We start from the raw sequence: 57,671 nt of genomic DNA, 5'->3' as shown, positions 1-57,671 counted from the left end.
AATGCAGCTTAAACGCAATGCCGAATGCTTGAAGCTTGAAATCACAAGGCTGTGAGTGAAGGTAAGCGATTTATCTTATTGAGTAAGCGCATAAACTGCTGGCGCTCCTCTTCAGTGAGATTGGACAGGTATTTTTCATTGACCCGCTCAGCCTCACGGATCAAATCCTGCTCCAGCGCTTTAGCCTCATCGGTGAGGAAAATCTGGAATGCACGGCGGTTATCGAGCTCTTGGTGACGGGTGATCAATCCCTGAACCTGCAACTGATCGAGCAAACGGGTCATGGTATAGTTGGCCACATCGCAACGCTTAGACAGCTCGGTCTGAGAGATCCCCTCCTCCTGCCAAAGCGCGAACAACACTGGCCACAACTTAATGTCGAGCTGATAGCGTTTCAGCTGTATATCGAGCTCATTTTGCAGCTCAATATTCAAGTGGGAAACAAGATAGCCTAAGCTTTCATAGCGGTTCAAACAGCACCTCCGAAAACACCATTTAGCCCCAACAACACTGACCCAAACCCGAGAAGGATTGGCCGAGGTCAGTTTTAATACTATCACTTAACCCGTAATAAACTAGTCAGCTTGCCCAAGTAATTGCAATCAAAATCTTTACGCATCTGCCTCTTCGTCGTCGGGTAAATTGAATTCATTCACAAAATTATAGTAACAAGCACGGCTCAATTTTCCCCATAGGCCGCGCTCTAGCGGCAGATAAATCCCAAAGTCGGTGAGCTTTAAGTGATTGAGTGTCGCCAGATAATGCTCAGTGCCAATACTACTGCGCAGCGTTAAACCCGATGCTGTTTCATCTTTCACATAATCGACAATCAACAGTGGCGCATCATCCACCTCGACTCGCACCTTCTCGACTGGCGTGATCAGAAAATGTTCGCCATCGATACCATGTAAAATACTGGCAAATAACTTGGCAAACTTGGTCGGTAATGGGCTGTCCTGATATATCCAGTCACTGGAGAGTTGGATACGAAATAACGCGACTTCACTACACAGCGCCGTTGGCTGTGTGACAACATCCGGCGCTGGCTTGCTGGTGAATTCCTGTAGCGTGTCGATAACATTGTCCGTGTGTTTTTCCATAGCGTCCCCTCAATAAAAAAACCAGCCTGACGACTGGTTTAGTGTGGCATTGCTGTAGGGATTATCCAATCCCTAATACAAAATTGCGTTAAGCCTTAACGAGCTCCAATAAAGCCTCTAATGGATGTTTTGGCTTGTAACCGGCGAAACGTTTCACTTGGCTGCGACAAGAGTAGCCAGAGACTAGCACCTGCGACGCGTCTATCCTGCTTAAAGTGTCTTTCCACGACATATCAAACAAGGTCTTAGAACGCTCAAGATTCTCAGCCTCATGGCCGTAAGTACCCGCCATGCCGCAACAACCCAGATTCACCGCGGTTAATTTAGCGCCAAAGTGAGTGAAGATTTTGCTCCACTCATTGGCGGTATTGGGTTTAGCCGTAGACTCAGTACAATGGCTAAACCAGGTAAATTGCTTATCTTGCATGGCCTTAGTCGGAATATCCTGCAGAATGCTAAGCAGCCACTCGTTAGCCAGTTTCACCTCAAACGCGCCGCGATTCGCCCCTAAGATTTCTTTATATTCATCGCGATAACAGAGCACTAAGGCGGGATCGATACCCACCATAGGCATGCCTAACTTATGCACTTGGTTTAAGAAATCCGCGCTCGACTGCGCCGTTTTAGCAAATTTATCCAAGAAACCCTTAATATGGGTCGGTTTACCATTGGGTTTAAAGGGCAATAGAACAGGCTTTAATCCTAACGTTTCAATCAGTTGGACAAAGCGATACACCAAGCCAGCATCGTAGAAACTGTTAAATGGATCTTGCACCACTAACACAAATTTGGCGCGCTCATCCGCGGGAATGGCCTGCAATGCCGCCAGATCATAACCACGGCTCGCATGACCATCGAGCCGTTGTTTTAATGTCGGCACCGACAGCGCTGGCGCATCCACATAACCGATGGCCTTTTTGATCACCCATTGGCTGAGCGGGTTTTGCGAGGCGAAATTGGTCAGCCTTGGCGCCGCCGCCATAATGGGCAGACTGTCTTCGATGCCCGCCACCAGATAATCTTTAGCCGGACGCAGATAACGTTGATAGTAAATATTAAAGAACTGCGCCCTAAATTTAGGCACATCCACTTTCACAGGACATTGGCTCGAGCAAGCTTTACAGGCCAAACATCCCTTCAGTGATTCCATCACTTCGTGGGAATAATCGTAATCGCGCTTCGCATTGATGGTATTTTGCATGCGCTGCAAAATACCTAAGGGTTTAGCTCTGGCCAGCGCATTGACATCGACGCCTTCGGATTCGAGTAAACGCAGCCACTCACGCATTAAGCCCGCGCGACCTTTAGGCGACTGAACTCTGTCCCCCGTCACTTTAAATGACGGACACATAGGTGAGAAACTGCTGTAGTTAAAGCACAGGCCATTACCGTTACAGTTCATCACATCGGGATAGGCATCGCGTACTTCGACCGGAATTTGCCGGTCAAACTTGCCGCGCTTGGTACTGTCCACATCAAAACACAGGCCACCCGCTTGCTTTGGCGCCACTAATTTGCCTGGGTTGAGTCGATTATCAGGGTCAAATAGGCCTTTAATATCTTGCAGCACGCCATAAAGCTCATCACCAAACACCGAAGGACCATATTCGCCGCGCACGCCCTTACCGTGCTCGCCCCACATCAGGCCACCATATTTGAGTGTCAGCGCCGCGACTTGATCGGAAATCACCCTCAGCAGTTTTTCATCTTCGACATCGCACATATCCAGCGCAGGCCTAACGTGTAATACGCCCGCATCCACATGGCCAAACATGCCGTATTGCAAATTGTGACTATCGAGTAGTGCGCGAAACTCCATAATATAATCGGCGAGCATTTCGGGCGGCACTGCCGTATCTTCGGCAAACGCAATGGGTTTGCGACGTCCTTTGGTAGCACCGAGTAGGCCCACAGCTTTTTTACGCATGCCGTAGATTTTCTCAATGCTGGCCTTATCTTGAGTGACTTGATAACCAACCACGCCACACTCACCACGGTTGATTTGTTCGGTCAGCACGGCTTCGAGTGCCGCAAGCTTTTCGCTCACCTCAACGGCGTCGCCAGCAAACTCGACCATATTGAGCCCATCGATCACTTTGCCCGGTACTTCTTGAATAAGGTCTGAAACCGAATGCCAAACAATGTCCTCACGGGCAAGGTTAAGCACTTTTGAGTCCACGGTTTCAACCACAGTGGCCCGCGCCGCCACTAAGGATGGCGCATGCCGCAGTGCGGACTGGAAGGAGTCATACTTAATGTTCACCATCGCTCGCTCACTCGGCAGTGGTGTAATGTTGAGTTTCGCTTCGGTGATCACCGCCAGCGTGCCTTCAGAGCCAGTTAAAATACGCGAGAGGTCGAACTGGGTTAAGCCGTTGTTCCAGACATTCTTTAAGTCATATCCGGTTAAAAAACGATTGAGCTTAGGGAATTGTTGTTCGATCAGCGCACGCTTCTCGCGGCACACTTCGGCAATTGCCGAAATCAGTTTTTGCCCGAGCGGATTATCGCTCACGTTATCGGGGTTACATAACAGTCCAGCATCGAGGGGGCGAGTGTCGAACACGCTGCCATCAATCAAGACGCTGCGCAGCGCCAGCACGTGATCAGAAGTTTTACCGTAAACTAAGGAGCCCGCGCCCGAGGCATCGGTATTAATCATGCCGCCGATGGTGGCACGGTTTGAGGTTGAGAGGTCGGGACTGAAGAAATAACCGTGGGGACGCAGCGCATCGTTTAGCGCATCTTTGACGACACCCGCCTCGACGCGAACCCAACCCTGCTCGGGGTTCACTTCCAATACGCGATTCATGTAGCGAGATACATCGAGGATCAAGCCGTGGGTCAGCGATTGGCCATTGGTGCCCGTACCGCCGCCTCTGGCACTAAAAGTCACACCCACAAATTCAGCTTTTGCCGCCAGCGACAAGGCAATTTGAATATCTTTTTGATGCTTAGGATAAAGCACCGCCTGCGGCAAAAATTGGTACACGGAGTTATCCGTGGCCTGCACGAGGCGCGCGCTGTAGCGCTTATCGATGTCACCGGCGTAGCCACTTTGCGCTAAGGCATCAAGATAGGCCAGATAGACAGGTTCTAAGGTTTGTTGGTGTGATAACAGAGGTAACATGAGCGGCTTCAGTCAATTATTGTTATGCGGCCCATTATAAACAAAAAAAAGCCGCTAAAAAGCGGCTTTTTTAACACCTTTATAAAATTACAACCGAGATCAACCGTGCGCTTCGGCTAAATATAACCAAGTATCAATCACTGTATCAGGGTTTAACGATACGGTATCGATACCTTGTTCAACTAACCAGGCGGCGAAATCAGCGTGATCTGAAGGTCCTTGACCACAGATACCGATGTAAGCGCCCTTCGCCTTAGCCGCTTTAATGGCCATAGACAGCAGGATCTTAACGGCTTCGTTACGCTCATCGAACAGGTGGCTGATGATGCCTGAGTCACGGTCAAGACCGAGTGATAGCTGAGTTAAGTCGTTTGAGCCGATAGAGAAACCATCGAAGTGCTCAAGGAATTGGTCCGCTAACAGAGCGTTTGACGGTACTTCACACATCATGATGACGCGCAGACCATCTTTACCACGCTCTAAGCCCTGCTCTTTCAGCAGTTCAATCACTTGCTCGGCTTCTTTCACGGTACGGACGAATGGGATCATCACTTCAACGTTTTTCAGACCCATTTCGTTACGCACACGCTTAATCGCTTCACATTCTAACGCGAAACAATCGCGGAATGATTCAGAGATATAACGGCTCGCACCACGGAAGCCCAACATTGGGTTTTCTTCCTCTGGCTCGTAACGGTCACCACCGACTAAGTTCGCGTATTCGTTAGACTTAAAGTCTGACATACGCACGATCACTTTCTTCGGATAGAAAGCTGAACCGATTGAGGCGATACCTTCGACTAAGCGGGCAATGTAGAACTCAACTGGAGAGTCGTAACCTGCGATCATCTCGTTGATTTCTTCCTGAAGCGCAGCGTCTTGTTGGTTGAACTCAAGCAACGCTTTCGGGTGAATACCGATCATGCGGTTGATGATGAATTCTAAACGCGCTAGACCCACACCTTCGTTTGGTAAACGAGCGAAGTCAAAGGCGCGATCTGGGTTACCCACGTTCATCATGATTTTCATCGGTAATGGAGGCAGTGCGTCAACGCGGTTAGACACCACTTCGAACTCTTGCTTACCTTCGTAGATGTATCCAGTGTCACCTTCGGCGCAAGAAACAGTCACTAACTGACCATTCTTGATACGGTCGGTCACGTCGCCACAACCTACTACCGCAGGTACACCTAATTCACGGGCAATAATCGCCGCGTGACAGGTACGGCCGCCACGGTTAGTCACGATGGCGCTGGCGCGCTTCATGATAGGTTCCCAATCTGGGTCAGTCATGTCGGTCACTAACACATCGCCAGGTTGGATTTGATCCATGTCAGCGATTGAAGTTAATACCTTAGCCACACCAGAACCGACTTTATGACCGATAGCACGACCTTCAGAGATCACCGCGCCACGGCTCTTTAAGTGGTAACGTTCAATTAATTGTACGTCTTCACGGCTACGAACCGTTTCTGGACGCGCTTGAACGATATAGAGTTTGCCATCGTTACCGTCTTTTGCCCACTCGATGTCCATTGGACGACCGTAGTGTTTTTCGATAACCATAGCTTGTTTAGCCAATTCCATCACTTCAGCGTCGTTGATAGAGAATTGACGACGTTTTTCAGCAGCAACGTCTTCAATTTTCACTTGTTTGCCGTGAGAAGCATCATCGGAATACACCATTTGGATGAGCTTGCTACCGATATTACGGCGAACAACGGCTTTATGGCCTTGAGTGAGGATGGGTTTGTGAACATAGAATTCGTCAGGGTTTACCGCACCTTGAACAACCATTTCACCCAGACCGAAAGATGAAGTGATAAACACCACATCGTTATTGCCTGATTCAGTGTCCATGGTGAACATCACACCTGATGCCGCTTTGTCTGAACGAACCATGCGTTGTACGCCGGCCGACAGGGCAACACCGTGGTGCTCATAACCTTGGTGAACACGGTATGAAATTGCACGGTCGTTAAAGAGTGACGCGAACACGTGCTTAATCGCCACGAGTACTGAGTCAAATCCTTTCACGTTTAAGAAGGTTTCTTGCTGACCAGCAAAAGAAGCATCTGGCATGTCTTCTGCGGTAGCAGAAGAACGCACCGCGAATGATGCATCGCTCGTTTCAGCGGCAAGTTTGTCGTAAGCTTCACGAATCGCTTGCTCTAGAGCTGGTTGGAACGGGGTATCAATAACCCATTGTCTGATCTGTGCACCTACTTGTGCCAGTGCATTGACATCATCTACATCCAATGTTGCTAGGATGTCATAAATCTTCTGGTTTACTCCACTTTGTTCAAGGAACTCATTGAACGCATAAGAAGTAGTCGCAAATCCGCCAGGTACTTGAACACCGGCATTAGCTAGATTGCTGATCATCTCGCCAAGAGAAGCATTTTTACCGCCAACCAAGTTGACGTCACCCATGCCTAATTCCTGATACCAGAGTACGTATTGCTGCACAGTTCTATCTCCGCAAGTTTATTTCAGTGGCCCCTTCACACGAGGGCAGCGGCATTTTACACTCCCGCCGAAGCAGCGTAAATCTATAATTTTATTTGTAATTTTATTACTACAAGAGGTCAGTATGGCACCAAAGGTATTTTACATCTCCGACGGGACAGCGATCACAGCTGAGGTTTTTGGGCATGCAGTACTCTCGCAATTTCCATTAGAATTTGAGTCACTTACAATTCCATTTGTTGAAACATTGGCAAAAGCTGAGAACGTTAAACGACAAATTAATGATTGTTTTATTACAACAGGTGAAAGGCCGTTAGTGTTCCATTCGATCGTAAAACCTGAAATTCGGGACATTATTTATTCGAGTGAAGGACTCGATTACGATTTTTTAAATACCTTCGTTGCACCACTTGAACAACATTTAGGCGTTAGCGCCTCTCCGGTGTTACATCGAACCCACGGAAAAGCCAATCACGGCTACGAAGCTCGTATCGATGCCATCAATTTTGCGATGGACAATGATGATGGCCAAACCATGAAACATATGGATCAGGCCGATTTAATCCTGCTTGGCGTGTCACGCTGCGGTAAAACCCCGTCCAGCCTCTATTTATCAATGCAGTTTGGTATTAAAGCAGCCAACTATCCGTTCACCGAAGACGATATGGATAACCTCAAACTGCCCGAAGCGTTAAAACGCAATAAGAAGAAGTTGTTCGGCTTAACCATCGATCCGGTGCGCTTACATGAAATCCGCCAAAGCCGCATGGAAAACAGCCGCTACTCGTCCTTAAAGCAGTGTCGTTTAGAGGTCAAAGAAGTCGAGATGATGTTTAAACGTGAACGTATTCCTTATATCGACACCACCAACCACTCTGTCGAAGAAATCGCCACTAAGATTTTGGACGTGACAGGCTTAGAACGTCATATGTTCTAATCTTGATGATTTCGAACGAGGCAATCGAGTCCCTCGATTTAGGCTAAATAGGTCTAACTTAAATCAAATTCATTGCACAGTTGCCGACAATTAACACAATTGGCACTGTGCAATGCTGTTCGATTCGTTATAATCCGAGGCAATCTGGCGAAAAGCGCCGCACGCAAGCTCGGTATTTTGAATGACCATTAAAACAGACGAATTACGCACTTCCTTATTAGCTAAAGTCATCTCACCTGCACAACTGGCATCTGAGTACCCGTTAACCCAAGATGCAGCCGATTATCTCGTACAACAACGTCGTGAAGTCGAAGCCATTATTATGGGCGAAGATCAACGCCTATTAGTGATCATTGGCCCCTGCTCTATCCATGATACTCAAGCCGCCCTCGACTATGCGCGCCGTTTAGCGGTATTGCACCAAGAGTTAAAGGACGATCTCTGCATTTTAATGCGTGTGTATTTTGAAAAGCCCCGCACTATCGTCGGTTGGAAAGGGTTAATATCCGATCCTGATTTAGATGGCAGCTTCGAGCCAAATAAAGGATTACGTATTGCTCGCGAGTTATTGCAGCAAATTACTGAGCTGAAGTTACCGATTGCCACCGAGTTTTTAGACATGGTGAATGGTCAATACATTGCCGACTTAATCACTTGGGGCGCTATCGGCGCCCGCACCACAGAAAGCCAAGTCCACCGTGAAATGGCCTCGGCGCTCTCCTGCCCCGTTGGCTTTAAAAACGGTACCGATGGCAATATTAATATCGCCGTCGATGCGGTGCGCGCAGCAAAAGTGCCACATATCTTCTATTCACCGGATAAAGATGGCGCCATGTCTGTCTATCGCACCCATGGTAACCCTTACGGCCACATTATTTTACGTGGCGGTAAAAAGCCGAATTACTTTGAGCAAGACATTGAAGAAGCAAGATTAAAGCTTGAGTCTGTGAATGTGACGCCGCGTATGGTGGTCGATTTTAGCCACGGCAACAGTGAAAAGAACCACCTAAAGCAGCTTGTGGTTGCCGACAATATCATGGCGCAAATGCGCACGGGCAGCACGGCCATTGCTGGGGTGATGGCCGAAAGTTTCTTACAGGAAGGCAATCAAAAAGTGGTTGAGGGTCAACCTCTGTGTTACGGCCAAAGCATCACAGATGCTTGCCTGCATTGGGATGACTCGGAGAAATTATTGCGCGATCTGGCTAAGGCCTCTCGCGATAGACGTGAGTTTCTCGGCAAATAAGTCGATTACCCACGGCAAAAGGCTTCCACTGGAAGCCTTTTTTCTTTTCGTTTTACCTTAACACCTAACGATATAGGCGTTTTCTACCATTCAAATTGAAAACTCACTATAATTGCGCCTCTTTAAAAATGCATAACCTCAGGTTGCCGTATGCCAAACTCGCTCGACTCTAGCCGCCAAGCCTTTTCTGACGCCATCGAACAGCGGATCAATCAATCCGAAGCACGGGTGATCAAGGCTGTATTTCCGTCTATCACCAATCACCACAACACCTTATTCGGTGGCGAAGCATTAGCTTGGATGGATGAAACCGCCTTTATTGCGGCGACTCGCTTTTGCCGTAAAACCTTAGTGACCGTCAGCTCCGACAGAATCGACTTTAAAAAACCGATCCCAGCGGGCACCTTAGCCGAACTCATCGCCCGCGTGATCCATGTGGGTAATACCTCGTTAAAGGTGGAAGTAAATATTTTCGTCGAAGACATGTATCAAGATCACCGCGAACATGCGATCCGCGGTGTATTCACCTTTGTTGCCGTTGACGAACAACGCCATCCGACTCAGGTGTGGACCGCTGAATAAGATTTAGCCAGTCAAAATAAGGTACTCTCGCCCTTAAACACGCCCGTTTGAGGGCGTGTTTTTGTTTGAATAATCCGCCCACCTTTGATAGACAAAAGTATAACAACCAGAAACATATAAAAATTTTGTCAATCTTACTGCATAAAGCAATAGGATCCTCGATTACTTTTCTGTTACATTGGGTTTAATCTTCACGTGCCACGAACATAACCAACAAAGCCATGAAGCTAGAAAACTTAAATATTATTATTGCCGATGACCATCCATTGTTTCGAAATGCACTACGCCAAGCCCTCAGTAGCGCCTTTGAACACACCCAATGGTATGAAGCCGACAGTGCCGATGCCTTACAGTCTGTATTAGATTCACAGAATGTGAGTTACGATTTGGTTTTACTGGATCTACAAATGCCTGGCTCCCACGGCTATTCGACGCTTATTCACCTGCGCTCCCATTACCCTGAACTGCCTGTGGTGGTGATTTCGGCCCATGAGGATATCAATACCATTAGCCGTGCTATCCATTATGGCGGCAGTGGGTTCATCCCGAAGTCAGCGTCGATGGAAACCTTAAAAGAAGCGCTCACCGCCGTATTATTTGGGGATATCTGGTTGCCCGCTGGTGCTGAAATCATCCCGATTGAAGATGATGATACGGATAAGATGGCCAACAAACTCTCCGACTTGACGCCGCAGCAATACAAAGTGTTGCAGATGTTCGCCGAGGGCTTACTCAATAAGCAAATCGCCTATGACTTAGGTGTGTCTGAAGCCACCATCAAAGCCCACGCTACCGCGATTTTTAGAAAGCTGGGAGTCCGTAATCGTACTCAAGCCGTTATTGCCTTAGGCCAGCTTGAAATGGATAAAGTGGATTTGACCTAATTCGGCTATGACTGCTGTCAATTTCGCATAAAAAATGCCGCATTCATTGCGGCATTTTTTATTGTCTCTAACAACCGCGAATCAACGCATTGGCAGGTTTTTATCGGCAAACATTTCATCAATCAATTGCTGATCGCGTAATGCCACCGCCTTTTCAACGACATCGCGAGTCAAATGCGGTGCAAAGTGTTGAATAAAATCATACATATAACTACGTAAGAAACTGCCTTTTCTAAAACCAATCTTAGTCGTGCTGTGGGCAAATAAATGGCCCGCATCGATAGCCACTAAGTCTTTATCGATATTAGGGTCAATCGCCATCGAGGCTATCACCCCGACTCCTAAGCCTAAACGTACATAGGTTTTCAGTACATCGGCGCTGGTCGCACTAAAGACCACCCGCGGCTCGAGATTAGCGCGGTTAAAAGCTTTTTCAATCTCCGATGCGCGGTCAAAACCAAACACATAAGTGACTAATGGGAAACGGGCTAAATCTTCGATACTGATATGGGTACGGGTCGCCAAGGGATGATCTTTGGGAACCACAACCGAGCGATTCCAATGGTAACAAGGCAACATGATTAAGTCGGAATACAAGTGCATCGCTTCGGTGGCAATCGCAAAGTCAGCATCGCCACGCGCCGCTTGTTCGCTGATCTGCGATGGCGTGCCTTGGTGCATATGCAGGTTGACTTTAGGATAGCGGTCAATGAATTGGCGAATAATATGGGGTAACGCATACCGCGCCTGCGTATCCGTGGTCGCGATATTCAATTCACCCTGATCAGGTTTAGTGTATTCCTCGGAGACTTTTTTAATGCTTTCGACTTTGCCTAAGATGTCATTGGCAATATTTATCACCTGTTGTCCGGCGGGTGTTACGTGGGTCAAATGTTTACCACTGCGACCGAAGATTTGAATGCCTAATTCATCTTCCAACATGCGAACTTGCTTACTGATCCCAGGTTGCGATGTATATAAATTTTCCGCGGTGGCCGATACGTTAAGGTTGTGTTTGACGACCTCAGCAATATACCTGAGCTGTTGCAGTTTCATCTTATGTCCTTGTCTCAAACAGGCTGAATTGGATTGGCGAACATGGCGCAACTCAGTATCAGCTATAATCAATCGTTATAGTATATAGTAAAAATTAAAGCAAATAGGAATATAGAGCACAAGTCTTAAGTTTCATACGACAGAAATGATAACCTAGGCTAAGATAACTATGCTAGTTTATTGATTTATTGTAGCATTAGCCCAATTAGATAAATAATGGAACAGCTATGACATTCACCTTGGTTCTGATCCTCATCGGTGCACTTTTACTGCTTGTTATCGGAATTAACGTTATACAACAACAAAAAGAACGTGCTGAGGCTGAACGTCGCATAGAATTTGCCCGTCAACGCGCAATTATTGATGAAACTGAAACCGTATTGTCCAACACAGGGATGATCCCTTGCAGTACACACATCATTTTAGTGCTCTATCGTCGTGTACAAGAAGCGTTAGAAATCGCCACTACTTTAAGTGCGAGTCAACAGCAATCGGATTTTCAACGTCGTCTTACCGATCTCAAGTCACAAATCGAGACATTGCAATCTAACACGCCACAGATGCCCCCTATCGAGAATTTTAGATTGCCGGATAATGACAAGCAGATCTTAGTGTTAGTACAAACACTCAAGAAACTGAAAGCCATTTTACGTGCAGAGCACAACAAGGGCCGAGTTGACCCCAATGTTTTTGCTCAGGAAGAGAATCGTATCGATAGTTTACAGCTACGGATTAATGTTGATTCCATGCTGTCCCGTGCCCGTGCCGCGAGCTTTATGAAGCAATATGGTTCGTCTAAGCAAATGGTCACAAAAGCTTTAGCCACCCTACATGCCATTAAAGCACAAACGCCGAATGACCCTTTTATTGCCCGCAAGGTCGATGAAGCCAAAATGTTGCTAGATGAGATTATGGGCGCACAAAAATTGTCAGCCCCAAGTGCGCCTAGACCTAAAAATGAAGAAGATGACATCGATATGCTGTTTCAACCGAAGAAGAAATGGTGATATCGCATTGCTCAATTAAGAACGTTTTCCATAAAAAGCCAAGTCTATGACTTGGCTTTTTTATGCGTGGTATGTTTATCCACAATATCTCGGTTATCGATAAACCACCATCATTACTGCAATCGGCGATTGTAAGAACCCTAGATAACAAAATGGGCTCACGTAAGTGAACCCATTTATAACCACGAAGAAAAAGATCCTAGACCCGATTCAGATCAGGTTACTTCTTAGCTTTCTTCGCCGTCGATTCAGTCACCCATTTACCATTCACATAATGGGCCGACCATCCGGTTGCTTTACCGTCAACTTCGGTCGCCACATATTGCTCTTTGGTCTTACGGCTAAACTTAACCGCCGCTTTATTCCCCTCATCATCGGCGATAGGAGCATCGGCAAGATACTGATATTTTGGCCACAATAGCTCGCGATATTTCACTAACTCTTCAACCAGTGGCGCCCGGGTTTCCCGAGATTTAGGGAAAGTACTGGCTGCCAAGAAAATCCCTGCCGCACCGTCACGCAGCACAAAATGCGCATCAGACTTGCTGCATTTCAGCTCTGGCAGATAAATAGGATCTTCTTTTGGTGGCGCAGCTTCACCGTTTTTCAGTAACTTACGAGTATTCTTACATTCCTCGTTAGTACAACCAAAATATTTACCGAAACGGCCGTTTTTCAGCTCCATATCATGGCCACAGCGGTCACATTCAATTAATGGACCTTCGTAACCTTTGATCTTAAATTGTCCTTCTTCGACTTCATAACCCTCACAGATAGGGTTATTACCGCAAACATGCAGCTTACGCTTTTCGTCAATAAGGTAGCTGTCCATCGCCGTACCGCAAATACCGCAGCGATGCTTGGCGCGTAGCGCGTCGGTTTCGGCATCCTCACTGTCGCTAATCGCTTCAATGCCTGGCGTTAAGTTCATGGTGGTTTTGCAGCGCTCTTTCGGTGGCAACTCGTAACCCGAGCAACCGAGGAACACCCCTGTTGTGCCGGTACGGATCCCCATGGGGCGACCGCAAGTCGGACACTTAATATTGGTCATCACCATTTGATTGAGGCGCATACCGCCTTCTTCTGGTGCCAATTCCGCCTTCTCTAATTGTTTAGTGAAATCGGCATAGAAACCATCAAGAACCTTTTTCCAATCCAGCTCACCACTTGCAACATCGTCGAGGGTCTGTTCCATGCTAGCGGTAAAATCGTAGCTCATCAGCTCAGCAAAACTACCGACTAAACGCTCACTGACAATCTCGCCCATTTTCTCAGCGTAGAAACGGCGGTTTTCAACTTTGACATAACCCCGTTCTTGAATCGTCGAAATAATAGTGGCGTAGGTTGAAGGACGACCGATACCACGCTTCTCTAATTCTTTTACCAATGACGCTTCGCTGTATCTGGCAGGCGGCTTAGTAAAATGTTGCTTAGGCTCTAATTCGACCAGAGACAACAGATCACCTTCGTTCACCGATGGCAAGGTATTGTCTTCTTCATTTTTCTTTTTCAATGCGGTTTGAACACGGGTCCAACCGTCAAAGCGCAGGATACGTCCCGTCGCTTTCAGTTCATAGTCACCCGCCTTGACCGTGAGCTTGGTCGCATCGTATTGGGCAGGTGTCATCTGGCATGACACAAACTGACGCCAGATCAGCTCGTAGAGACGCTGTGCATCACGTTCCATATCGGTTAATGCAGCCGCTTCGACCTTCACGTTTGATGGACGAATCGCTTCGTGCGCCTCTTGTGCGCCTTCCTTAGAGCCGTAGCGAATTGGTTCGGCAGGCAAATACTTGGTGCCATATTCCTTGCCGATCATCTCACGCACACTGTCTAACGCTTCTTGGCTTAAGTTTGTCGAATCGGTACGCATATAAGTGATGTGACCCGCTTCGTACAAGCGCTGTGCCATCATCATGGTTTTCTTCACCCCAAAGCCTAGGCGAGTACTGGCCGCTTGTTGTAGGGTTGAGGTAATAAAAGGAGCCGAAGGTTTACTCTGGGTCGCTTTATCTTCACGAGCGATCACTTTAAAGCTGGCAGAAGATAAGGCTTGAACGGCGGCTAACGCTTGCTGCTCGTTTGTTGGCTCGAAGGCTGAGTCTAAGTGCTTAACCACTTCCATGCGCAGCGCTTCGCTCGCAGGCGTATTCAGCTGTGCATGCACATCCCAAAACTCTTCAGGTACGAAGGCTTTGATTTCGCTTTCACGTTCCACCACGAGACGCACAGCCACGGATTGTACCCGTCCTGCGGATAACCCGCGGGCAACCTTCTTCCACAACAATGGTGACACCATAAAGCCGACGACACGGTCTAAAAAGCGTCGTGCCTGCTGGGCATTCACCATATTAGTGTCGAGGGAAGAAGGTTTACTAAAGGCTTCTTGAATCGCAGATTTGGTGATTTCGTTAAATACAACGCGTTGATACCGTGAAGGATCGCCACCAATCACCTCTTGCAAATGCCAGGCGATGGCTTCCCCTTCACGGTCTAAGTCCGTTGCGAGATAGATTTGGTCAGCAGAATCGGCTAAGGCTTGCAGCTCTTTAACGACTTTCTCTTTACCCGGTAGGATTTGATATTTAGCCGCCCAGCCCTTTTCAGGGTTAACGCCCATACGCGACACCAGCGCCTGGTGGTCTTTCACCTTTTTATATCGCGCCTTTTCTTCTGGCGACATCTTCTTCACTTCGGCGGCGGATTTCACCTTTTCATTGCCGTCAGATGAAGAAGAAGTTGGTAGGTCACGGATATGCCCCACGCTCGATTTAACGATGAATTCTTTGCCAAGATATTTATTAATAGTCTTAGCTTTGGCCGGTGATTCGACAATAACTAGCGATTTACCCATAGTTTGATTTGCGCCAAAAAATCTCAAGAAGGTGGAAATTGGCTCCATATATAGAGGGTTGCATTGAGAGTTTCAAGCTAATCCCTCTTTTATATGTACCAGCGAGTCACTTTTTAATCAAAGTTGAAAAAATGTAAAAAAATAATATTGCGTAATTAAAAACTAATATTTCATTATTTGCCAGCAAGCAAGAAATAGTTATGCATTTATCGCGAAAAAGTCGCTTTGAGCACAAAACCGTGCGCTTGTGCCCACAAAAACCTTCAGTATACTGGGTCGCTTCAGGGACCATTTGAATAAATAATAACCTTCCCTATCACAAGGATAAGCAATGAAGCACTTTGAAGCGAATTTCGACGGACTCGTTGGGCCAACCCACAATTATGCCGGTTTGTCTTTTGGCAATGTGGCCTCACTCAACAACGCCGCTTTAGTCTCAAATCCTAAAGCCGCCGCTAAACAAGGTTTGCAAAAAGCCAAAGCACTCGCTGATTTAGGGATGATCCAAGGCATGTTAGCGCCGCAAGAGCGCCCAGATCTTAATACACTGCGCCGAATTGGTTTTTCTGGCAGTGATGCCCAAGTTTTACAACAAGCCGCTAAAACTGCGCCTGCGCTGCTTAATGCCTGTTGCAGTGCTTCGAGTATGTGGACGGCAAATGCTGCAACCGTGTCTCCCAGTGCCGACACCCGTGATGGTAAACTGCATTTTACCCCTGCCAACTTAGTAGATAAGTTACATCGCAGCATCGAGCCCATCACAACGGGGCGCATCTTAACAGCAACTTTCAACGATCCCCACTATTTTCATCATCATAACCATTTACCTGAGCATAATAGCTTCGGTGATGAGGGCGCGGCGAACCATACTCGCCTGTGCCAGGAATATGGTCATGCAGGGGTCGAGCTGTTTGTTTACGGCCAAGAAGCCACCAATCCTAATGCGCCAAGACCGCAAAAATATCCTGCAAGACAAACCCTCGAAGCGTCGATGGCGATAGCAAGATTGCACCAACTCGAGGAAGATAACTGCGTCTTTATTCAACAAAATCCCGATGTCATTGACCAAGGGGTATTCCACAATGACGTGATCGCCGTGGGTAACCAAAATGTATTGTTTTACCATGAGCAGGCATTCTTAAATACACAGACTAAATTGGATGAAATAAGACGAAAACTCGATACCGAATTATTCTTTATCGAGGTTCCAACGGCCAAAGTAGCGATTAACGATGCGGTAAAGAGCTATCTATTCAATACCCAGATAATCACCCTTCCCTCAGGCGAAATGGCCATCATTGCCCCAACGGACTGCCAAGAAAACCCGGCTGTTTATGCGTATTTAAATGAGCTACTCACGTTAAATACACCAATCAAACAAGTGCTGTATTTCGATGTAAAACAAAGTATGCAAAATGGTGGCGGCCCCGCTTGTTTACGTTTACGTGTAGCCATGAATGAGCGAGAAGTCGCCGCCGTGAATCAACACACTTTACTTAACGATGCTTTATTCGCGCGTTTAAACACTTGGGTGGATAAACACTATCGCGACCGTTTATCGACACAAGATTTAGCCGATCCGCAATTAGTGATTGAATCACGCACCGCATTAGATGAGCTGACCCAAATCATGAAATTGGGAAGTGTATATCCATTCCAACGCTAATGTGATTTGTGTCTCGTCCTGAAATAAGTTGACACTTATTTCCACCTAAAACGCTCGATGAACCTCATCGGGCGTTTTGTATTTTAAGGTCAAATGTGGCCGCCGTTGATTATAGATGGCAACCGCTTCTGCCACCATTTGTCGTGCCTCCTCCAGCGTTGCAGGCTTATGTGTTAAAAACTCCTGCTTCAAGATGCCATTCACTCGCTCTGCTAAGGCATTTTGATAGCAGTCATATCCGTCTGTCATTGAGCATGTCACGCCATGATGTGCGTGAACCGCTTGATACGCGTTTGAGCAGTACTGTATCCCTCGGTCTGAGTGGTGTATCAGCGGTTTATCTTTGTCTTGTCGCTGCTTCAGCGCCCGTTTGTAGGTCGTGAGCACCCCGTCTGTTTTAAGATTATCATCAACATGATAGCCCACAATTTTTCGTGACTAGGCATCGGTCACCAAGCTTAAATAGGCTTCATTATCTTGCAGTGGTAGATAGGTAATATCCGCCACCCAGACTTGCTCTGAGCGGCTGATGTCCACTTGCTGCTCACTGGGCTTAAGCAAGTTGGGATGACACCTGAATCGATGATGGCTATGGGTCGTTTTATGGTACGCCCGCTTAGGCGTGACCAACAAACGATGCGCCCTAAGACAGCGAAATAACCGGTCTCGTCCTATCACTATTTGATGCATTTTGTTGAGTAAATACTGCAGTTTACGCGTACCGACTCGCGGTTGAAATAACCGTTCATATTGCACCGTTTGCAACACCTGTTGCTCCCTTAGCTCTGAGACGATTTGCCGCTGGCATTGCTGATAATACGCCTGACGACTGATGCCAAGGTAACGACAGCATTGGGTGACGCGATAACCTACGTCCGTTTTTTCCTGGAGCGTTTCGCGTGTGGCTTTTTTACGACGGATATCCCGTAGTCAGTTCTGAGTTTTTCGACAATGGCTTCGAAGAACGCCGCTTTCATGCGGGTATCTTCCAGTTCGGCTTCGAGGGCTTTTATCTTTTGCTCGGGGGTGAGCGTGGTGGGTTCAGTCATCAACTGTCCTCGCATTGATGTTGGCGGCGTCCCTAGGGACCAATCCAGTTTGCCATGCTTGCGTAACCACACTAACACGGTGGAGCAACCTTGAATACCGTACTTGTCTTGCGCCTGCTTATAGGTCAGCTCGCCTTTTTCCACTTGGTCGACAACCGCCAATTTAAAAGCGAGGGAATAATCGCGTTGAGTTCGTTTAATTGTTGAAGTCATTACACTCTCCAAAATGAGTTTGAAAAGTGTCAACGCTATTTAGGACGGGTCACAGGTAAAAAATAAGGTGCCATTGGCACCTTATTTATGTTTAGCTTTTATTTAACCTCGATAGGTATATTAAGCACTTCAGTTGTGGTTGCTGCAATATTAAATTTATTGGGTGTGGTCACTGTCACAACTAAATTCCCAGAATCAGGATCTTCGCCTGCTTTTAAGCTAACAACAAACTCACGTCCGCCATTATAACTACTGCTCGGCCAAGTAAACTTAGTAGAACTCGTCACAGTGGCTCCAGTTGGCTTAAACTCAACCACAGTACCTTCTGGCATTGGCTGGTTATTAATATCAGCAATAGTAAACCTTACCGATGCAGTCCCCTTGGGGGCCATATCAATCTGATTATTACCTGCAACACTATCCGTAATAATTACATTCTCAAGTCGTGTCGCATACGCCTCACTACTGGACATAACTAGCACAAGCGAACGACGTACTGAAATTGATGCTTGCGGGCTACATTTGACTGACGAAGCGGTTGAATCATCACATAAAACACCACTGTATTCGCCATCATTTAAATTAAAGACTCCTTGTCCAGTTGGAGTTTCCGGATCAATGAAATCGATGAAAGTTTCTCGATCACCTGATGTATCTGTTGAACCATTCTTTGGATAAGCAGGCGTGTATAAACCGTCCTCATTATGGTCAACAAATGCCTCAGTAAGATCATAACAATCTCCACTATTATCACGACCACAATCCGGTGGTACACCAACGAATAAACTAAACTCAGTATCGGTATCAAGAATGCTATTACTGTTTAAGTCCGCAAATGACTCTTCCCCAATCGCAGTTGCAGTAATCGTCACTCGACCACCATAGGGCTGGCCAAAATGGTTGCCGAAATATTTACCACCATCAAAATTAGTTTCTTCCTTCAACGCTGCATTAGGATCATTAATTTGTGCACCACTTACGTCAAAGAAGGGTCCATTACCATCGACTCCTGCAGGGCGAGGATTCTGACTTGTCCAAACCACTGAGCACACACCTTTTGAAGTTTGGCAAGAACTGTCAATTGCACCACCTTCAGCAGTAAACACTACAGCAGTACCATCTGGCACAGGGTTGTTAAAGGCATCGGCTAAACGTGCGGTAATCGTGACTTGAGCTCCATCATGATCCCAACCTTCGATGTTTTGCACAGAGGCCGACAACGAAAAACTGTCCTGATCTGGCTTACCAGTAGAAACCACAAGCACATTGGATTGGCTAGAAATCAATGGGGTCGTGCCATCAATACTCGCAGTAACCCTTACTGTAGCGGCAACTGTGCCAGAGTTAACCACTGTTTGCACATACCCCTCGTTATTTGACTTTGCGGTGGTTGGAATCAATCCCAAACCTGCTGACAGATTATTCAATTTAAAACTGACATCGCGATTAGCAACAGGATTACCATTGGTATCTAACACTCTAAAGCGTAACGTTGAGGACTCACTACCACCAGTACCTTTTATACCAATGTTTTCTGGCGTTGCATCAACAAATACTATACTACCCGCACTAGCTGGTAACACATTGATAGATGCAGTTGCAGTAAGTGTTAAACCGCCAGTATTGGCTGACACATTTATTGTGTCATCCCCCTCACATCCTTTTGCTAAATAACGAGATTCAGCAACACCATTAATAGTAGTTACAGGTGAGCTTAGGTCAGCTTTTGCTGGCGTTTGACTTGAGCAGGTTGACTTAAAAGTAACTGCAACAGGCTGAGTATATAGATTCCCAAAACTATCCCTGATAGCAACACTGACAGATGCGGTACCGCCAGCAGATATTTGCGTCGTGGTAACATTAGCTACTCCTGCTACAAACGGATCACCACTGCCCATATTAAGATCGGTAGCACCAACAACCACAATTGCTTCACCCACATCACCATCAGCAAGTGATGCTGTGGCCATACCCGCACCCAGCTTATCAGTTGCAAAAATATCAACAACAGCAATCCACTCACCATTAATGAGTTTTGTTACTGCAGTGACTACAGGTAAATCACCAATGGGTGATGCAAAAGTCACAATGGCAGGTTTAGTTAAGCCGATAACTGTTGCTTTGAGTTTCCCGGATGAAGCTGTAGAGATCGTCTCTGTTGGAGAACCATTTTTATCTGTTAACTCTAATGTTACTTTAGAAGTTCCACCATCACCCGCCATGGTGACCCCAAGCGATGCCTGCGCAACGTCCACCCCGACTACATCTGCATACACAAAACCAGCACCTGGAATATTCAAGGTTTTCAGCTTAATACTTGCCTGACCATTAACATCAGTCAGCACTGAGCCAATTTCTGGGTCAAATAATCCTAACGCAACATTACTTAAACTAAATTGTACCAACTTGTTTGCTAAAGCACTGCCATCTGCTGCCAGTAACGTTGCCGTCACGGTTGCTGGCGTTACTGCGTTAATATTAGTGGTAGTTGAACTGAGTATCAGTTTAGGGGGAGGCACTTGTCCCACTGCATTGCCATCACCTTTCATGTAAAGCGACACATCTGCAGTAGTGTCATAACCAAACACATTCACTTTAACATTCACTGCACCTTCAATATTGGCTGTCGCCAATTGAATTGTCGCAATACCATTCGCTCCGGTTAACGCCGTTGCCGATTCGGGCGTAAAACTGCCCGTTAGTGGATTGCTTAAACTAAAGCTGACAATTTTGTTCGCTAAGGCTGTTCCATCAACGCTCTTCACCATCGCAGTGAGTGTCGCTGGCATTGCCTTAGTAACAGTACCTAAATTTGAAGATAAGCTAACAACGATGCCAGAGCCATCACCTGTATTACCATCACCAGCCATATTCACCCCAATAGAAGCTGGCTCCGCATCCACACCTTGCACCAATGCGGTGACTAGCGCTGCACCTTTAACATCAGCAGTCGCTAAAGTGATTTTCGCTACGCCACTGCTATTGGTCAGCACTGTACCCGTCGCTGGGTCAAAAATACCCAAGGTATTATCATTTAATGAGAAACTCACCAGCTTATTTACGAGAGGAAGGCCGTCTTTATCTTTCACTAATGCAGTCAACTCTGCAGGCGTTGCGGCATTAATGTCAATCGCACTAGCGGTCAAACTTATTGTGGATTTATTACCAGCTATAACACCATCACCCGCCATGGTGACCCCAAGCGATGCCTGCGCAACGTCCACCCCGACTACATCTGCATACACAAAACCAGCACCTGGAATATTCAAGGTTTTCAGCTTAATACTTGCCTGACCATTAACATCAGTCAGCACTGAGCCAATTTCTGGGTCAAATAATCCTAACGCAACATTACTTAAACTAAATTGTACCAACTTGTTTGCTAAAGCACTGCCATCTGCTGCCAGTAACGTTGCCGTCACGGTTGCTGGCGTTACTGCGTTAATATTAGTGGTAGTTGAACTGAGTATCAGTTTAGGGGGAGGCACTTGTCCCACTGCATTGCCATCACCTTTCATGTAAAGCGACACATCTGCAGTAGTGTCATAACCAAACACATTCACTTTAACATTCACTGCACCTTCAATATTGGCTGTCGCCAATTGAATTGTCGCAATACCATTCGCTCCGGTTAACGCCGTTGCCGATTCGGGCGTAAAACTGCCCGTTAGTGGATTGCTTAAACTAAAGCTGACAATTTTGTTCGCTAAGGCTGTTCCATCAACGCTCTTCACCATCGCAGTGAGTGTCGCTGGCATTGCCTTAGTAACAGTACCTAAATTTGAAGATAAGCTAACAACGATGCCAGAGCCATCACCTGTATTACCATCACCAGCCATATTCACCCCAATAGAAGCTGGCTCCGCATCCACACCTTGCACCAATGCGGTGACTAGCGCTGCACCTTTAACATCAGCAGTCGCTAAAGTGATTTTCGCTACGCCACTGCTATTGGTCAGCACTGTACCCGTCGCTGGGTCAAAAATACCCAAGGTATTATCATTTAATGAGAAACTCACCAGCTTATTTACGAGAGGAAGGCCGTCTTTATCTTTCACTAATGCAGTCAACTCTGCAGGCGTTGCGGCATTAATGTCAATCGCACTAGCGGTCAAACTTATTGTGGATTTATTACCAGCTATAACACCATCACCCGCCATGGTGACCCCAAGCGATGCCTGCGCAACGTCCACCCCGACTACATCTGCATACACAAAACCAGCACCTGGAATATTCAAGGTTTTCAGCTTAATACTTGCCTGACCATTAACATCAGTCAGCACTGAGCCAATTTCTGGGTCAAATAATCCTAACGCAACATTACTTAAACTAAATTGTACCAACTTGTTTGCTAAAGCACTGCCATCTGCTGCCAGTAACGTTGCCGTCACGGTTGCTGGCGTTACTGCGTTAATATTAGTGGTAGTTGAACTGAGTATCAGTTTAGGGGGAGGCACTTGTCCCACTGCATTGCCATCACCTTTCATGTAAAGCGACACATCTGCAGTAGTGTCATAACCAAACACATTCACTTTAACATTCACTGCACCTTCAATATTGGCTGTCGCCAATTGAATTGTCGCAATACCATTCGCTCCGGTTAACGCCGTTGCCGATTCGGGCGTAAAACTGCCCGTTAGTGGATTGCTTAAACTAAAGCTGACAATTTTGTTCGCTAAGGCTGTTCCATCAACGCTCTTCACCATCGCAGTGAGTGTCGCTGGCATTGCCTTAGTAACAGTACCTAAATTTGAAGATAAGCTAACAACGATGCCAGAGCCATCACCTGTATTACCATCACCAGCCATATTCACCCCAATAGAAGCTGGCTCCGCATCCACACCTTGCACCAATGCGGTGACTAGCGCTGCACCTTTAACATCAGCAGTCGCTAAAGTGATTTTCGCTACGCCACTGCTATTGGTCAGCACTGTACCCGTCGCTGGGTCAAAAATACCCAAGGTATTATCATTTAATGAGAAACTCACCAGCTTATTTACGAGAGGAAGGCCGTCTTTATCTTTCACTAATGCAGTCAACTCTGCAGGCGTTGCGGCATTAATATTGACATTACTGATACTCAAACTGACTGCTGGCTTATCACCTGATACAACACCATCGCCGGCCATAGTCACATTTACGTCTGCAAACTCACCCGAGCTAATCTTTGCAGTAACTGTTGCCCCGGTATTAATCGCACCTGTATAAAGTTTGATAGTTGCTACACCATCTGAATTTGTTGAGACTTGCCCCGTGGAGGGGTTAAAGGTCCCATAAGCATTATTGTTGATAGAAAACGACACCAATGTGCTTATATTTTTACCTTTCGAATCTGTTACTTTTGCTGTAATTGTTGCTGGTTCCGCATATGTAACTAAAGAGTTACTTACCGATAGATTTACCGATATGGTTACGGGTTGTGGAGTACCACTATTATCCTCCCCTATACTGCCTCCACCACCACACGCGACTAAGAAAAGTGAACATAATCCTAAAAGAAAAACCTTATACGCTGACTTCATTGTCAGGCTCCCTGTTACTCTGATGATAATACTAAGATTGACGCTTTTAACTTATAGGCTAACATTACACAATTTTCACGTAACTTTTCCAATACTCTCTTATTTTATTTCTCATATTTTGCGCTTAGTTTAACATCGGAACTCATTTAAACTTCTGCATTTTCTTGCTAGGCTTGTCGTCGCCAATATTAGAATGTATAAAAAACACACAGGAATCCCCATGGCAACCTCATCACAAAAGAAATTCGGCCTTACAAGTAAAATTCTGTTCGGTATGGCAACAGGTATTGCTTTAGGTCTCATACTCCGCAATGCCTTTCCAGAAAGCGATATCGTAAAAGACTACATTACAGAAGGTTTCTTACATGTTATCGGCACTATCTTTATCTCAAGTTTGAAAATGCTAGTGGTTCCACTGGTATTTATTTCGTTAGTTTGTGGCACTTGCTCACTGAGTGAACCTTCAAAATTAGGTCGTTTAGGCGGCAAAACATTAGCCTTTTATTTATTCACAACGGCGATTGCTTTAATTCTGGCCATTGTCAGCGCGGTATTAGTTCATCCAGGTAATGCTTCGCTCGCTTCCGAAAAAATGGAGTACACAGCCAAAGAAGCGCCTAGTCTTTCAAGTGTCCTAATCAATATAGTGCCAACGAATCCGATGCAGGCCATGAGTGAAGGCAATATGCTGCAGATTATTATCTTTGCGGTGATTTTTGGCTTTGCGATTGCGCATATTGGCGAGCGTGGAAAACGTGTTGCCGCGTTATTTGAAGATTTAAATGAAGTGATCATGCGAGTCGTTACGTTGATCATGCAGCTTGCGCCTTACGGGGTGTTTGCACTGATGGCAAAGCTGGCTTTAACGCTAGGTTTGGGAACATTCGAGAGTGTGGTCAAATATTTCTTTGTCGTGTTGGTGGTGTTATTGATCCACGCCTTTATCGTCTACCCGACCCTGCTTAAGTTATTCTCAGGCTTAAATCCGCTGATCTTTATTCGTAAGATGCGCGATGTGCAATTGTTTGCCTTTTCAACCGCAAGCTCTAACGCCACCTTGCCGATTACGATTGAGGCGTCTGAGCACAGACTCGGTGTTGATAACAAAATTGCCTCTTTCACCCTGCCATTAGGCGCCACCATTAACATGGATGGCACGGCCATTATGCAAGGTGTCGCCACGGTATTTATCGCCCAAGTCTTTGGTATTGAATTAACCATTACCGATTATGCTGCCGTTGTTGTGACCGCGACCTTAGCTTCAATCGGTACTGCTGGGGTTCCAGGTGTAGGGTTAATCATGCTAGCGATGGTGCTTAACCAAGTCGGCCTGCCCGTAGAAGGGATTGCTCTTATTATCGGGGTTGACCGACTCCTAGATATGGTGCGTACCGCAGTTAACGTGACGGGTGATTGCGTCGCGACAGTGGTCATTGCCAAGTCTGAAGGTGAATTTAACGAAACCGTATTCAACAATACTCAAGCCGGTAAAGTCGCCAGTAACTTCGATGAGCAAGTGCATAAGGTCGAGTAATACTGACGTTAGAATGCCTTTGTCTCTGCTAAAAGCCCAACTTAGTTGGGCTTTTTATTGTCTTATCCTGATTTTGTGAACAAGCAAATAGAATAGTCCTTTAAATGCCGTTACATTAGACCTCGTCAATATAAAACGAGGAGAAAGCTATGTGGTGGAGAGTGAGTTGGATTATTGTCGCCTTTTGGCTGTTAAGTGCGCATTTCCTACGCTATGACCAGCTGCTATTAACTGGCCTATTTGCAGTCGCGCCTCTTGGTTTACTCATCAAACATCCAGTCGTCATTCGACTACTGCAAGCGATACTGTGCATCAGTGTGGTTATCGTTTGGGGTACAACCGCAATCGATGCGGTGCAAATGCGTCTAGCCCACGGCGCGCCTTGGATAAGACTCGCTGTAATCATGAGCGGTGTGATGCTCTTTAGCTTAGGGGCCGCATGGAGTGCTAATGGGATTTGGCGCAAAACCACGCAATCATAGGCCAAGATGCAATAAAATTATCTTCAACCTCAAGGCGGAGGGATAAATCAGACAATCTCTTTAAAGACAATTAATTAGTACTTATTTTCGCCACTCTATCGGCTCGGTCAGCCAAGGTTAAGTTGTTATTCGTTATGATAAGACAATATTTGGCTCCCGCGTATATTTTGCGTACACTGAGCCCAGTCGACTTTAAGGCATGAGTATTATGAGAATTTTGGTTGTTGAAGATGATCTTATTTTATCCCACCATCTAAAAGTGCAATTAAGCGATTTGGGCAACCAAGTCCAAGTCGCTCTCACCGCCAAGGAAGGATTCTTCCAAGCGACTAACTACCCCATCGATGTGGCCATTGTCGATTTAGGTTTACCCGATCAAGACGGCATTAGCCTTATCCAACAATTACGTGAAGAAGGCGTTAAAGCGCCTATCTTAATCCTAACCGCCCGAGTTAACTGGCAAGATAAAGTCGAAGGCCTTAACGCCGGTGCCGATGACTATTTAGTCAAACCCTTCCAGAAAGAAGAGTTAGTCGCAAGACTCGACGCCTTAGTTAGACGCAGCGCAGGCTTTGTTAAACCCGTCATCACCAGTGGTGAGCTAAAGCTGGATCTTGCCGCCAAGCAAGTGACCCTCGGCAACGAGATTATGGAAGTTACCGCCTTTGAATACCTCATTCTGGAATATCTAATGCGCCATTGTCATGAGGTCGTCGCCAAACAGCGACTCTTAGATGTGATTTATGGTGACAAGGAAGGCGACCCTAACACCATTGAAGTGATGGTGAGCCGTCTACGCAAAAAACTCACCCGTGATGGCATAGACAACCCGATAGCGACTATTCGTGGCCAAGGTTACAAATTCAATCTGCCATGCAATTAAGACTTAAAATGAAGAAACGTCTGCTGACGCGGATGTTTCTCACCTCATTATCAATCATCACCTTAGTCGGATTTGGCCTCGCTTGGATGGTCAATATTCTGCATGCGCAAAATAGTTACAACGAAGAAACCGCGCAGCTTATCGCCGAAATACCCCAAGTCGCCGCTGAGCTGAGGGAGCACGATTTAATTCCCGACACCAGCGCTTGGTTGGAGGAAAACAACAAGCAAGAACGCTACGTCATGGCAAGCTGCGATGAAAAATTTAAACAGGTATGGACATCCTCCCTCGCCGTCGACCGGGGTCTGTTTGATACCTGCGAGCGTTTCAATGAAATCCGTAATGATTCCCCGCCCTACTACCTGACCATGGCCGATGACAGAGGTTACTTCGTGTATTTGCTCGCGGTCGAAATCGCGGGAGTACACTACAACCTGCTGGTGATGAAAGATGCGGCTAAGCTTGAGCAGGAATACAGTAAATTCAGTAAGCGCACTTACATCCGTTTAGCCATGGTGCTCGCCCTCGCACTGATTCTGCTGGTCAGTGCGGCATATTGGGGGATGCGTCCACTGGTGCGGATGCAAAACGAATTGCAATCGATTAACCAAGGTAAGACAAAATCACTATCAGAGGGTTATCCCGTTGAGCTTGAAGGCGTAACTCAAGCCCTTAACCAACTATTGCAACAATCGAGCGCCCAACAGCAACGTTATCAAAACGCGATGAACGATCTGGCCCACAGCCTAAAAACCCGTCTTGCGGCCGTTCACGCCATTACCGATGACACGACGCTGACGAAGCAATCCGCCAATGAAAAAATCATGGAGCAGATTAGCCAAATGGATCAACTCGTTAAATATCAACTTAAGCGTGCCATGTTAGGCCGCCAAGGCTTAAAGCAGGAGCACACCGCCATCGCCCCGCTGGTCGATCAACTGGCGCAAATGTTATTTAAGATTTATCGCGAAAAGCAGGTGCAATTTAAGGCCAACATCCCCACAAACTTGCAGTTCCCAGGCAATAAGGGCGACTTAATGGAGCTATGCGGCAACTTAATGGAAAATGCCTTCCGATTATGCATCAGCCAAGTTCAGGTCAGCGCCCGCTTTACGGACCAAGGTGATTTTGAATTAATTGTCGAAGACGATGGACCCGGGGTTGAAGAAAAGCTGCGCCAAAAAATTATTCAACGGGGCGTGAGAGCCGACACCCAATCCCCAGGACAAGGTATTGGGCTGGCTGTATGTGATGAGATTGTCAGCAGCTACGGCGGCTATTTGAGTATTGAGGAAAGCCATTTAGAAGGCGCCAAGTTTAGAATTACTATCCCAGCTTAACCGCCTTATTCACGCACCATTATTCGTTAGCCATATACCGCGTATAACTGTTCGGCGCGGTTAAACATCACCCACGACGTGGCAATATATTTATCATTACTGATAGGCATATTGCCGCGATGGGAATGGGTAAAGCCTGCCGGCGCAATCACCATAGTGCCTTTCTTAGGCGAAATCTTACGTTGCTGGTAATAAAACTCCGTTTCCCCGCCCTCTTCCACATCATTGAGATAGAACATATACAACACGACGCGATGCAGCGCCTCATTATGGCTTAGCTGGGGAAATTGCTCCGAATGCCAGTGGAGATATCCACCTTTATTCTTTTGATATTTTTGAATATTAATACTGCCACTGCGGTACAAATATTTTACTAAGGCTTCGGCTCTTGGCTGACCTAAGCGCTCAAAATTATTCGGCGTTAAGGTTACCGCTTGACCTTGCTCGTCACTCACTGACACAGATACCGCGCCCATTAACGCCATGGAATATTGAGTAAAATAGTCGGCGGCGCCCTTTAGGGTATAGGATAACAGCTCATTTTTGAGGGGCTGTAAATCGGCAAAATTATCTAAGGTAAGATCTCGGCTGATCTTCTTTTCGAGGTCGACCCCATTACCCGTTTGGCCATCAACCACACCTGAATGTTGCTCAAATGCAAGAATGAGACGATCACATAGGTCATCGGGGATAGCATTAGGGTATACTTCGATAAAATCCATATTGGCTCAGTGTTTCGGCTATTTTGTACTCTTACTATGCTGACACGTTAGTTAAGTAATTGTAAAGCTGCATCATTGATATAAAATAACTCCATTGGCTTCACGATAACAAGAATATGAAAAAAAGCTGTAAAGTCTCAGTTCATCAATTACAGGTGGGTAATTTTGTGCGTTTACCCGTGGCCTGGAAAGATCATCCTTTTTTATTCAGTAGCTTTCATATCAAGCAAGCTGCGCAGATTGAGTTAATTAAAAACCTTGGTATTGAATACGTAATTGTCGATTTAGAACGTAGCGAAACCACGCCCTTGGCCGTTGAAGCCGTCAATCCCATTAAAATTCCCCCTAGCGCAGATATCCATAGTTTAAAAAACGATATGGATATTTATAAAGCCGAACAAATCGAAGTACAAAAAAAGCTGCGCCGCGATATTCACAAAACCGAGCAAAACTTTACCCGCTCGGTTGCTATGATGCGCAGCCTTATCGCCAAACTTCGTAATCGTCCGCTCAACGCCGTGGATGATGCCAAGGATTTAGTGCATACCATAGTCGAGCAGCTACTGAACTCCGATAACCTCGTCCTGCACTTAATGAGCGATGCTAAGCAAGATGAGAGCATTTACTACCACTCGCTAAACGTGGCGATACTCTCGATGCTTATCGCCAAAGAAATGGAGTGGGACCGCAGCGAAATCGAATTGGTGGGCTTAAGTGCGCTGTTTCACGATGTCGGTAAACTCAAAGTGCCGCCGCAGATTTTGAAAAAGACCACACCTTGGTCCGCGCCAGAGCTAAATTTTATCAAACAACATCCGCTGCTCGGGATTGAACTGCTCAAGCTCGCCGATAACTTCCCCGAGGCGGCGCTCGCCCCTATCACCAATCACCATGAGTATCTCGATGGCTCGGGTTACCCCAAGGGATTGAAGGAAGCTGAACTGGATAAAATCTCCCAGCTGCTCGCTGTCGTGAACGAGTACGACTCGCTTTGTTATCCGAGTAATCAGGGCAAGGCGCGCATGCCCTACGCTGCCTTAGGCTATTTATATAAACAATATAAAACCAAATTAAATCAGGAATATATTGGCAAGATGATCAAAATGCTGGGCATTTATCCACCGGGAAGTGTGGTGGAGTTGTCGAGCGGTCAATATGCCATGGTGATGTCGGTCAATCTGCAAAAGCTACTGTGCCCGAAAATCCTTGTTTATGATGCGCTGGTGCCTAAAGATCAGGCGCCGATTGTCGATCTGGAAGTCGAAGGGATCAGCATCGTGCGGTGCCTGCCACCCGCAGCACTCCCCGAAAAAGTGCATGAATACCTCAATCCACGTGAACGCGTGAGTTACTACTTTGGTGGCGATAGCCGTAAATAAACCAACGAGATTCATTCGCCCAATAAAAAGCCGGAGTACTCCGGCTTTTTTGCATCCACGTTAATACTCGCGATTAGAGCCAGTGTTTGCGTTTAAAGAAGAAATAGGTCCCCGCAGCACTTGCGAGCATCATCAATATCGCCATCGGATACCCATATTGCCAACCTAACTCAGGCATTCCATGGAAGTTCATTCCGTAGCTGCTGGCAATCAGCGTAGGCGGTAGAAACACCACAGCCGCAACCGAGAAGATTTTAATGATCTTATTCTGCTGTAATCCACTGAAACCCATGGCGGCGTCGAGCAAAAAGTTTAACTTATCGAAGATAAACTGACTGTGGGGCATTAACGACTCGATATCCGAGAGCATTTCGCGCAAGTCTTTTAAATGTTCATCGGACAATTGCCCGCGGTAGTATCGCTGCATATAACGAAGCGAGCGCTGGGTATCGAGCAAACTTAAACGAATTTTACCGTTCGAGTCTTCCTGCAAGGTGATGAGTTTGAACACATCATCCAGCTCATCATTATCAAACACTTGCTCACCGACATTTTCAAGGACCGTATACACGTCCTCAATCAAGTCGGAGAGGTAATCCACTTTCAGATTAAAGAGTTCGAGGAACAATTCCTGCGGGGTTGAGACTTCCAACCGACCCAGGCGTAAGTAGTTACGCAACAAACGGATCAGGCCGACATCCTCTTCACGTATGGTCAACAGGAAATTCGTCCGCAGGTTAAAGGAAACGTTCACCCCGCGTACGTCTTGCCCCACTCGCTGGGGGAATAACGAATTGATATGTAAGCCGTCGCTGTTTTGATAAAAACGCGCCGAGGCCTCAATCTCGTTGATATCTTCTTCGTCGGGCACTTCTTCAACGGAAAAACGACTTAACCATTCTCGCTCTGCATCATCAGGTTTATAGAGATCCAACCATATGGTCGACGCCGGAATACTGTCTTGTGTGTTAATCTCAGTGACCGTCAGTTGACGGTTTTCGTAGACATAGGCAGTAATCATGTGTCCTCCTGAAAAAAACTTAAGCAAAAAGTCCACTTAAGTGCAGGCTAAAAAATTGTCGCTAGTTTAACGCATAACTTAGTAATGAAAAGGCGGGAGCGAAAAATTCATAAAATAAATCTGTGTTAGTCTTCGAGAATTTCTAACCGCTCCGCATTAGAAAAGCGAATGTGTACGCCCTCAACCGTCACCATTTTTGCCTCCGAGATATCCCCTTTACGCGCCTTGTACACGCCGGATAACACACCAGCTGGAGACACTATCGTCACAGTCACGACTTTATGTTGATCGTACCAATACCACACACTGTAGCTTAAAAGGCTCAGCCCCAGCAGTAAAAATGCTGCCCGCATGCCGTAACGACGCCACAGACTCGGCATCGGCAGAAGATTTACCGAAGTGGCAGACCCCTGCTTAGGACGCCGATTGGCCAGCAGTAAAATCGCCATAATGATAACGGCTAAGGTGAGCAGCAGTTTTGTTAACAAAGGACACTCCAGAGGGCGGGACTTAACCGATTATAATCGACATTGAAATGCGAAACTGTCATTAAGATCAAGCTTATGCAACACAGTTTCGCAGCGATATAGCCGCATATTTCGATATCAGACTAACAAGAAAAGATGACAAGTTAACATCTAACCGAGAAAATCGAGTCGATTGAAAGTCTAGTCATTCAAAGCGGTGGCACGCTAGACGCCAGCTACAGACGACTTAGAGGCGCCCTAGAATGCCTCAAACTGCGCTGCCATACGCCGTATTTGATCTAGCAGCACACCATGACGATTACGCTCGGCGCACAGTTGTTGATGCGTGCGCGCTGAAGGCTCCCCTACCAGTACGATACGCACTTGATAATCTAAGGCTTTCGCAGCCGCCTCATAGGCCATGTACTCCCAGCGGCAAAGATTAGTGTTATCACAAATCACGATAGGCTGAACGCTACTGAGCGCGTGAATAAACGCGGTTAAATTACGTTGATGGTATTCGGAGAGTTTTTTCGCATCGAATCGATACTCCTCTCCCTCGTAGAAAAAACTATCGGTCGAAAAAATGCCACCTTGGCGAACGCGAATCGCCTCTTCTAACGGTAGATTAGCCACAAACTGCTCGACCCAATGGGATTTACCGCTGCCCGGTAATCCCCGCATAATAATCGCCAGTTTTTGCGTCATGGACTCGTTGCTCATTCTTAAACATCGGACTCGGCTAAATCGGAGCCAATCACTTTGCCTGCAAGTATGGTATCGACCAATTTAGGTACCAACTCCCCCGCCTTACCGGTTAAATGATATTGGAACTGACTGTGTCTATCGGGGGTGACTAAATTAACTTCCACCGTTTGGGCGCCATGATGATTGGCCGTATCGACAAACCCTGCCGCCGGATACACAGTGCCCGACGTACCAATGGCAATGAATAAATCGCAGTTATCGAGCGCATCGTGAATTCTATCCATCCCCAGCGGCATTTCGCCAAACCACACCACATGGGGGCGTAATCGTTGCGACGGAATACAACAGGTACAACAGTTATTGGGGCCGAAGGGTTCCCTTAATAAGAAAGTTTGGCGAGAGCGAGGGCAGCGACCTTTGGATAATTCGCCGTGCATGTGCAACAAGCGCCGAGAACCCGCTCGTTCGTGTAGATCATCAATATTTTGGGTCACAATCAATAATTGCCCGGCAAATTCCGCCTCTAGCTTAGCCAACGCCAAATGCGCCGCATTAGGCATCACTGTGCCACTGTGTAATTGCTCCCAACGGCTGTTATAAAATCGCTCAACCAGTTCGGTATCGCGGGCATAACCTTCGGGAGTGGCCACGTCTTCAATATGATGCTCTTCCCATAGACCATCTTGATCGCGAAAGGTACGTAATCCCGATTCGGCAGAAATGCCCGCGCCAGTTAACACCACAATATGCTGGTACATACCGCTTCCTTTTATTGTAATTATTCTGTCCATTGTCCCGACATTTGCGCGTCGTGAACATTATTCCTTGGTATAACCTTACAAAAACTATGCTTGAATTGCCGCAATTTATTGCAATTTCGCGCTAAGTGACACAATTTATCTGCATATAGACCCATAAAGCTAGAACAAAGGTTTAAGTTTTTAATTTGACCCCCTATAATGGCATTCACTATCCACGGATGAACCTATTGGTTCTGCAATCAAGAGATTAGCAATGACAGATGGAAATCAAGCGCTAAAAAAAGCCGGTTTGAAAATCACCCTGCCACGAGTCAAGATCCTAGAACTGATGCAAGGACCTGAAAACCAACATATCAGTGCAGAAGACTTATATAAGAAACTGCTCGATTTAGGTGAAGAAATTGGTCTAGCAACAGTTTACCGTGTATTAAACCAGTTTGATGATGCCGGTATCGTATCTCGCCACCACTTCGAAAGTGGCAAGGCGGTATTCGAGTTATCGACTCAACACCACCACGATCACTTAGTGTGCCTTTCCTGTGGCAAAGTGATTGAGTTTTCAGATGAAGTAATTGAACGTCGTCAAGACGAAATCGCCAGCAAGTACAACATTAAACTGACTAACCACAGCTTATATTTGTACGGTCATTGCACCAATGATAAGTGCGATCATAACGACGAGTAAGCAGATTTAGCTCAATCTGGATATTAACCAGACACACCTAATAAAAAACCAGCCATCTAGGCTGGTTTTTTATTAGAACGCTCAGGCACAGTTAAAGCACCTTCGCGTACACATTCACTTTATGTCCCATAAACTCACTTGGTTCACGCCAATGCATGCCTATGCGTTTAGCAACGCCCTCAGAGCCAATGTTACCCTCTAGGATCAATGCAATAATTTGCGTAATGCCAAACTGCGGGAACACGCTAATTGCCGCTTGAGCAGCTTCGGTACCAATCCCCTTGCCCCAATACTCGGGGAAATAGCGATAGCCAATTTCGACTTCGTTATATTCAGGAATAAACTTTGGTCCGCAAAAGCCAATCACTTTATTATCGGCTTTATGTTCGACGGCCCAGCGACCAAATCCACGCTGCTGATAATCCTGTGAAATCACCTTATGGAACAGTTCATGTGCCTGCTCACGCTCAGTAAAAGGCACGGTTGGAATGTATTTCAACATCGCAGGGTTACTCTTCATCAAATAGAGGGCATCGATATCCTGCTCGGTAAATGGTCTGAGTATTAAACGCTCTGTTTGTATAATCATTTTGGCTTCCTTCATATTGCCCTCTACACACTAATATCCAGCGCGATTAACGGTGGAAGTCACCGCTACGCTCTGGCTGATACATAATTTCTTCGATACGCACTTTGACCATTGAGCCACCGGGGCCTGGCCATTCGATTTCATCCCCTTGGGATAAACCCAATAAGGCACTGCCCACGGGAGCGAGGATAGAAATGGTGCCCTCACCTGCCGCATCCTTGGGATAAACTAACCGTAAGCAGAAGGTATCCTGACTGGATGACACGCTAAATTTCACTTCAGAATTCATCGTCACCACATTACCGGGCATCTGCGCTGCGGGCACAATGTCGGCTCGGTCGAGTTCCGCCTCCAATGCCGCACGCCCTGGGAAGGCGTTCGCCGGTAATGACTCCAACAGACGCTCGAGTCTTTCTAAATCGATTTCTGAAATAATGATCTTTGGTGTTTTCACAGTCTTTCCCTCGTGTAAATAGATGTCCCTTAGGGTTAAACATCTGTGCTGGCCTATCCTCCCCCAATGGGATAAACCGATATAAAAATACGCTCGCAGCTTAATGCCGCAATCGCGTGGTAATTAAGTACAAGATTTATTGCTGAACAGCCGTGGTGCCATAAGCGCAGGGCTTAGGGTTGTGGCTCTACTAATGTATTCACACGTCAATCAGGTGATGACGCTCGGTAGAGAAGCCCAATCTAACCCTTTGTAAATAAAAATGCTAGCCTGCGCGGTGTGAGCTTTGCCCACTCTCACACTTTAGTGCTCGGCACTCGCTAACAGACGCGCAATAAAAAAGGCGCCTTAGGCGCCTTTTCGTGTGTTAACGGTTAGATTACCAACCCGTTTTAGCACGCAGCGCTTTGCCGATATCCGCTAACGAGCGGACAGTTGTCACGCCCGCTGCTTCTAATGCAGCAAATTTGTCAGCAGCAGTACCTTTACCGCCAGCAATGATCGCACCCGCGTGACCCATACGCTTACCAGCAGGAGCAGTTACACCCGCGATGTAAGAAACAACAGGTTTAGTCACGTTAGCTTTGATGTAAGCAGCCGCTTCTTCTTCAGCAGTACCACCGATTTCACCGATCATCACGATGGCTTCAGTCTGTGGATCATTTTGGAACATTTCCAATACGTCGATGAAGTTAGTACCTGGGATTGGGTCACCACCAATACCTACGCAAGTAGATTGGCCGAAACCTTCGTCAGTCGTTTGCTTAACCGCTTCATAGGTCAGCGTACCAGAACGAGAAACGATACCCACTTTACCTTTTAAGTGGATGTGGCCTGGCATAATACCAATCTTACATTCACCTGGGGTGATAACACCTGGGCAGTTTGGACCGATCATGCGAACGCCAGTTTCTTCTAGCTTCACTTTCACTTCCAGCATATCCAGTGTTGGGATACCTTCAGTGATACAAACGATCAGCTCAATACCACCGTCGATAGCTTCGAGGATAGCGTCTTTACAGAAAGGAGCTGGAACGTAGATAACAGAAGCGGTTGCGCCAGTGGCAGCTACAGCGTCTTTCACAGTGTTGAACACTGGCAGACCTAAGTGCTCAGTACCGCCTTTACCTGGAGATACACCACCAACCATTTGCGTACCGTAATCGATAGCTTGTTGAGAGTGGAAAGTACCTTGACCACCGGTAAAGCCTTGGCAGATTACCTTGGTATCTTTGTTAATTAATACAGACATTATTTGCCCTCCGCAGCTTTAACTACTTGCTCAGCCGCATCAGTCAGACTGTTAGCTGCAATGATATCAAGACCTGATTTAGCTAATACTTCACGGCCTAATTCAGCGTTAGTACCTTCTAAACGCACTACAACTGGCACTTTAACGCCAACTTCTTTAACAGCGCCAATGATACCTTCTGCGATCATGTCACAACGTACGATACCACCGAAGATGTTAACCAGAACGGCTTTCACATTGCTGTCAGACAGAATGATCTTGAATGCTTCAGCAACACGTTCTTTAGTCGCGCCACCACCTACGTCGAGGAAGTTAGCTGGCTTGCCGCCGTGCAGGTTAACGATGTCCATAGTACCCATTGCTAGGCCAGCACCGTTCACCATACAACCCACGTTTCCGTCCAGCGCAACATAGTTCAGTTCGAACATTGCAGCGTGAGCTTCACGGGCGTCATCCTGTGATGGATCGTGCATTGCTTTGATTTTTGGTTGACGGAACAGTGCGTTACCATCGATACCAATTTTACCGTCTAAGCAGTGCAGGTTACCTTCAGTGGTGATAACCAGTGGGTTGATTTCCAGCAGTGCGAAATCATGATCAACGAACATAGTCGCCAGACCCATAAAGATCTTAGTGAATTGCTTCATTTGAGTTGGGTTTAAGCCCAGTTTGAAGCCAAGATCTCGTGCTTGGTATGGTTGAGGACCAGTCAGTGGATCGATGATCGCTTTGTGAATGAGTTCTGGCGTTTCTTCAGCCACTTTCTCAATCTCAACACCACCTTCAGTAGAAGCCATGAACACCACGCGACGGGTAGCACGGTCAACTACTGCACCTAAGTACAGTTCGTTAGCGATGTCGGTGCAGCTTTCTACTAAAATTTTAGCAACAGGCTGACCTTTCTCATCTGTTTGATAAGTCACCAGATTTTTGCCTAACCAGTGTTCGGCAAAGGCTCTGATTTCTTCTTTATCGCCAGTGACTTTAACGCCACCCGCTTTACCGCGGCCGCCTGCGTGTACTTGACACTTAACAACCCATAAATTTCCGCCAATACGGCCTGCCGCTTCTACAGCTTCTTGGGCTGTATCACATGCAAAACCTTCTGACACTGGTAAACCATATTCGGCAAATAGGGATTTTGCCTGATACTCATGCAAATTCATGATGATCTATCCGTATACTTCTAATCAAATCCAACTGGCCCCACGGGGCCAGTCACGAGGGTATGTCTGACTCTTGTCTCTAAACTAACAGGTTAAACGTGATCGTTTAGCGCGTTAGATTATAGGTCAAGTAGCAGACGAGTTGGGTCTTCCAAGAAGTCTTTAATGGCGACTAAGAAGCCAACTGACTCACGGCCATCGACAATACGATGGTCATATGAGAGAGCTAGGTACATCATGGGCAGGATTTCAACCTGACCATTCACTGCCATTGGGCGGTCTTTAATGGCGTGCATGCCTAAAATCGCGCTTTGTGGCAGGTTTAAAATTGGGGTAGACATTAACGAGCCGAATACACCACCGTTAGTCACAGTGAAGTTACCGCCAGTCATATCAGCCACAGTCAGCTTGCCATCACGGCCTTTGATCGCCAGATCGCGTACTGCTTTTTCGATATCAGCCAGGCTCATGGTATCGGTATCACGTAATACTGGGGTGACCAGACCACGTGGAGTCGATACAGCGATGCTGACGTCGAAGTAGTTGTGGTAAACGATATCGTCACCGTCGATTGACGCGTTCACTTCAGGGAAGCGTTTCAGCGCTTCAGTCACCGCTTTCACGTAGAAAGACATGAAACCTAAACGGATACCGTGGCGCTTTTCAAAGATATCTTGGTACTGCTTACGGATATCCATGATTGGCTTCATGTTCACTTCGTTGAACGTCGTGAGCATCGCGGTAGAGTTTTTCGCTTCTAATAAACGGTTAGCGATAGTCTTACGTAAACGTGTCATTGGTACACGCTTCTCGCTACGACCTGCCGCTAAAGGTTGTACCGCTGGAGCCGCAGGGGCAGCAGCCGCTTTAGGCGCAGACTTGATAAAGGCTTCAACGTCTTCTTTAGTGATACGGCCACCGACACCAGTGCCCTTCACTTTGCTCGCATCAACATTGTGCTCAGCCAGTAAACGACGTACTGATGGGCTTAATGCATCGTTAGACTCTTCAGTCGCAGCAGCGGCAACAGGTGCAGCAGCTTCAGCTTCGGCTTTAGTCACTTCTTGACCAGAAACCGCACCCGCGATGAACTTAGCAATCACTTGCTCGCCCAGAACGGTGTCACCTTCTTGGAACAGGAACTCACCGATGTGACCATCTTCTGGTGCAACCACTTCCAGTACGACTTTGTCAGTTTCAATATCAACCAGATTTTGATCACGAGAAACTTGCTCACCCACTTTTACGTGCCAAGTGGCGATAGTTGCGTCGGCAACAGATTCTGGCAGTACGGGTACCTTGATTTCGATACTCATGAAAAACGATCCTTTTTTATAAAATGTCTATTACTACAGTCTTAGCTATTACAGCTTTAGGGCACTGTTCACTAAAGATTCTTGTTGGTGAGCATGCAGCTCTGGGTAACCACAGGCTGGTGCAGCAGACGCTTCACGGCCAGCGTAGGTCAGTTTTGCACCCGCAGGGATAGCAGCCCAGAAGTGATGTTGGCTAGAGTACCAAGCACCCTGGTTTTGCGGCTCTTCCTGACACCATACAAAATCCTTCACATGTTGGTAATCAGCTAAAGCTGCAACCATTTCTTCATGTGGGAACGGATATAACTGTTCGACACGGATTATTGCGATGTTATTGATGTTTTCTTTACGGCGTTTTTCCAGCAGCTCGAAGTATACCTTACCGCTACAGAACACGACGCGATCGACCTTGCTCGCTTCTAACGTATCGATTTCACCGATCACGTTTTGGAAGCTGCCATTAGCCAATTCTTCCATGCTAGAAACCGCTAATGGGTGACGTAGCAATGACTTAGGTGACATCACCACCAGCGGACGACGCATTGGGCGTACCACTTGGCGACGCAGCATATGGTAAACCTGTGCTGGCGTTGATGGCACACAAACTTGCATGTTGTGGTTAGCACACAGCTGCAAGAAACGCTCTAAACGGGCGCTTGAGTGTTCTGGGCCTTGACCTTCGTAACCGTGTGGTAACAGCATGGTCAGACCGCATAGACGGCCCCACTTCTGCTCACCAGAGGACAGGAACTGGTCGATAACTACTTGGGCACAGTTAGCGAAGTCACCGAATTGGGCTTCCCAAATCGCTAGACCACCAGGTTCCGCCGTCGCATAGCCGTATTCGAAGGCTAATACTGATGCTTCAGACAATACTGAGTCAGTGATGTCAATTGGACCTTGGTCTTCAGACAAGTTTCGCAGTGGTAAGTAAGTTGTCGCATCATTTTGGTTGTGTAGAACCGCGTGACGGTGGAAGAAAGTACCACGGCCAGAGTCTTGACCTGTAATGCGAACACGTTGCTTGTCTTCAAGAATCGTGGCGTAAGCTAAGGTTTCAGCAAAGCCCCAGTCGAGTAACTTCTCGCCCTTCGCCATAGCAACGCGATCGCCATAGATTTTAGCAACGCGTGAATGCAGTGGGTGGCTCTCAGGAACGTAGCTTAGTTTTTCAGCTAGGTTCTGTAAGCGCGCCAATGGCAGAGATGCTTGATACGCTTCGTCCCACTCACGGCCAATGTAAGGAGTCCAATCCACTGTGTGCAGTGTCATTGGGCGCCATTCTTTCACCACACAGTCACCTTGGTCTAAGGCGTCACGGTAGGTATTGATCATGCTGGTCACTTCATCAGCGCCGATGCTGTTTTCGGCGATCAGTTTGTCAGCGTAGATCTTACGTGGCGTTGGGTGTTTCTTGATCTTGGCATACATCAATGGCTGAGTTGCACTTGGCTCGTCAGCTTCGTTGTGGCCATGACGACGGTAACACACTAAGTCAATCACCACGTCACGTTTAAACTCGTTACGATAATCAACAGCAAGCTGAGCAACAAAGGCAACGGCTTCTGGATCGTCAGAGTTCACGTGGAAAATCGGTGCCTGAACCATCTTAGCGATGTCAGTACAGTATTCAGTTGAACGCACATCAAAGTGGTTTGACGTTGTAAAACCAACTTGGTTGTTCACAACGATACGGATGCTGCCGCCCACTTTAAAGCCACGGGTTTGAGACATGTTGAATGTCTCTTGCACGATACCTTGACCAGCAATTGCAGAGTCACCGTGAATCGTAATTGGCATCACCTGTAAACCGTCTTTACAACCACGGCGGTCTTGACGAGCACGGACAGAGCCCATAACCACAGGGTTAACGATTTCAAGGTGTGATGGGTTAAAGGCCAGTGCTAAGTGCACGTTGCCGCCCGGCGTTTCGAAATCTGAAGAGAAACCTTGGTGGTATTTTACGTCGCCTGAACCGTGGGTATCGGCGTGCTTACCGGCGAACTCGTCAAACAGTTCTGCTGGACGCTTACCTAACACGTTCACCAGTACGTTTAAACGACCACGGTGAGCCATACCGACTACGATTTCTTTAGTGCCCGCTTCGCCTGCGCGATAAATGATTTCGCGCATCATAGGGACTAACGCATCGCCGCCTTCTAACGAGAAGCGTTTTGCACCTGGGAATTTAGCGCCTAAATATTTTTCAATGCCTTCAGCAGCATTTAGGCCTTCGAGAATGCGGGTCTTAACGCTTTTATCGTAGTTGGCTTTACCTAAGGATGGTTCGAGACGTTGTTGGATCCAACGCTTCTCATCGGTATCGGTAATGTGCATGTATTCGGCGCCAATCGAACCACAGTAAGTGGCTTTTAGCGCTTTGACTAAGTCAGCCAGCTTCATGGTTTCGCCGCCGTGGGCGAACGAGCCAGTGTTGAACTCACGTTCCATGTCTTCTTTGGTCAGACCGTGGAATGCGGGATCTAAATCGGCAACAGGTTCACGTTTCCACAATTCTAACGGGTCGAGATTAGCCCCTTGGTGACCACGGAAACGGTGGGCGTTGATCAGCTGTAGCACTTTAACTTGCTTAGCATCCAACTCAGGATCGGTCACACGAGCTGCGCTCTTATGACGTCCGTCCATCGCTAAACTGCGAAAATAATCACGTACTTTGGAGTGAGCCGCTTCAGGCGCGTCTTTAGAAGCACCGTTCACCGGAGGGAGATTATCAAATACCGCACGCCAATCGTCAGAGACTGACTGTGGGTCTTCTTGATAGGCTTCATACATCTCTTCTACGTAGGTCGAATTTGCACCACTTAAGTGAGATGATTCGAGCCAGGCTTTCATGATGCCTTGGTGCATTGCTATTCCTTTCAAACTTTATACACGTGCTTAGCCATAGTTTTTATATGCAATCTCAAGCAATTACCTTCGACGCATAAATTTTGCCGCCCCTAGATATCCAGATTTCACGGCGCGTTGTCTTCCATTACATACACAAAAGAGCCACCTTCTATACCCAGAAAGTGACTCTTCGAGAGCTATATTATTATTGATTTAAGCTCGGGTTCTCGCATTACACAGCTCGCTTAAGCAGCATTGACTTAATGTGACCAATTGCTTTAGTCGGATTAAGTCCTTTTGGACAGACGTCAACGCAGTTCATGATGCCGTGGCAACGGAACACGCTGTAGGCGTCGTCCAGCTCAGAAAGACGTTCTTCTGTCGCTGTATCGCGGCTGTCGATCAAGAAACGGTAAGCGTGTAGCAGACCGCTAGGACCGATAAACTTATCAGGATTCCACCAGAACGATGGACAAGCCGTAGAACAACATGCACACATGATACATTCGTACAGACCATCTAAATGGGCACGCTGTTCAGGTGACTGTAAATGTTCACGAGCAGGCATCTTCTCATCGTTGATGAGGAACGGCTTGATCTTCTCGTACTGCTTGTAGAACTGAGTTAAATCAACCACTAAGTCACGTACGACTGGCATACCTGGCAGTGGACGAATTTCCAACTTCTTACCTTTGAAGGTAGAGATTGGCGTAATACAAGCCAGACCGTTTTTACCGTTCATGTTCACACCGTCACTACCGCAAACACCTTCACGGCATGAGCGACGGAACGCTAACGTTGGGTCCTGTTCTTTTAACTTGATCAGTGCATCAAGCACCATCATGTCAGAGCCTTCAGCCACTTCGAGGCTGTAATCCTGCATGTAAGGTTTTGTATCTACATCAGGATTGTAACGATAAACTGCAAATTCCAATTTCATCTTTGCAACTCCTAGTAGGTACGTTTCTTCGGCGGGAATGCTTCACGTAACTTAGGCGCCATATTCACAGCACGACGGTCCATGGTTTCAGTCACGGGGTCAAACAGGGTGTGACATAACCAGTTATCATCATCACGCTCTAAATAGTCTTCACGTGAGTGAGCACCACGGCTCTCTGTACGGAAGTTAGCAGCATAAGCAGTGGCAATTGCCGTCGCCATCAGGTTGTCTAACTCTAAACATTCAATACGTTGAGTGTTGAATTCACGAGAATTATCAGACAACTTGGCATTTTCTAAACGCTTACGGATAGCTTTTAACTGCTCTAAACCTTCTGCCATTGCATCGCCACGGCGGAATACAGAGAAGTTTAATTGCATGCAAAGTTGTAAATCTTTACGGATTTGCGCTGGGTCTTCGCCAGACTTGTTGCTTTCCCAGCGGTTTAAGCGTGCTAAAGTCGCTTGAATTTCCGCATCGGTCGCATCTTTTGGATCCGCAGTCTCATCGAGTGCTTTACCTAAGTGTTGACCCGCAGCGCGGCCAAAGACCACTAAGTCGAGCAGAGAGTTACCGCCTAAGCGGTTAGCACCGTGTACAGACACACAGGCAATCTCACCTACTGCGAATAAACCAACCACATCTTGCTCGCTGCCATCTTCATTCTTACGAATAACTTGACCGCTCACCTTCGTTGGCAAACCACCCATCATATAGTGACAGGTTGGCAAAACTGGGATTGGACCATCGGCCGGATCGATATGCGCGAAGGTACGAGAAAGTTCACACACACCTGGTAGACGGGCTTCTAAGGTCTCTTTACCTAAGTGGTCGAGTTTCAGTAAGCAGTGTGGGCCTAATGGACCATCTAAACCACGGCCTTCACGGATTTCAGTCATCATAGAACGTGCTACCACGTCACGAGATGCTAAGTCCTTGGCGTTTGGTGCATAACGCTCCATGAAACGCTCGCCGTCTTTGTTCAGCAGGTAACCACCTTCACCACGACAACCTTCAGTCACAAGTACACCCGCACCAGCGATACCGGTTGGGTGGAATTGCCACATTTCCATATCTTGCATCTGAACACCAGCACGCATTGCCATACCAACACCGTCACCGGTATTGATGTGTGCGTTTGTGGTTGATGCGTAGATACGACCTGCACCGCCAGTCGCGAGTACAGTGGCCTTGGCTTTGAAGTAAACGATTTCACCCGTTTCGATTTCAATCGCAGTACAACCTACGATGGCACCGTCTTGGTTTTTCACTAAATCGAGGGCATACCACTCAGAAAACACTTGAGTTTTGTGTTTAACGTTCTGTTGGTATAAGCAGTGAAGCAGTGCGTGACCGGTACGGTCTGCCGCTGCAGCGGTACGCGCCGCTTGTTCACCACCGAAGTTTTTAGATTGACCACCGAAAGGACGTTGGTAAATCTTACCGTTATCGAAACGAGAGAAGGGTAAACCCATATGCTCGAGTTCAATAATGGCTTCTGGACCGGTTTGACACATGAATTCGATAGCGTCTTGGTCACCGATAAAGTCGGAACCTTTTACGGTATCGTACATGTGTTGTTCCCAATGGTCTTCATGGGCGTTACCTAACGCAACGGTGATACCACCCTGCGCAGATACGGTATGAGAACGGGTTGGGAATACTTTAGATAAAAGCGCACAGCTCTTACCTTCTTTAGAAATCTGTAATGCTGCGCGCATACCGGCACCGCCGGCACCAATCACTACAGCATCAAACTCACGTACTGGAATACTCACTTAGACACCCCACACAATAACAATGCCGGCCGCCAGATAACAAAAGACGGTGACGACGAAGGTGAACTGTAAAACACCGCGTAACGAAGTGCACTTGACGTAATCCGTCAATACTTGCCATACACCAATCCAGGCGTGAACAAGCAGTGCAACCAGCGCAAGCAGGGTAAACACTTTCATTGGCAGAGCGCTAAACAGGCCGTGCCAAACGTCATAGGTGAGAGGGGAACTACATGCAATAAAGCCAACCATGAAAATGGTGTAACAGGCGAGGATTACTGCACTAGCGCGTAGTAGAATAAAGTCATGAACACCACTGCGTCCAAAACTTGCTGCATTGGTTACCATACCCATAACCCCGCTAAAATTGAAAAGGCTACCGTCAGTACAAATACAGCTTTCGCTGAGGCGGTGCCCGAAGCCAACTCTTCCCAACGACCGGTATCCATTACTAAGTGGCGTAGGCCACCGAATAAGTGATAAGCCAGTGCAGTCAAAATGCCCCACATGATGAACTTCACGACGAAGTTATCAAACAGAGATTGTACGCCTGCGAAACTTTCAGCGGAGGCTAAAGATGAATTTAGCAACCAAATAAGAATGCCAACAGCGAACAGCATGATGACACCGGATACACGGTGAAGAATTGACACAATCGCTGTTGCAGGAAAGCGAATGGTCTGCAGATCTAAATGGACAGGTCTTTGCTTTTTCACGTTCTGCTCACTCAGCTCCATTGAGCATTTTTTTTGTTATGTGAACCGCTTTTGTACAAACTTTAAACCGAGGGGTAAATCAGGGCAAAAGTAAACACAAAAGCAAAGTTTAAACAAACAGATAACTATTTGAACACTCACTTATTTAACATGTAAACAAAGGGTGTTTTAACATCATCGTTTGCGGCCATTATTAGGCGGAGGCAAGTATACTCGCGCGAAATGTCAAATACAAACATCACAGAATGCAAATTTTGTTTTTTTAAGGATATTTTCACCTAAGTGCCAGCTGCACCAAGGAAAGTAAAGAGATTTATACCATGGTCTAACAAATTTAAACGCTTATTTAAATTGAAATGTGATCTAGAATGGCTGTAAAGTAATGGCGGTTTGACATGCCGCACTCACAGATAAGAACGAAGTAAGGAGAACGGGGTATGGCTGATTTAAAAGCCAAATTAGAATTACCAGGGAACGACTCGATAGAATTGCCAGTAAAGCAAGGATCCGCTGGTTTTGACGTAATCGATATCAGTAAACTTGGCAGCAAGGGTTACTTCACTTTTGATCCAGGTTTTCTCGCGACAGCCTCCTGTGAATCTGCAATTACCTATATCGATGGCGATCAAGGTATATTGTTACACCGCGGCTATCCAATCGAGCAACTCGCCGTTGACTCAGATTACTTAGACCTGTGTTACCTGCTGCTTTACGGTGAACTGCCGACGAAAGAGCAATATGCTGAATTTGTACACACAGTAAAAACCCACACTATGGTTCATGAGCAACTCGCCTTCTTCTTTAGAGGTTTCCGTCGTGATGCTCATCCTATGGCGATGTTATGTGGTGTCACTGGTGCATTGTCTGCATTTTATCAAGACTCACTCGATGTCAACGATCCTCGCCACCGCGAAATCGCCGCTTATCGCCTAGTCTCCAAAATGCCAACGATTGCCGCTATGTGCTACAAGTACTCTTCTGGCCAGCCATTCGTTTACCCACGCAATGACTTAAGCTACGCAGGCAACTTCTTAAGCATGATGTTTGCTGTTCCTTGTGAAGAGTACAAGGTAAACCCAATCGTTGAACGTGCTATGGACCGTATCTTCATTCTACATGCGGATCACGAACAAAACGCGTCAACGTCAACCGTACGTTTAGCCGGTTCTTCAGGCGCGAATCCATTCGCGTGTATCGCTGCGGGTATTGCTTCTCTATGGGGCCCTGCGCACGGCGGCGCGAACGAAGCTTGTCTACAAATGTTAGAAGAAATCGGTTCAGTGGACCGTATTCCTGAATTCATCGCCCGTGCGAAAGACAAGAACGACCCATTCCGTCTGATGGGCTTCGGACACCGTGTTTACAAAAACTTTGACCCACGTGCCAAAGTCATGCGTGAAACCTGTCACGAAGTGTTAAAAGAGCTGAAAGTACAAGATCCATTATTAGATGTTGCGATGGAACTTGAGCGTATCGCACTGGAAGACGAATACTTCATTTCGAAGAAACTCTATCCAAACGTCGATTTCTACTCTGGCATCATCATGAAAGCCATTGGTATTCCAACCAGCATGTTCACTGTACTGTTTGCATTAGCACGTACCGTGGGTTGGATTGCTCACTGGAAAGAAATGTTGGATCAACCAGGTCACAAGATCAGCCGTCCACGTCAGCTCTATACTGGCGAGACTGCGCGTGACTTCGTTAGCCAAGATAAACGCTAAACTGCATTTATCGATAAAAGCGCCCTCTGGGCGCTTTTTTATTGGAATTTTTTTCCCCGCCCTTCTCTCCTCTCATCAGTCCCGCTAGCACAATAGCCAATCTCCCCTCACAGGTTATTTAGCATTTCTAATCACTTTTTAAACTTTTTAGCTACATTTAGTAAGTTTGCCTAATCCACAATCTCATAATTTTAAGTTAATTTACTGAAATTAATGTATTTTTAATTTTGGCATGTTTTTCGCTTTAAGATGGCATCACAAAAATGACAACAGGTAATACTCTTATGGAAAAGTCAAAAATTGCTAAGTTCGCCCTACCCGTGCTGTTAGTGTCAATGCTAGCGGCATGCGGCGAAGAGGAAGTGGCTAAAAAAGAAGAACAATATGCCATCCCCGTCGAAACCACTACCGTACTGCAGGGTAATGTGTCTTCGTTTTATAGCACTACGGCGACCCTCGAAGCTCCGCAGGAAGCCAATGTCGTTAGCCGCATTGCCGGCCTTATCGAAGCCATTAATGTCGAAGAAGGTGACCGGGTACAAAAAGGCCAAATCCTCGCGGTTATCGATGCTAAACGTCAGCAATACGATCTCGACCGCTCCGAAGCCGAAGTGAAAATCATCGAGCAAGAGTTAAACCGCTTAAAGAAAATGAGCAACAAAGAGTTTATCAGTGCCGACTCGATGGCCAAACTTGAGTACAACCTACAGGCCGCTATCGCCAAACGCGATCTTGCCGAATTACAAGTCAAAGAAAGCCATGTGGTCTCCCCTATCAATGGCATTATCGCTAAGCGTTATGTGAAGGCCGGTAACATGGCGAAGGAGTTTGGGGATCTGTTTTATATCGTCAATCAAGACGAGCTGCACGGGATTGTGCATTTACCCGAGCAGCAATTAACTAGCCTGCGTTTAGGCCAAGAAGCCCAAGTCTTTAGTAATCAGCAGAGCAAAAACGCTATCCACGCGAAAGTATTGCGGATAAGCCCAGTGGTCGACCCACAGAGCGGCACCTTTAAAGTGACTTTAGCCGTACCGAATCAGAATGCGCATTTAAAGGCCGGTATGTTCACTCGGGTCGAATTGAAGTATGACACCCATGAGAATGTAATCACCGTGCCCTACAGTGCCCTGATCAACCAAGACAACAAACAAGCCCTGTATGTGATTGATGGCACGAGCGCAGATCATCGCGCCAACCGCCGTGAAGTCGAAATTGGTTACCGTGAAGGCGACGCGGTGGAAGTGGTCTCCGGCCTCAAACCCGGCGAGCAAGTCGTGACCCGTGGCCAGCAAAATTTGAAAGACCAATCCTTAGTTGAAGTCATTACCCCACTCGATTTGGCCTCAGCGAAGAACTGATAGGAGTCTTTCATGTCAATCATCAGCACCTCAGTTAAACGGCCAGTCACGGTATGGATGTTCATGCTGGCCATTATGTTATTCGGTATGGTGGGGTTTTCGCGCTTAGCGGTAAAACTCCTGCCCGATTTAAGCTACCCCACCTTGACCATTAGAACCATGTACGACGGTGCCGCGCCCGTTGAAGTGGAGCAATTGGTTTCAAAACCCATTGAAGAAGCCGTCGGTGTGGTGAAAGGCTTGCGTAAGATAAGCTCTATCTCCCGCTCAGGCATGTCTGATGTGGTACTCGAGTTCGAATGGGGTACCACTATGGATATGGCAAGTCTCGATGTGCGTGAAAAACTCGACACTATCGCCCTGCCACTGGATGTTAAAAAGCCATTATTGCTGCGCTTTAACCCCAACCTAGACCCAATCATGCGCCTCGCGCTGTCAGTCCCTAATGCATCAGAGGCTGAACTCAAGCAGATGCGTACCTACGCGGAGGAAGAACTTAAACGCCGTTTAGAAGCTCTTTCAGGTGTAGCTGCAGTGCGCTTATCCGGTGGTTTAGAGCAGGAAGTGCATATTCAGCTCAATCAGGAAAAATTATCCCAGCTCAATTTGAATGCCGATGATATTAAACGCCGCATCAACGAGGAAAACATCAACTTATCTGCGGGTAAAGTGATCCAAGGCGACCGCGAATATCTGGTTCGTACCCTTAACCAATTCAATTCATTGGAAGAACTGGGGCAAGTGATCGTCTATCGCGACGCACAGACCTTAGTACGTCTATTTGAAGTTGCGACCATTACCGATGCCTTTAAAGAGCGTAGCGACATCACCCGTATCGGCAGCCAAGAGTCGATTGAGCTGGCTATCTATAAGGAAGGCGATGCCAACACGGTCGCGGTGGCTAAAAAACTGCGCGATGAGCTAGTCAAAATCAACCAAGATCCTAAGCAAAACAAATTGGAAGTGATTTACGATCAGTCTGAGTTTATTGAGAGTGCCGTAAGTGAAGTCACCTCATCTGCGTTGATGGGCAGTATTTTGTCTATGTTGGTGATTTACCTGTTCCTGCGCAATATTATCCCGACGCTGATCATCTCTATCTCCATCCCCTTCTCGGTGATTGCCACCTTTAACATGATGTATTTTGCCGATATCAGTTTAAATATCATGTCATTAGGCGGTATTGCGCTCGCTATCGGTCTCTTAGTCGACAACGCCATTGTGGTGCTGGAGAACATCGACCGCTGCCGTAACGAAGGCATGAGCAAGTTAGATGCGGCAGTGACAGGGACTAAAGAAGTGGCGGGCGCGATTTTCGCCTCGACCATGACCACGCTTGCAGTGTTTGTCCCCTTGGTATTTGTCGATGGTATTGCGGGCGCCCTATTCTCTGATCAAGCCCTCACAGTGACCTTTGCTCTACTCGCATCACTCTTGGTGGCATTAACCTCAATTCCAATGCTGGCCTCCCGCGAAGGCTTTACAGCACTGCCCGAACTCATCAAGAAAACCCCGAAGGAGAAACCAACGACTAAGCTCGGTAAGTTAAAACACTATAGTGCGACGGTATTTTCCTTCCCGATTGTGTTGCTCTTTAGCTACTTACCGAGTGCATTGCTGACTTTAGCGTTAGTCATTGGTCGCTTCTTCTCTTGGCTGCTTGGGTTAGTGATGCGCCCGCTAAGCAGTGGTTTTAATTTTGTTTACCACGCTATCGAGTCGGTTTATCACAAACTGCTCGCGATAGCACTGCGAAAACAAGTCGCCACTTTGTTGCTAACCATAGGGATCACTGGCGCCTGTATTAGCTTGCTGCCCCGCCTTGGTATGGAGCTCATCCCACCGATGAACCAAGGGGAGTTTTATGTGGAGATCCTGTTGCCTCCTGGCACTGCCGTCGGTGAAACAGACAAAGTACTGCAACAACTCGCGATGTCGATTAAAGACAGACCCGAAGTCAAACATGCCTACAGCCAAGCGGGTAGCGGCGGCCTAATGACCTCTGATACCGCCAGAGGCGGTGAAAACTGGGGGCGTTTACAGGTCGTACTGAGCGATCACACGGCTTACCATCAGGTGACACAAGTGCTGCGTGACACCGCGCGCCGCATCCCTGAGCTGGAAGCTAAAATCGAGCAACCTGAACTCTTTAGCTTTAAAACCCCATTGGAGATTGAGCTTTCGGGTTACGATTTACACTTGCTTAAGCGCAGTGCCGATAATCTGGTTAAGGCACTTTCCGCCTCCGATCGCTTTGCCGATGTGAATACCAGCCTGCGTGATGGTCAGCCAGAACTCAGCATTCGCTTCGACCATGCTCGCTTAGCCGCCTTAGGCATGGATGCGCCCACAGTCGCCAATCGTATTGCCCAGCGCGTTGGCGGTACAGTTGCCAGCCAATACACAGTCCGCGACCGCAAAATTGATATTTTAGTGCGTAGCGAACTGGATGAGCGGGATCAAATCAGTGATATCGATGCGCTAATCATCAACCCGAACAGCCAGCAACCGATTGCCCTAAGCGCCGTGGCTGAAGTGTCATTGCAATTAGGCCCATCGGCGATTAACCGCATCAGCCAACAACGAGTGGCCTTAGTATCGGCCAACCTTGCCTATGGCGACTTAAGTGATGCGGTGGCCGAAGCGCAGCAAATTTTGTCTGCACAGGTCTTGCCCGCCTCGGTTCAAGCACGCTTTGGTGGACAAAATGAGGAAATGGAGCATTCATTCCAATCACTGAAGATTGCGCTGATCCTAGCGGTTTTCCTAGTGTACTTAGTGATGGCGAGTCAATTCGAATCACTGCTGCATCCGCTGCTAATTTTATTCGCCGTGCCGATGGCGCTGGCAGGTAGCGTGCTTGGGCTCTATATCACCCAAACCCATTTGAGTGTGGTGGTGTTTATCGGCCTTATCATGCTCGCGGGGATTGTGGTCAACAACGCCATCGTACTGGTGGATAGAATTAATCAGCTGCGCACCGAAGGCGTGGACAAGCTTGATGCCATTAAGGTCGCGGCCAAATCCCGTCTGCGCCCGATTATGATGACCACCTTAACCACCACCTTAGGTCTGCTGCCGATGGCGTTAGGTTTAGGCGATGGCTCAGAAGTCCGTGCACCGATGGCGATTACCGTGATCTTTGGTCTGAGTCTCTCGACCCTGTTGACCCTGATTGTTATTCCTGTGCTCTATGCCCTGTTTGACCGTAAAAAGTTTGAACATACCGCCACAGCGCAAGACAACACGGCAGAAACCACGGAGGCTCGTCTATGAACCTCACCCGTTTAGCGATAAAACGCCCAGTCACCACCAGCATGTTTTTCTTTGCTATCTTGCTGTTTGGTCTGGCTTCTAGCCGCCTACTGCCGCTCGAAATGTTCCCCGGCATCGATATTCCGCAGATCGTGGTGCAAGTGCCTTACAAAGGCTCAACCCCTGCGGAAGTCGAGCGCGATATCACTAAGGTGCTCGAAGAGTCCCTCGCCACTATGGGCGGTATCGATGAGCTCGAATCCGAATCCTCCCAAGAGGGGGCGGAAATCGAAATCAATATGAAATGGGGCGAAAACGTTGCCACTAAGAGCTTAGAAGCGCGGGAAAAAATCGATGCGGTGCGGCACTTATTGCCCAAGGATGTTGAGCGGGTGTTTATCCGTCAATTCTCCACCGCCGATATGCCAGTATTGACCATACGGATTTCGAGCGACCGCGAGCTTTCTGGCGCATTCGACTTGCTTGATAAGCAGCTTAAGCGCCCGCTGGAGCGGGTCGAAGGGGTGTCTAAAGTCAATCTCTATGGGGTTGAGCAAAAGCAGATTGAGGTCAGGATCAATGCCAACCGTCTTGCCGCTAGTGGTTATTCGGCAACCGAGTTACAGACACGTCTCGGCCGAGAAAACTTTGTACTCAGCGCTGGCACCTTAAGGGAAAGTAATCTGGTTTATCAGGTGTCTCCTAAGGGCGAGTTTCGCAATCTGGAAGACATTAAAGCCCTAGTACTATTACCGGGACTGACCTTAGGTGACGTTGCCGATGTGCAATTTGCGCTACCTGAACGGGTCGAAGGTCGTCACTTAGATAAGCATTACGCTGTGGGTCTGGATGTGTTTAAAGAATCCGGCGCCAACTTAGTGGAAGTGTCTGATCGGGTATTAAAGGTGATTGAGCTTGCCAAGCAAGATCAACAATTCCAAGGTATCCGCTTGTTTATCATGGAAGATCAAGCCTCTGGGGTAAAATCTTCCCTCTCGGATCTGCTGCTGTCGGGATTAATCGGCGCCTTGCTGTCTTTTATCGTGCTGTATTTATTCCTGAGAAACTTCAAGATGACCTTGATTGTGGTGTCATCAGTGCCGATTTCGATTGGTATGACGCTGGCCGCCATGTACCTGCTAGGTTACAGCTTAAACATTCTGTCGATGATGGGACTATTATTGGCGGTCGGTATGCTTATCGATAACGCCGTGGTGGTCACCGAGAGTGTGCTGCAGGAGAAGCAAGGCAAAGCCACCAATAGCGCAGAAGACAATGAAAACGCGGTCATGACAGGGGTAGATAAGGTCAGTCTTGCCGTACTTGCGGGCACTATGACCACGGCTATCGTGTTTTTACCCAATATCTTCGGGGTAAAAGTCGAACTTACTATCTTCCTTGAGCATGTGGCGATTGCGATTTGTATTTCGCTGGCGGCCTCACTGTTAGTGGCTAAAACATTAATTCCATTGATGTTGACTAAGTTTCACTTCGATATCGCGCCGGAGAAAGCACCCGGTAAGTTGCAAAACTTCTACAACCGTAGCCTCAATTGGGTGCTGCTGCGTCCTTGGCGTTCTGGCCTAATTTCGGTGGCCATTTTGGTCTCCACTGCCCTACCGCTATCGATGGTAAAGCAGGATCAGGAGGACAGCCAAAGCAAGGAGCGGATTTACATCAACTACCAAGTAGAAGGTCGCCATAATCTCAATGTGACCGAAGCAATGGTGAGCCAAATGGAAGAGTATCTTTATAACAATAAAGAGGAATTCCATATCGACTCAGTGTATAGCTATTATGCGCCAGACGATGCTTCCTCAGTGATTTTGCTGAAAAAAGACCTACCTATGCCACTGGATGAATTAAAGAAGAAAATCCGCAGCGGTTTTCCTAAATTCTCCATCGCGAAACCTCAATTTGGCTGGGGCAATGATAACTCAGGCGTACGTGTCACGCTCACAGGTCGCTCCACCTCAGAGCTTATCCATTTGAGTGAGCAAGTATTACCTCTGCTCTCCAATATCAAAGGCTTAGTGGATGTGCGCTCCGAAGTGAACGGCGCGCAGCAGGAAGTGGTGATCCGCATTAATCGGCAGATGGCAGCACGACTGGATTTAAAACTCAACGAAGTGGCCTCTAGCATATCAATGGCCCTGCGCGGCTCACCGCTGCGCTCATTTAGGCACGATCCCAATGGGGAGCTGCGTATCGAAATGGCCTATGAGAAGGAATGGCAAAAATCCCTCGAGAAGCTAAAGCAACTGCCTATCGTGCGTATCGACCAACGCCTGTATACCCTTGATAACCTTGCTAGTATCGAGATTTTACCTAGGTTCGATACCATCAAGCACTACAATCGCCAAACCTCGCTTTCAATCGGCGCGAACTTAGACAAGCTCACCACAGAAGAAGCACAAACGAAGATCAAACAGGTGATGGAAAACGTGCGCTTCCCGAATGGTTATAACTATTCACTGCGCGGAGGGTTTGAGCGTCAGGATGAAGATCAGAGCGTCATGGCTATCAATATGCTGCTTGCTATTGCCATGATTTACATCGTAATGGCGGCGCTGTTTGAATCTTTATTATTACCGACGGCGATTATCACCTCGATTCTGTTCTCGATCACTGGCGTCTTTTGGGCTTTGCTGCTCACAGGCACGCCTATGTCAGTCATGGCCATGATAGGGATCTTGATTCTTATGGGAATTGTGGTGAATAACGGCATCGTATTGGTCGACCAAATCAACCAAATGACGCCTGAACTCGATAAGCTGTCGGATACCATACGTGAAGTCTGTATTACCCGTCTGCGCCCTGTGCTAATGACGGTCGGAACGACGGTGCTGGGCCTAGTGCCACTGGCGATGGGCGAAACCCAAATCGGCGGCGGTGGTCCACCCTACTCACCGATGGCTATCGCCATTATCGGCGGTTTGTCGTTCTCAACGGTGACGAGTCTGTATTTGGTTCCCTTGTGCTACCAACTGCTCTACAGAATGCGTTATCGCGCCGCGGTGCGCCTAGGTGAATCAAACCGCATCGCCCAAAAACTCTTACCTTGGACGGTATAGTTAATTGATGTCTGCGATATAAGTTCGCATCACACTTGAAAAATAGGCTGGCTTGCATCAAAACAAGCCAGCCTATTTTTTCTTAATAGCGCTTAATCAATAACGTTAGTCAATAGCGTTAATCAATAGAGTCTGCCGTTGTACTCACAACACAAAAGCGAATTTGAAATAACTGCTCAAGGCCGGGATAAATCTCTTGGATCACTCGGCGCAGCTCTGGCAGCGTCATATTCTCTTGGGCAGCATGTTGCTCTGTCAGCGCAGAAAACAGCACAGGCACAACCTCAATGACCTTGATATCACAAAACCAACGGTCAGCTTCAAAGGTCGATACCGGCAAAATTTGTCCGGCGAACACATGAGACTCGGCTTCATCCCTTAAGGTAATGGTCTTAGCCCCCGATAAAATATCCTGCTCGAAACGCTCAAAGAAAGTGATTTTGGTTAACAAAGCGCCTCCATAACAAACACTCACGTAGTATGCAGAACTTAACGACTGTTAAATCTGCATTTATTTAGTTAAACCGTTAAAGGTCAATACCTTACTGGTCGTCAATATAGCGGTTATGGCCATGGGTGAACAGTACGGTAAATAAAATAACTCATACTTTAGCGCGGTAATACCCAGCAAAACTTAGCCACCATCCTCTTAGGCAACAGCAAAACATGGAGAGATTGGCAATATTCAGTTAGAATCCAGCTTTAATTGAGCCACTGGACTCAGCCTGTATAGGCAAAAACCGAATTAGAGATGTTATGAACAAGAAGCAAAAGATCGTTAAGAAGATGGCTAAGCGCGAAAAAGCCAAACAAAACAAAATCGAGAAACCCAAAGTGGGTGCAAAACCGCGTTATATTTCTAAAGCGGAGCGCGCGCGTCTCGAAGCCGAAACGCCAGAAGCAGTGGCTTTAGAAGTAGCGCAAGATAGCGCAGGTACCGATGCATCTAGCGCGGAAGATAAGGCTGCGAGCTAAGCCGCTTTGTGTCGTGACGCTCAGAATGCTCGCACTCGCATAAAACGCTTTCCCGTGAATGCGGATATGCCAAACATAAAGGCCACTTTTCAGTGGCCTTTATGTTTTATCAGTTTTTATGACTCTTTATGATTACCAGGATGGTTATCTAAGGGGTTACGGCGTATTAGGTTTTGCTTTATCAAAATCCACCGCAGCCGTGGCCGCCTCGCATTCCTGCTCTTCGGTCAATTGGCCCATTTGTACATGGGAGGATGAAAACGGACTCGTAGATGAAGGCAGATTTTGGCCAACACAATTAGCAATTTCTTCCTCATCCCCCGCCAGCAATTGCTGGCACTTGGCCTGCGCCTCTTCGGTATCGTTCCCCAAGGGCTGTGCTGCGTTTGCGCGGCTTGCCAGTGCGACTTTATCGACTAATCGATAAGCCACCCATACACCCATGATCCCAAACAGAATCGAGCCCAATACTTGGCCAATTAACACACCGTATACCCCGCCCCACTGCGCGCCAAAATACACGAATGGCACTGTGCCTAATGTGGCTTTACCGACGTTGAACAGGGTGGAATATTTGGCTTTGCCCAGATTATTAAACGAAGCATTGGCCACAAATAAAATGCCAGAGAAGGTAAAAAACACCGCGATGTAGCTACAGAAAAACTCGATAAGCGCCGCGCTATCGCCTTTCATATCGAACAGGCTCACCACCTGCGATTTGAGCAAAAACAGTAGCAGCGACATCACCACCACATACAAGGTACAAAATTGAATCGCCTTAGTTAAACTCTCGCGCACCCGGTCGAATCGGCCCGCCCCAAAGTTTTGCCCAACAATCGGCCCAATGGCGCCGGATAACGCAAAAATCATCCCAAAGGTGACCGGGACTAACCTGCCAAGCACCGCCCAACCAGCCACATAGGCATCACCAAAATCCGCAATCGCGCGGGTCACAAAGGCGTTACCAATGGGCGTAGCGATATTCGTCAGCATGGCAGGTCCAGCGATGGCGAAAATCGGTTTGAGATCGGCAACAAAATAGCTGAAGTTAAACTTACCTAGCAGTTGATGTTTTACCACCACACCCCGCCCGGCAATGATAAAGACCGCGATACGGGCAAGGACCGACGCCAGTGCCGCGCCTTCAATCCCCATGGCAAACAGGAAAATAAAAATTGGATCCAGCACCGCATTAACGCCGCCGCCCGCTAAGGTCGACATCATCGACAGCTTGGCATCCCCAACGGCACGCAGCGCACCGCCAAGGGCCATCGCAAGGCAAATAAAGGGTAAAGAAGGCACCAAAATGTACAGATAACTCTCGGCAAGTTCAGCGGTATGGCCGCTCGCCCCTACCAAAGTCACTAATTCGGGGATAAAACAGGTCACCACCACACTCACAAAAAGGCTGATTAAGGTGGTCACCGCCGCACTATTGAGCAAGAGGCGTTTAGCTAACTCGACATCCTTTGCACCAATCGAGCGGGAAACTAACGCCCCGAGGGCAATCGACAGGCCGATACCGATAGAGGTCGTAAAAAACGAAATACTGCCCGCATAGCCCACCGCCGCGGCCAGTTCATGTTCGCCGAGTAAACTTAAGAAGAAAATATCGAGTAAATCGACCACAAATAAGGCAGAAATCCCCACGGCGGCGGTCGAACTCATCACGAGGATATGACGAAGAATCGAACCTTCAACGAATTTGGCTTGGGTCATGGGGTTGTTTTACCTTGATCTATTGGATGGACTGACATCAAATCCAGTCTGCGGCTCTCGCCACTTAAGCAGTCTCTTGAGTAAGTAAGCCTACCATGAGGCAGCGCACATAATAAATCATTTAAACGATTTGGTTTGTTACGAATAACTTACACACTCAAGCCTTTACTCTCACAATAGCCTGTTTTGTTCGACTGACGCCAAGCAATGTCACTCGGTCTGCTTAAGCCCGTCACTTAAGTCAGTCGTTTAAGCCAAACGGCTTATTCCAAATAGTTAGTCCCAACCGGTTAAATCCAATCACTTAAGCCCAACCAGTTGGTCTAAGTATCTTTCTTTAGTTAGGTCGATGATAACCAGTGGATATCGACATCTCGTTTGGGGGAATTGCCAAACAGGCGCGAGTATTCCCGGGAAAATTGCGATGGACTCTCATAACCAACACGATAAGCGGCTGCGGCAGCATCTATGTTCTCGCTTAACATCAATCGACGAGCCTCCATCAAGCGTAACCGTTTTTGATATTGCAGCGGACTCATCGAGGTCAATTGGCGAAAATGATGGTGAAAGGTTGATTTACTCATTCGGGTCATATCGGCTAAATCATCAATGCTAAAATGTTGGGCAAAATTCACTTTAAGCCACTCGATAGAATGCGCGATGCGTAAACCATGGCTGCCCGCCGAGACTATTTGCCTTAAGCGCGCGCCCTGCTCACTGATAAGCACACGCCAAAAAATCTCTCTTTTAATCAGAGGCGCAAGCACAGGAATCGACTCAGGCTCATCGAGTAAGGCGACTA

At 47.2% G+C, this 57,671-nt stretch carries 42 protein-coding genes and 1 pseudogene (1 of these 43 cut by a window edge); 17 read left to right on the top strand and 26 right to left on the bottom strand.

Features of this window, described 5'->3' with window-relative positions; all coding sequences use genetic code 11:
• Window positions 1-41: 41 nt before the first annotated feature.
• The 4 genes from N7386_RS09280 to ppsA all read right to left on the bottom strand — a co-directional run bounded on the left by N7386_RS09280 (window position 42) and on the right by ppsA (window position 6,699).
• On the bottom strand, window positions 42-473 hold the full coding sequence (locus tag N7386_RS09280) for a MarR family transcriptional regulator (RefSeq protein ID WP_089067990.1): 432 nt from the start codon (window positions 471-473) through the stop codon (window positions 42-44).
• 138 nt (window positions 474-611) lie between these two features.
• Window positions 612-1,100 (bottom strand): DUF1285 domain-containing protein, encoded by a 489-nt coding sequence (locus N7386_RS09275; protein ID WP_011716757.1) that lies wholly within the window; start codon window positions 1,098-1,100, stop codon window positions 612-614.
• An 88-nt stretch (window positions 1,101-1,188) separates the two neighbouring features.
• A complete protein-coding gene (locus N7386_RS09270; RefSeq protein WP_126513003.1) occupies window positions 1,189-4,230 on the bottom strand; it encodes an FAD-binding and (Fe-S)-binding domain-containing protein in 3,042 nt (1,013 codons plus the stop codon).
• Window positions 4,231-4,329: 99 nt separating this feature from the next.
• Complete coding sequence (gene ppsA, locus N7386_RS09265; protein WP_088211591.1) at window positions 4,330-6,699, bottom strand: phosphoenolpyruvate synthase; 2,370 nt, start codon at window positions 6,697-6,699, stop codon at window positions 4,330-4,332.
• A gap of 124 nt (window positions 6,700-6,823) precedes the next feature.
• Between ppsA and N7386_RS09260 the strand changes: the two genes are divergently transcribed.
• From N7386_RS09260 to N7386_RS09245, 4 genes are all read left to right on the top strand, one after another.
• Window positions 6,824-7,636, top strand: a complete 813-nt coding sequence (locus N7386_RS09260; protein WP_011622371.1) for a pyruvate, water dikinase regulatory protein — start codon at window positions 6,824-6,826, stop codon at window positions 7,634-7,636.
• A 181-nt stretch (window positions 7,637-7,817) separates the two neighbouring features.
• Window positions 7,818-8,882, top strand: coding sequence for a 3-deoxy-7-phosphoheptulonate synthase (locus N7386_RS09255; RefSeq protein ID WP_126513002.1), 1,065 nt, complete (start codon window positions 7,818-7,820; stop codon window positions 8,880-8,882).
• A gap of 150 nt (window positions 8,883-9,032) precedes the next feature.
• Window positions 9,033-9,464 carry an acyl-CoA thioesterase gene (locus tag N7386_RS09250; RefSeq protein ID WP_126513001.1) on the top strand — a complete coding sequence of 144 codons (432 nt, stop codon included), beginning with the start codon at window positions 9,033-9,035 and terminating at the stop codon, window positions 9,462-9,464.
• Window positions 9,465-9,685: 221 nt separating this feature from the next.
• Window positions 9,686-10,348, top strand: coding sequence for a response regulator transcription factor (locus N7386_RS09245; RefSeq protein WP_086903577.1), 663 nt, complete (start codon window positions 9,686-9,688; stop codon window positions 10,346-10,348).
• 81 nt (window positions 10,349-10,429) lie between these two features.
• On the opposite strand, the gene cysB is transcribed toward N7386_RS09245, so the two are convergent.
• The gene (gene cysB / locus N7386_RS09240) at window positions 10,430-11,404 is read right to left on the bottom strand and encodes an HTH-type transcriptional regulator CysB (RefSeq protein WP_011622367.1); all 975 of its coding nucleotides are present in this window, start codon (window positions 11,402-11,404) and stop codon (window positions 10,430-10,432) included.
• 227 nt (window positions 11,405-11,631) lie between these two features.
• Here cysB and zomB point away from each other — a divergent pair, with 227 nt between their 5' ends.
• A complete protein-coding gene (gene zomB / locus N7386_RS09235) occupies window positions 11,632-12,411 on the top strand; it encodes a flagellar motor control protein ZomB (protein WP_011716752.1) in 780 nt (259 codons plus the stop codon).
• Window positions 12,412-12,631: 220 nt separating this feature from the next.
• On the opposite strand, the gene topA is transcribed toward zomB, so the two are convergent.
• Window positions 12,632-15,268 carry a type I DNA topoisomerase gene (gene topA / locus N7386_RS09230; RefSeq protein WP_126513000.1) on the bottom strand — a complete coding sequence of 879 codons (2,637 nt, stop codon included), beginning with the start codon at window positions 15,266-15,268 and terminating at the stop codon, window positions 12,632-12,634.
• 331 nt (window positions 15,269-15,599) lie between these two features.
• Here topA and astB point away from each other — a divergent pair, with 331 nt between their 5' ends.
• The gene (gene astB, locus N7386_RS09225) at window positions 15,600-16,934 is read left to right on the top strand and encodes an N-succinylarginine dihydrolase (RefSeq protein WP_126512999.1); all 1,335 of its coding nucleotides are present in this window, start codon (window positions 15,600-15,602) and stop codon (window positions 16,932-16,934) included.
• Window positions 16,935-16,979: 45 nt separating this feature from the next.
• Here the strand turns inward: astB and N7386_RS09220 are convergent.
• Both N7386_RS09220 and N7386_RS09215 read right to left on the bottom strand, forming a co-directional pair.
• A pseudogene (locus N7386_RS09220) lies at window positions 16,980-18,196 on the bottom strand (IS3 family transposase).
• Window positions 18,197-18,294: 98 nt separating this feature from the next.
• Complete coding sequence (locus tag N7386_RS09215) at window positions 18,295-23,718, bottom strand: hypothetical protein (RefSeq protein ID WP_279768106.1); 5,424 nt, start codon at window positions 23,716-23,718, stop codon at window positions 18,295-18,297.
• 220 nt (window positions 23,719-23,938) lie between these two features.
• On the opposite strand from N7386_RS09215, the gene N7386_RS09210 reads away from it, so the two are divergent.
• The 4 genes from N7386_RS09210 to N7386_RS09195 all read left to right on the top strand — a co-directional run bounded on the left by N7386_RS09210 (window position 23,939) and on the right by N7386_RS09195 (window position 27,957).
• Entirely contained in the window at window positions 23,939-25,252 is a 1,314-nt protein-coding gene (locus N7386_RS09210; protein WP_086904056.1) for a dicarboxylate/amino acid:cation symporter, read from the top strand.
• A 149-nt stretch (window positions 25,253-25,401) separates the two neighbouring features.
• A complete protein-coding gene (locus tag N7386_RS09205; protein ID WP_086904055.1) occupies window positions 25,402-25,734 on the top strand; it encodes a hypothetical protein in 333 nt (110 codons plus the stop codon).
• 208 nt (window positions 25,735-25,942) lie between these two features.
• Window positions 25,943-26,617 (top strand): response regulator, encoded by a 675-nt coding sequence (locus tag N7386_RS09200; protein WP_041408752.1) that lies wholly within the window; start codon window positions 25,943-25,945, stop codon window positions 26,615-26,617.
• Window positions 26,608-27,957 carry a sensor histidine kinase gene (locus tag N7386_RS09195; RefSeq protein ID WP_086904054.1) on the top strand — a complete coding sequence of 450 codons (1,350 nt, stop codon included), beginning with the start codon at window positions 26,608-26,610 and terminating at the stop codon, window positions 27,955-27,957. The genes N7386_RS09200 and N7386_RS09195 overlap by 10 nt, the downstream gene beginning before the upstream one ends.
• 26 nt (window positions 27,958-27,983) lie before the next feature.
• On the opposite strand, the gene N7386_RS09190 is transcribed toward N7386_RS09195, so the two are convergent.
• Complete coding sequence (locus tag N7386_RS09190) at window positions 27,984-28,679, bottom strand: 2OG-Fe(II) oxygenase (RefSeq protein ID WP_086904053.1); 696 nt, start codon at window positions 28,677-28,679, stop codon at window positions 27,984-27,986.
• 116 nt (window positions 28,680-28,795) lie between these two features.
• Here N7386_RS09190 and N7386_RS09185 point away from each other — a divergent pair, with 116 nt between their 5' ends.
• Window positions 28,796-30,058, top strand: coding sequence for a DUF3391 domain-containing protein (locus N7386_RS09185; RefSeq protein WP_086904052.1), 1,263 nt, complete (start codon window positions 28,796-28,798; stop codon window positions 30,056-30,058).
• Between the two features lie 73 nt (window positions 30,059-30,131).
• Here N7386_RS09185 and corA read toward each other — a convergent pair whose 3' ends face one another.
• The 4 genes from corA to cobB form a co-directional block, all read right to left on the bottom strand.
• Complete coding sequence (gene corA, locus N7386_RS09180) at window positions 30,132-31,079, bottom strand: magnesium/cobalt transporter CorA (RefSeq protein WP_086904051.1); 948 nt, start codon at window positions 31,077-31,079, stop codon at window positions 30,132-30,134.
• 125 nt (window positions 31,080-31,204) lie between these two features.
• Window positions 31,205-31,567 carry a hypothetical protein gene (locus N7386_RS09175; protein ID WP_086904050.1) on the bottom strand — a complete coding sequence of 121 codons (363 nt, stop codon included), beginning with the start codon at window positions 31,565-31,567 and terminating at the stop codon, window positions 31,205-31,207.
• A gap of 237 nt (window positions 31,568-31,804) precedes the next feature.
• Window positions 31,805-32,254 carry an ATP-binding protein gene (locus N7386_RS09170; RefSeq protein ID WP_086904049.1) on the bottom strand — a complete coding sequence of 150 codons (450 nt, stop codon included), beginning with the start codon at window positions 32,252-32,254 and terminating at the stop codon, window positions 31,805-31,807.
• 17 nt (window positions 32,255-32,271) lie between these two features.
• Window positions 32,272-33,012, bottom strand: coding sequence for a Sir2 family NAD+-dependent deacetylase (cobB, locus tag N7386_RS09165; protein WP_086904048.1), 741 nt, complete (start codon window positions 33,010-33,012; stop codon window positions 32,272-32,274).
• Window positions 33,013-33,268: 256 nt separating this feature from the next.
• Here cobB and fur point away from each other — a divergent pair, with 256 nt between their 5' ends.
• Window positions 33,269-33,700 carry a ferric iron uptake transcriptional regulator gene (gene fur / locus N7386_RS09160; protein ID WP_011716738.1) on the top strand — a complete coding sequence of 144 codons (432 nt, stop codon included), beginning with the start codon at window positions 33,269-33,271 and terminating at the stop codon, window positions 33,698-33,700.
• Window positions 33,701-33,791: 91 nt separating this feature from the next.
• On the opposite strand, the gene N7386_RS09155 is transcribed toward fur, so the two are convergent.
• The 10 genes from N7386_RS09155 to sdhC all read right to left on the bottom strand — a co-directional run bounded on the left by N7386_RS09155 (window position 33,792) and on the right by sdhC (window position 44,782).
• The gene (locus N7386_RS09155) at window positions 33,792-34,289 is read right to left on the bottom strand and encodes a GNAT family N-acetyltransferase (protein WP_086904047.1); all 498 of its coding nucleotides are present in this window, start codon (window positions 34,287-34,289) and stop codon (window positions 33,792-33,794) included.
• Window positions 34,290-34,335: 46 nt separating this feature from the next.
• On the bottom strand, window positions 34,336-34,743 hold the full coding sequence (gene rnk, locus N7386_RS09150) for a nucleoside diphosphate kinase regulator (RefSeq protein ID WP_126512996.1): 408 nt from the start codon (window positions 34,741-34,743) through the stop codon (window positions 34,336-34,338).
• Window positions 34,744-35,122: 379 nt separating this feature from the next.
• A complete protein-coding gene (gene sucD, locus N7386_RS09145) occupies window positions 35,123-35,995 on the bottom strand; it encodes a succinate--CoA ligase subunit alpha (RefSeq protein ID WP_011622417.1) in 873 nt (290 codons plus the stop codon).
• Window positions 35,995-37,161 carry an ADP-forming succinate--CoA ligase subunit beta gene (gene sucC, locus N7386_RS09140; RefSeq protein WP_011622416.1) on the bottom strand — a complete coding sequence of 389 codons (1,167 nt, stop codon included), beginning with the start codon at window positions 37,159-37,161 and terminating at the stop codon, window positions 35,995-35,997. Before sucC ends, sucD begins: the two co-directional genes overlap by 1 nt.
• A gap of 119 nt (window positions 37,162-37,280) precedes the next feature.
• On the bottom strand, window positions 37,281-38,477 hold the full coding sequence (odhB, locus tag N7386_RS09135) for a 2-oxoglutarate dehydrogenase complex dihydrolipoyllysine-residue succinyltransferase (RefSeq protein WP_011622415.1): 1,197 nt from the start codon (window positions 38,475-38,477) through the stop codon (window positions 37,281-37,283).
• Window positions 38,478-38,525: 48 nt separating this feature from the next.
• A complete protein-coding gene (locus N7386_RS09130) occupies window positions 38,526-41,345 on the bottom strand; it encodes a 2-oxoglutarate dehydrogenase E1 component (RefSeq protein ID WP_126512995.1) in 2,820 nt (939 codons plus the stop codon).
• A gap of 214 nt (window positions 41,346-41,559) precedes the next feature.
• Window positions 41,560-42,267, bottom strand: coding sequence for a succinate dehydrogenase iron-sulfur subunit (locus N7386_RS09125; protein WP_011622413.1), 708 nt, complete (start codon window positions 42,265-42,267; stop codon window positions 41,560-41,562).
• An 11-nt stretch (window positions 42,268-42,278) separates the two neighbouring features.
• Window positions 42,279-44,045, bottom strand: a complete 1,767-nt coding sequence (sdhA, locus tag N7386_RS09120; protein ID WP_279768098.1) for a succinate dehydrogenase flavoprotein subunit — start codon at window positions 44,043-44,045, stop codon at window positions 42,279-42,281.
• Entirely contained in the window at window positions 44,046-44,393 is a 348-nt protein-coding gene (gene sdhD / locus N7386_RS09115) for a succinate dehydrogenase, hydrophobic membrane anchor protein (protein ID WP_011622411.1), read from the bottom strand.
• Window positions 44,387-44,782 (bottom strand): succinate dehydrogenase cytochrome b556 subunit, encoded by a 396-nt coding sequence (sdhC, locus tag N7386_RS09110; protein ID WP_011622410.1) that lies wholly within the window; start codon window positions 44,780-44,782, stop codon window positions 44,387-44,389. The genes sdhD and sdhC overlap by 7 nt, the downstream gene beginning before the upstream one ends.
• A gap of 416 nt (window positions 44,783-45,198) precedes the next feature.
• Between sdhC and N7386_RS09105 the strand changes: the two genes are divergently transcribed.
• From N7386_RS09105 to N7386_RS09090, 4 genes are all read left to right on the top strand, one after another.
• Complete coding sequence (locus N7386_RS09105) at window positions 45,199-46,485, top strand: citrate synthase (protein ID WP_011622409.1); 1,287 nt, start codon at window positions 45,199-45,201, stop codon at window positions 46,483-46,485.
• Window positions 46,486-46,769: 284 nt separating this feature from the next.
• Window positions 46,770-47,846: an efflux RND transporter periplasmic adaptor subunit gene (locus N7386_RS09100; RefSeq protein ID WP_011622408.1), complete on the top strand. Its 1,077-nt coding sequence runs from the start codon at window positions 46,770-46,772 to the stop codon at window positions 47,844-47,846.
• A gap of 12 nt (window positions 47,847-47,858) precedes the next feature.
• Window positions 47,859-51,122 (top strand): efflux RND transporter permease subunit, encoded by a 3,264-nt coding sequence (locus N7386_RS09095; protein WP_279768093.1) that lies wholly within the window; start codon window positions 47,859-47,861, stop codon window positions 51,120-51,122.
• The gene (locus N7386_RS09090; RefSeq protein ID WP_109287788.1) at window positions 51,119-54,175 is read left to right on the top strand and encodes an efflux RND transporter permease subunit; all 3,057 of its coding nucleotides are present in this window, start codon (window positions 51,119-51,121) and stop codon (window positions 54,173-54,175) included. The genes N7386_RS09095 and N7386_RS09090 overlap by 4 nt, the downstream gene beginning before the upstream one ends.
• Before the next feature lie 118 nt (window positions 54,176-54,293).
• Here N7386_RS09090 and yqfB read toward each other — a convergent pair whose 3' ends face one another.
• On the bottom strand, window positions 54,294-54,626 hold the full coding sequence (gene yqfB, locus N7386_RS09085; RefSeq protein ID WP_126512992.1) for a N(4)-acetylcytidine aminohydrolase: 333 nt from the start codon (window positions 54,624-54,626) through the stop codon (window positions 54,294-54,296).
• A gap of 305 nt (window positions 54,627-54,931) precedes the next feature.
• On the opposite strand from yqfB, the gene N7386_RS09080 reads away from it, so the two are divergent.
• Window positions 54,932-55,150, top strand: coding sequence for a DUF2986 domain-containing protein (locus N7386_RS09080; RefSeq protein WP_126512991.1), 219 nt, complete (start codon window positions 54,932-54,934; stop codon window positions 55,148-55,150).
• Window positions 55,151-55,306: 156 nt separating this feature from the next.
• On the opposite strand, the gene N7386_RS09075 is transcribed toward N7386_RS09080, so the two are convergent.
• Both N7386_RS09075 and N7386_RS09070 read right to left on the bottom strand, forming a co-directional pair.
• The gene (locus N7386_RS09075) at window positions 55,307-56,869 is read right to left on the bottom strand and encodes an MATE family efflux transporter (protein ID WP_248968058.1); all 1,563 of its coding nucleotides are present in this window, start codon (window positions 56,867-56,869) and stop codon (window positions 55,307-55,309) included.
• A gap of 341 nt (window positions 56,870-57,210) precedes the next feature.
• Window positions 57,211-57,671 carry the 3' portion of an AraC family transcriptional regulator gene (locus tag N7386_RS09070; RefSeq protein WP_279768086.1) on the bottom strand. It continues 448 nt past the right edge of the window, so only the last 461 of its 909 coding nucleotides appear in the window; its start codon lies beyond the right edge, outside the window; the stop codon is at window positions 57,211-57,213.

This window comes from Shewanella sp. GD04112 (assembly GCF_029835735.1).
Classification (GTDB): Bacteria; Pseudomonadota; Gammaproteobacteria; order Enterobacterales; family Shewanellaceae; genus Shewanella.
Note: the sequence above shows the minus strand (reverse complement) of the source record. Positions and strands in the feature narration are given on the sequence as shown.

Coding starts and splice junctions, on each gene's coding strand:
- N7386_RS09095 (WP_279768093.1), top strand. CDS start 47,859: ATGTCAATCATCAGCACCTCAGTTAAACGGCCAGTCACGGTATGGATG.
- N7386_RS09105 (WP_011622409.1), top strand. CDS start 45,199: ATGGCTGATTTAAAAGCCAAATTAGAATTACCAGGGAACGACTCGATA.
- N7386_RS09275 (WP_011716757.1), bottom strand. CDS start 1,100: ATGGAAAAACACACGGACAATGTTATCGACACGCTACAGGAATTCACC.
- sucC (WP_011622416.1), bottom strand. CDS start 37,161: ATGAATTTGCATGAGTATCAGGCAAAATCCCTATTTGCCGAATATGGT.
- N7386_RS09190 (WP_086904053.1), bottom strand. CDS start 28,679: ATGGATTTTATCGAAGTATACCCTAATGCTATCCCCGATGACCTATGT.
- N7386_RS09185 (WP_086904052.1), top strand. CDS start 28,796: ATGAAAAAAAGCTGTAAAGTCTCAGTTCATCAATTACAGGTGGGTAAT.
- N7386_RS09080 (WP_126512991.1), top strand. CDS start 54,932: ATGAACAAGAAGCAAAAGATCGTTAAGAAGATGGCTAAGCGCGAAAAA.
- cobB (WP_086904048.1), bottom strand. CDS start 33,012: ATGTACCAGCATATTGTGGTGTTAACTGGCGCGGGCATTTCTGCCGAA.
- N7386_RS09155 (WP_086904047.1), bottom strand. CDS start 34,289: ATGATTATACAAACAGAGCGTTTAATACTCAGACCATTTACCGAGCAG.
- fur (WP_011716738.1), top strand. CDS start 33,269: ATGACAGATGGAAATCAAGCGCTAAAAAAAGCCGGTTTGAAAATCACC.
- sucD (WP_011622417.1), bottom strand. CDS start 35,995: ATGTCTGTATTAATTAACAAAGATACCAAGGTAATCTGCCAAGGCTTT.
- N7386_RS09260 (WP_011622371.1), top strand. CDS start 6,824: ATGGCACCAAAGGTATTTTACATCTCCGACGGGACAGCGATCACAGCT.
- corA (WP_086904051.1), bottom strand. CDS start 31,079: ATGATTACTGCCTATGTCTACGAAAACCGTCAACTGACGGTCACTGAG.
- N7386_RS09270 (WP_126513003.1), bottom strand. CDS start 4,230: ATGTTACCTCTGTTATCACACCAACAAACCTTAGAACCTGTCTATCTG.
- N7386_RS09250 (WP_126513001.1), top strand. CDS start 9,033: ATGCCAAACTCGCTCGACTCTAGCCGCCAAGCCTTTTCTGACGCCATC.
- cysB (WP_011622367.1), bottom strand. CDS start 11,404: ATGAAACTGCAACAGCTCAGGTATATTGCTGAGGTCGTCAAACACAAC.
- N7386_RS09075 (WP_248968058.1), bottom strand. CDS start 56,869: ATGACCCAAGCCAAATTCGTTGAAGGTTCGATTCTTCGTCATATCCTC.
- zomB (WP_011716752.1), top strand. CDS start 11,632: ATGACATTCACCTTGGTTCTGATCCTCATCGGTGCACTTTTACTGCTT.
- N7386_RS09200 (WP_041408752.1), top strand. CDS start 25,943: ATGAGAATTTTGGTTGTTGAAGATGATCTTATTTTATCCCACCATCTA.
- N7386_RS09255 (WP_126513002.1), top strand. CDS start 7,818: ATGACCATTAAAACAGACGAATTACGCACTTCCTTATTAGCTAAAGTC.
- N7386_RS09215 (WP_279768106.1), bottom strand. CDS start 23,718: ATGAAGTCAGCGTATAAGGTTTTTCTTTTAGGATTATGTTCACTTTTC.
- N7386_RS09130 (WP_126512995.1), bottom strand. CDS start 41,345: ATGCACCAAGGCATCATGAAAGCCTGGCTCGAATCATCTCACTTAAGT.
- sdhD (WP_011622411.1), bottom strand. CDS start 44,393: ATGGTAACCAATGCAGCAAGTTTTGGACGCAGTGGTGTTCATGACTTT.
- N7386_RS09205 (WP_086904055.1), top strand. CDS start 25,402: ATGTGGTGGAGAGTGAGTTGGATTATTGTCGCCTTTTGGCTGTTAAGT.
- N7386_RS09210 (WP_086904056.1), top strand. CDS start 23,939: ATGGCAACCTCATCACAAAAGAAATTCGGCCTTACAAGTAAAATTCTG.
- N7386_RS09125 (WP_011622413.1), bottom strand. CDS start 42,267: ATGAAATTGGAATTTGCAGTTTATCGTTACAATCCTGATGTAGATACA.
- N7386_RS09195 (WP_086904054.1), top strand. CDS start 26,608: ATGCAATTAAGACTTAAAATGAAGAAACGTCTGCTGACGCGGATGTTT.
- topA (WP_126513000.1), bottom strand. CDS start 15,268: ATGGGTAAATCGCTAGTTATTGTCGAATCACCGGCCAAAGCTAAGACT.
- odhB (WP_011622415.1), bottom strand. CDS start 38,477: ATGAGTATCGAAATCAAGGTACCCGTACTGCCAGAATCTGTTGCCGAC.
- N7386_RS09100 (WP_011622408.1), top strand. CDS start 46,770: ATGGAAAAGTCAAAAATTGCTAAGTTCGCCCTACCCGTGCTGTTAGTG.
- N7386_RS09090 (WP_109287788.1), top strand. CDS start 51,119: ATGAACCTCACCCGTTTAGCGATAAAACGCCCAGTCACCACCAGCATG.
- N7386_RS09245 (WP_086903577.1), top strand. CDS start 9,686: ATGAAGCTAGAAAACTTAAATATTATTATTGCCGATGACCATCCATTG.
- astB (WP_126512999.1), top strand. CDS start 15,600: ATGAAGCACTTTGAAGCGAATTTCGACGGACTCGTTGGGCCAACCCAC.
- N7386_RS09170 (WP_086904049.1), bottom strand. CDS start 32,254: ATGACGCAAAAACTGGCGATTATTATGCGGGGATTACCGGGCAGCGGT.
- sdhC (WP_011622410.1), bottom strand. CDS start 44,782: ATGGAGCTGAGTGAGCAGAACGTGAAAAAGCAAAGACCTGTCCATTTA.